61 protein-coding genes and 1 tRNA gene (2 of these 62 cut by a window edge) are annotated in these 54,327 nt (G+C 67.9%); 45 read left to right on the top strand and 17 right to left on the bottom strand.

Features of this window, described 5'->3' with window-relative positions; all coding sequences use genetic code 11:
• The 3 genes in view from ACO2SS_RS10905 to ACO2SS_RS10895 are tightly spaced (each overlapping or abutting the next) and all read left to right on the top strand, a layout consistent with a single transcriptional unit that may run on beyond the window.
• Positions 1-90, top strand: the end of a protein-coding gene (locus ACO2SS_RS10905) for a hypothetical protein (protein WP_423277661.1). Its footprint begins 525 nt before the window's first position; only the last 90 of its 615 coding nucleotides appear in the window; the start codon falls outside the window, past its left edge; its stop codon occupies positions 88-90.
• A complete protein-coding gene (locus ACO2SS_RS10900) occupies positions 87-914 on the top strand; it encodes a DUF6492 family protein (RefSeq protein WP_423277660.1) in 828 nt (275 codons plus the stop codon). The genes ACO2SS_RS10905 and ACO2SS_RS10900 overlap by 4 nt, the downstream gene beginning before the upstream one ends.
• Positions 848-1,033 (top strand): hypothetical protein, encoded by a 186-nt coding sequence (locus ACO2SS_RS10895; protein WP_423277827.1) that lies wholly within the window; start codon positions 848-850, stop codon positions 1,031-1,033. Before ACO2SS_RS10900 ends, ACO2SS_RS10895 begins: the two co-directional genes overlap by 67 nt.
• A 37-nt stretch (positions 1,034-1,070) precedes the next feature.
• Here ACO2SS_RS10895 and hrcA read toward each other — a convergent pair whose 3' ends face one another.
• Positions 1,071-2,159, bottom strand: coding sequence for a heat-inducible transcriptional repressor HrcA (gene hrcA, locus ACO2SS_RS10890; protein WP_423277659.1), 1,089 nt, complete (start codon positions 2,157-2,159; stop codon positions 1,071-1,073).
• A gap of 113 nt (positions 2,160-2,272) precedes the next feature.
• Between hrcA and rph the strand changes: the two genes are divergently transcribed.
• From rph to denD, 4 genes are all read left to right on the top strand, one after another.
• Positions 2,273-2,989 (top strand): ribonuclease PH, encoded by a 717-nt coding sequence (gene rph, locus ACO2SS_RS10885; RefSeq protein WP_423277658.1) that lies wholly within the window; start codon positions 2,273-2,275, stop codon positions 2,987-2,989.
• Between the two features lie 135 nt (positions 2,990-3,124).
• Entirely contained in the window at positions 3,125-4,261 is a 1,137-nt protein-coding gene (locus tag ACO2SS_RS10880; protein WP_423277657.1) for a GNAT family N-acetyltransferase, read from the top strand.
• Between the two features lie 22 nt (positions 4,262-4,283).
• Positions 4,284-5,030, top strand: a complete 747-nt coding sequence (locus tag ACO2SS_RS10875) for an SDR family oxidoreductase (RefSeq protein ID WP_423277656.1) — start codon at positions 4,284-4,286, stop codon at positions 5,028-5,030.
• A gap of 26 nt (positions 5,031-5,056) precedes the next feature.
• A complete protein-coding gene (gene denD, locus ACO2SS_RS10870) occupies positions 5,057-6,043 on the top strand; it encodes a D-erythronate dehydrogenase (RefSeq protein ID WP_423277655.1) in 987 nt (328 codons plus the stop codon).
• Positions 6,044-6,085: 42 nt separating this feature from the next.
• Here denD and ACO2SS_RS10865 read toward each other — a convergent pair whose 3' ends face one another.
• The 3 genes from ACO2SS_RS10865 to ACO2SS_RS10855 all read right to left on the bottom strand — a co-directional run bounded on the left by ACO2SS_RS10865 (position 6,086) and on the right by ACO2SS_RS10855 (position 7,752).
• On the bottom strand, positions 6,086-6,406 hold the full coding sequence (locus tag ACO2SS_RS10865) for a GCG_CRPN prefix-to-repeats domain-containing protein (protein WP_423277654.1): 321 nt from the start codon (positions 6,404-6,406) through the stop codon (positions 6,086-6,088).
• Between the two features lie 83 nt (positions 6,407-6,489).
• Positions 6,490-7,428 carry a 2-hydroxyacid dehydrogenase gene (locus tag ACO2SS_RS10860; protein ID WP_423277823.1) on the bottom strand — a complete coding sequence of 313 codons (939 nt, stop codon included), beginning with the start codon at positions 7,426-7,428 and terminating at the stop codon, positions 6,490-6,492.
• A gap of 72 nt (positions 7,429-7,500) precedes the next feature.
• Positions 7,501-7,752, bottom strand: coding sequence for a hypothetical protein (locus ACO2SS_RS10855; protein WP_423277653.1), 252 nt, complete (start codon positions 7,750-7,752; stop codon positions 7,501-7,503).
• Between the two features lie 155 nt (positions 7,753-7,907).
• Here ACO2SS_RS10855 and ACO2SS_RS10850 point away from each other — a divergent pair, with 155 nt between their 5' ends.
• From ACO2SS_RS10850 to ACO2SS_RS10820, 7 genes are all read left to right on the top strand, one after another.
• Positions 7,908-8,978, top strand: a complete 1,071-nt coding sequence (locus ACO2SS_RS10850) for an ABC transporter ATP-binding protein (RefSeq protein WP_423277652.1) — start codon at positions 7,908-7,910, stop codon at positions 8,976-8,978.
• A 116-nt stretch (positions 8,979-9,094) separates the two neighbouring features.
• Complete coding sequence (locus ACO2SS_RS10845; protein ID WP_423277651.1) at positions 9,095-10,396, top strand: ABC transporter substrate-binding protein; 1,302 nt, start codon at positions 9,095-9,097, stop codon at positions 10,394-10,396.
• Positions 10,397-10,454: 58 nt separating this feature from the next.
• The gene (locus tag ACO2SS_RS10840; RefSeq protein ID WP_423277650.1) at positions 10,455-11,417 is read left to right on the top strand and encodes a carbohydrate ABC transporter permease; all 963 of its coding nucleotides are present in this window, start codon (positions 10,455-10,457) and stop codon (positions 11,415-11,417) included.
• Positions 11,414-12,319 carry a carbohydrate ABC transporter permease gene (locus ACO2SS_RS10835; protein WP_423277649.1) on the top strand — a complete coding sequence of 302 codons (906 nt, stop codon included), beginning with the start codon at positions 11,414-11,416 and terminating at the stop codon, positions 12,317-12,319. Before ACO2SS_RS10840 ends, ACO2SS_RS10835 begins: the two co-directional genes overlap by 4 nt.
• A 69-nt stretch (positions 12,320-12,388) precedes the next feature.
• On the top strand, positions 12,389-13,726 hold the full coding sequence (locus ACO2SS_RS10830; protein WP_423277648.1) for an erythromycin esterase family protein: 1,338 nt from the start codon (positions 12,389-12,391) through the stop codon (positions 13,724-13,726).
• Between the two features lie 164 nt (positions 13,727-13,890).
• Positions 13,891-14,064, top strand: a complete 174-nt coding sequence (locus tag ACO2SS_RS10825; RefSeq protein WP_423277647.1) for a hypothetical protein — start codon at positions 13,891-13,893, stop codon at positions 14,062-14,064.
• Positions 14,065-14,131: 67 nt separating this feature from the next.
• Positions 14,132-14,206: transfer RNA gene (locus ACO2SS_RS10820), tRNA-Gly, on the top strand.
• A 335-nt stretch (positions 14,207-14,541) separates the two neighbouring features.
• Here the strand turns inward: ACO2SS_RS10820 and ACO2SS_RS10815 are convergent.
• Positions 14,542-15,570, bottom strand: a complete 1,029-nt coding sequence (locus tag ACO2SS_RS10815; protein WP_423277646.1) for a glycosyltransferase family 2 protein — start codon at positions 15,568-15,570, stop codon at positions 14,542-14,544.
• Positions 15,571-15,604: 34 nt separating this feature from the next.
• Here ACO2SS_RS10815 and ACO2SS_RS10810 point away from each other — a divergent pair, with 34 nt between their 5' ends.
• Positions 15,605-16,444 carry a ChbG/HpnK family deacetylase gene (locus ACO2SS_RS10810; RefSeq protein WP_423277645.1) on the top strand — a complete coding sequence of 280 codons (840 nt, stop codon included), beginning with the start codon at positions 15,605-15,607 and terminating at the stop codon, positions 16,442-16,444.
• A gap of 27 nt (positions 16,445-16,471) precedes the next feature.
• Here the strand turns inward: ACO2SS_RS10810 and ACO2SS_RS10805 are convergent, their stop codons facing one another.
• Positions 16,472-17,068 carry a superoxide dismutase gene (locus ACO2SS_RS10805; protein ID WP_423277644.1) on the bottom strand — a complete coding sequence of 199 codons (597 nt, stop codon included), beginning with the start codon at positions 17,066-17,068 and terminating at the stop codon, positions 16,472-16,474.
• A gap of 157 nt (positions 17,069-17,225) precedes the next feature.
• Here ACO2SS_RS10805 and ACO2SS_RS10800 point away from each other — a divergent pair, with 157 nt between their 5' ends.
• Entirely contained in the window at positions 17,226-17,885 is a 660-nt protein-coding gene (locus ACO2SS_RS10800; protein ID WP_423277643.1) for a hypothetical protein, read from the top strand.
• Here ACO2SS_RS10800 and ACO2SS_RS10795 read toward each other — a convergent pair.
• Positions 17,843-19,954 (bottom strand): S9 family peptidase, encoded by a 2,112-nt coding sequence (locus ACO2SS_RS10795; RefSeq protein WP_423277642.1) that lies wholly within the window; start codon positions 19,952-19,954, stop codon positions 17,843-17,845. The genes ACO2SS_RS10800 and ACO2SS_RS10795 overlap by 43 nt on opposite strands.
• A 176-nt stretch (positions 19,955-20,130) precedes the next feature.
• Between ACO2SS_RS10795 and ACO2SS_RS10790 the strand changes: the two genes are divergently transcribed.
• Positions 20,131-20,988, top strand: coding sequence for a DUF6456 domain-containing protein (locus ACO2SS_RS10790; protein ID WP_423277641.1), 858 nt, complete (start codon positions 20,131-20,133; stop codon positions 20,986-20,988).
• Here ACO2SS_RS10790 and ACO2SS_RS10785 read toward each other — a convergent pair.
• The 3 genes from ACO2SS_RS10785 to ACO2SS_RS10775 form a co-directional block, all read right to left on the bottom strand.
• Complete coding sequence (locus tag ACO2SS_RS10785; RefSeq protein WP_423277640.1) at positions 20,985-21,281, bottom strand: type II toxin-antitoxin system RelE/ParE family toxin; 297 nt, start codon at positions 21,279-21,281, stop codon at positions 20,985-20,987. The genes ACO2SS_RS10790 and ACO2SS_RS10785 overlap by 4 nt on opposite strands.
• Positions 21,271-21,549 (bottom strand): type II toxin-antitoxin system ParD family antitoxin, encoded by a 279-nt coding sequence (locus tag ACO2SS_RS10780; RefSeq protein WP_423277639.1) that lies wholly within the window; start codon positions 21,547-21,549, stop codon positions 21,271-21,273. The genes ACO2SS_RS10785 and ACO2SS_RS10780 overlap by 11 nt, the downstream gene beginning before the upstream one ends.
• Positions 21,550-21,610: 61 nt before the next feature.
• Entirely contained in the window at positions 21,611-22,039 is a 429-nt protein-coding gene (locus ACO2SS_RS10775; RefSeq protein ID WP_423277638.1) for a SufE family protein, read from the bottom strand.
• A 109-nt stretch (positions 22,040-22,148) separates the two neighbouring features.
• Here ACO2SS_RS10775 and ACO2SS_RS10770 point away from each other — a divergent pair, with 109 nt between their 5' ends.
• The 3 genes from ACO2SS_RS10770 (at position 22,149) to chrA (ending at position 25,564) form a co-directional block, all read left to right on the top strand.
• Complete coding sequence (locus tag ACO2SS_RS10770) at positions 22,149-23,207, top strand: hypothetical protein (protein ID WP_423277637.1); 1,059 nt, start codon at positions 22,149-22,151, stop codon at positions 23,205-23,207.
• 105 nt (positions 23,208-23,312) lie between these two features.
• Positions 23,313-24,149 (top strand): chromate resistance protein ChrB domain-containing protein, encoded by an 837-nt coding sequence (locus ACO2SS_RS10765; RefSeq protein WP_423277636.1) that lies wholly within the window; start codon positions 23,313-23,315, stop codon positions 24,147-24,149.
• Positions 24,146-25,564 carry a chromate efflux transporter gene (chrA, locus tag ACO2SS_RS10760; protein ID WP_423277635.1) on the top strand — a complete coding sequence of 473 codons (1,419 nt, stop codon included), beginning with the start codon at positions 24,146-24,148 and terminating at the stop codon, positions 25,562-25,564. The genes ACO2SS_RS10765 and chrA overlap by 4 nt, the downstream gene beginning before the upstream one ends.
• A 3-nt stretch (positions 25,565-25,567) precedes the next feature.
• On the opposite strand, the gene ACO2SS_RS10755 is transcribed toward chrA, so the two are convergent.
• On the bottom strand, positions 25,568-25,771 hold the full coding sequence (locus tag ACO2SS_RS10755; protein ID WP_423277634.1) for a hypothetical protein: 204 nt from the start codon (positions 25,769-25,771) through the stop codon (positions 25,568-25,570).
• A 319-nt stretch (positions 25,772-26,090) separates the two neighbouring features.
• Here ACO2SS_RS10755 and ACO2SS_RS10750 point away from each other — a divergent pair, with 319 nt between their 5' ends.
• From ACO2SS_RS10750 to ACO2SS_RS10740, 3 genes are read left to right on the top strand one after another with little or no spacing between them, the layout of a single operon-like run.
• Positions 26,091-27,854, top strand: a complete 1,764-nt coding sequence (locus ACO2SS_RS10750) for an ATP-binding protein (protein ID WP_423277633.1) — start codon at positions 26,091-26,093, stop codon at positions 27,852-27,854.
• Positions 27,851-28,513, top strand: coding sequence for a peptidoglycan-binding domain-containing protein (locus tag ACO2SS_RS10745; RefSeq protein WP_423277632.1), 663 nt, complete (start codon positions 27,851-27,853; stop codon positions 28,511-28,513). Before ACO2SS_RS10750 ends, ACO2SS_RS10745 begins: the two co-directional genes overlap by 4 nt.
• Before the next feature lie 11 nt (positions 28,514-28,524).
• Positions 28,525-28,878, top strand: coding sequence for a DUF1491 family protein (locus tag ACO2SS_RS10740; protein WP_423277631.1), 354 nt, complete (start codon positions 28,525-28,527; stop codon positions 28,876-28,878).
• Here the strand turns inward: ACO2SS_RS10740 and ACO2SS_RS10735 are convergent.
• Positions 28,787-29,821: a hypothetical protein gene (locus ACO2SS_RS10735; protein ID WP_423277630.1), complete on the bottom strand. Its 1,035-nt coding sequence runs from the start codon at positions 29,819-29,821 to the stop codon at positions 28,787-28,789. The two genes, ACO2SS_RS10740 and ACO2SS_RS10735, sit on opposite strands and share 92 nt — an antisense overlap.
• 148 nt (positions 29,822-29,969) lie before the next feature.
• Between ACO2SS_RS10735 and ACO2SS_RS10730 the strand changes: the two genes are divergently transcribed.
• From ACO2SS_RS10730 to ACO2SS_RS10680, 11 genes are all read left to right on the top strand, one after another.
• Positions 29,970-30,182, top strand: coding sequence for a hypothetical protein (locus tag ACO2SS_RS10730; protein ID WP_423277629.1), 213 nt, complete (start codon positions 29,970-29,972; stop codon positions 30,180-30,182).
• 8 nt (positions 30,183-30,190) lie between these two features.
• Positions 30,191-31,021, top strand: a complete 831-nt coding sequence (locus ACO2SS_RS10725; RefSeq protein ID WP_423277628.1) for a hypothetical protein — start codon at positions 30,191-30,193, stop codon at positions 31,019-31,021.
• A 70-nt stretch (positions 31,022-31,091) separates the two neighbouring features.
• A complete protein-coding gene (locus ACO2SS_RS10720) occupies positions 31,092-31,610 on the top strand; it encodes a YcgN family cysteine cluster protein (RefSeq protein WP_423277627.1) in 519 nt (172 codons plus the stop codon).
• Positions 31,611-31,688: 78 nt separating this feature from the next.
• Entirely contained in the window at positions 31,689-32,192 is a 504-nt protein-coding gene (locus ACO2SS_RS10715) for a ferritin-like domain-containing protein (protein ID WP_423277626.1), read from the top strand.
• Between the two features lie 162 nt (positions 32,193-32,354).
• Positions 32,355-32,513 (top strand): DUF3309 family protein, encoded by a 159-nt coding sequence (locus tag ACO2SS_RS10710; protein ID WP_423277625.1) that lies wholly within the window; start codon positions 32,355-32,357, stop codon positions 32,511-32,513.
• 210 nt (positions 32,514-32,723) lie between these two features.
• Positions 32,724-33,224 (top strand): hypothetical protein, encoded by a 501-nt coding sequence (locus tag ACO2SS_RS10705; protein ID WP_423277624.1) that lies wholly within the window; start codon positions 32,724-32,726, stop codon positions 33,222-33,224.
• Positions 33,193-34,512, top strand: coding sequence for a DNA-packaging protein (locus ACO2SS_RS10700; protein ID WP_423277822.1), 1,320 nt, complete (start codon positions 33,193-33,195; stop codon positions 34,510-34,512). Before ACO2SS_RS10705 ends, ACO2SS_RS10700 begins: the two co-directional genes overlap by 32 nt.
• Positions 34,513-35,694 carry a phage portal protein gene (locus ACO2SS_RS10695; protein WP_423277623.1) on the top strand — a complete coding sequence of 394 codons (1,182 nt, stop codon included), beginning with the start codon at positions 34,513-34,515 and terminating at the stop codon, positions 35,692-35,694. It begins immediately after the preceding gene.
• Positions 35,691-36,137, top strand: a complete 447-nt coding sequence (locus ACO2SS_RS10690) for a hypothetical protein (RefSeq protein WP_423277622.1) — start codon at positions 35,691-35,693, stop codon at positions 36,135-36,137. The genes ACO2SS_RS10695 and ACO2SS_RS10690 overlap by 4 nt, the downstream gene beginning before the upstream one ends.
• 16 nt (positions 36,138-36,153) lie before the next feature.
• The gene (locus ACO2SS_RS10685) at positions 36,154-36,675 is read left to right on the top strand and encodes an HK97 family phage prohead protease (RefSeq protein WP_423277821.1); all 522 of its coding nucleotides are present in this window, start codon (positions 36,154-36,156) and stop codon (positions 36,673-36,675) included.
• A gap of 8 nt (positions 36,676-36,683) precedes the next feature.
• A complete protein-coding gene (locus ACO2SS_RS10680; protein WP_423277621.1) occupies positions 36,684-37,940 on the top strand; it encodes a phage major capsid protein in 1,257 nt (418 codons plus the stop codon).
• 12 nt (positions 37,941-37,952) lie between these two features.
• Here the strand turns inward: ACO2SS_RS10680 and ACO2SS_RS10675 are convergent, their stop codons facing one another.
• The gene (locus ACO2SS_RS10675) at positions 37,953-38,801 is read right to left on the bottom strand and encodes a S1 family peptidase (protein WP_423277620.1); all 849 of its coding nucleotides are present in this window, start codon (positions 38,799-38,801) and stop codon (positions 37,953-37,955) included.
• A gap of 50 nt (positions 38,802-38,851) precedes the next feature.
• Positions 38,852-39,598 carry a S1 family peptidase gene (locus ACO2SS_RS10670; RefSeq protein WP_423277619.1) on the bottom strand — a complete coding sequence of 249 codons (747 nt, stop codon included), beginning with the start codon at positions 39,596-39,598 and terminating at the stop codon, positions 38,852-38,854.
• Between the two features lie 29 nt (positions 39,599-39,627).
• Between ACO2SS_RS10670 and ACO2SS_RS10665 the strand changes: the two genes are divergently transcribed.
• From ACO2SS_RS10665 to ACO2SS_RS10655, 3 genes are read left to right on the top strand one after another with little or no spacing between them, the layout of a single operon-like run.
• Entirely contained in the window at positions 39,628-40,359 is a 732-nt protein-coding gene (locus ACO2SS_RS10665) for a DUF2163 domain-containing protein (protein ID WP_423277618.1), read from the top strand.
• Complete coding sequence (locus ACO2SS_RS10660; RefSeq protein WP_423277617.1) at positions 40,356-40,787, top strand: NlpC/P60 family protein; 432 nt, start codon at positions 40,356-40,358, stop codon at positions 40,785-40,787. The genes ACO2SS_RS10665 and ACO2SS_RS10660 overlap by 4 nt, the downstream gene beginning before the upstream one ends.
• On the top strand, positions 40,784-44,224 hold the full coding sequence (locus tag ACO2SS_RS10655) for a baseplate multidomain protein megatron (RefSeq protein ID WP_423277616.1): 3,441 nt from the start codon (positions 40,784-40,786) through the stop codon (positions 44,222-44,224). The genes ACO2SS_RS10660 and ACO2SS_RS10655 overlap by 4 nt, the downstream gene beginning before the upstream one ends.
• Here ACO2SS_RS10655 and ACO2SS_RS10650 read toward each other — a convergent pair.
• Positions 44,217-44,387, bottom strand: a complete 171-nt coding sequence (locus ACO2SS_RS10650; protein WP_423277615.1) for a hypothetical protein — start codon at positions 44,385-44,387, stop codon at positions 44,217-44,219. The genes ACO2SS_RS10655 and ACO2SS_RS10650 overlap by 8 nt on opposite strands.
• A 75-nt stretch (positions 44,388-44,462) precedes the next feature.
• Between ACO2SS_RS10650 and ACO2SS_RS10645 the strand changes: the two genes are divergently transcribed.
• The 8 genes from ACO2SS_RS10645 (at position 44,463) to ACO2SS_RS10610 (ending at position 51,885) form a co-directional block, all read left to right on the top strand.
• A complete protein-coding gene (locus tag ACO2SS_RS10645; protein ID WP_423277614.1) occupies positions 44,463-45,254 on the top strand; it encodes a glycoside hydrolase family 108 protein in 792 nt (263 codons plus the stop codon).
• Between the two features lie 48 nt (positions 45,255-45,302).
• Positions 45,303-45,617 carry a PepSY domain-containing protein gene (locus tag ACO2SS_RS10640; RefSeq protein ID WP_423277613.1) on the top strand — a complete coding sequence of 105 codons (315 nt, stop codon included), beginning with the start codon at positions 45,303-45,305 and terminating at the stop codon, positions 45,615-45,617.
• A gap of 14 nt (positions 45,618-45,631) precedes the next feature.
• Positions 45,632-46,300 carry a response regulator transcription factor gene (locus tag ACO2SS_RS10635; protein WP_423277612.1) on the top strand — a complete coding sequence of 223 codons (669 nt, stop codon included), beginning with the start codon at positions 45,632-45,634 and terminating at the stop codon, positions 46,298-46,300.
• Positions 46,301-46,306: 6 nt separating this feature from the next.
• Positions 46,307-47,704, top strand: a complete 1,398-nt coding sequence (locus ACO2SS_RS10630; protein WP_423277611.1) for a sensor histidine kinase — start codon at positions 46,307-46,309, stop codon at positions 47,702-47,704.
• 173 nt (positions 47,705-47,877) lie between these two features.
• Positions 47,878-48,975: a c-type cytochrome biogenesis protein CcmI gene (gene ccmI, locus ACO2SS_RS10625; RefSeq protein WP_423277610.1), complete on the top strand. Its 1,098-nt coding sequence runs from the start codon at positions 47,878-47,880 to the stop codon at positions 48,973-48,975.
• Positions 48,972-49,427 (top strand): cytochrome c maturation protein CcmE, encoded by a 456-nt coding sequence (gene ccmE / locus ACO2SS_RS10620; RefSeq protein ID WP_423277609.1) that lies wholly within the window; start codon positions 48,972-48,974, stop codon positions 49,425-49,427. Before ccmI ends, ccmE begins: the two co-directional genes overlap by 4 nt.
• 5 nt (positions 49,428-49,432) lie before the next feature.
• Positions 49,433-51,421, top strand: a complete 1,989-nt coding sequence (locus tag ACO2SS_RS10615; RefSeq protein WP_423277608.1) for a heme lyase CcmF/NrfE family subunit — start codon at positions 49,433-49,435, stop codon at positions 51,419-51,421.
• Positions 51,422-51,465: 44 nt separating this feature from the next.
• Positions 51,466-51,885 carry a cytochrome c-type biogenesis protein gene (locus tag ACO2SS_RS10610; protein ID WP_423277820.1) on the top strand — a complete coding sequence of 140 codons (420 nt, stop codon included), beginning with the start codon at positions 51,466-51,468 and terminating at the stop codon, positions 51,883-51,885.
• Between the two features lie 4 nt (positions 51,886-51,889).
• On the opposite strand, the gene ACO2SS_RS10605 is transcribed toward ACO2SS_RS10610, so the two are convergent.
• Positions 51,890-54,079, bottom strand: a complete 2,190-nt coding sequence (locus ACO2SS_RS10605; RefSeq protein WP_423277607.1) for a putative bifunctional diguanylate cyclase/phosphodiesterase — start codon at positions 54,077-54,079, stop codon at positions 51,890-51,892.
• A gap of 44 nt (positions 54,080-54,123) precedes the next feature.
• Positions 54,124-54,327, bottom strand: partial view of a peptidase gene (locus ACO2SS_RS10600; RefSeq protein ID WP_423277606.1) — the 3' end only. The gene runs 570 nt beyond the window's last position; only the last 204 of its 774 coding nucleotides appear in the window; its start codon lies beyond the right edge, outside the window; its stop codon occupies positions 54,124-54,126.

The raw sequence follows: 54,327 nt of genomic DNA, 5'->3' as shown, positions 1-54,327 counted from the left end.
CCCAATGCCGTCGTGAACTTCGACATTCCGTCGGGTGCGAAGGTCTACGCCCAACGCCCGCATGTGAAGCTGCCAGCCCTCGAACGATGACGCGCGAAGCCGGCGACGCGTTGACCTACGTCACGATCGTCTGCCGGCGAGATCTCGCCTTTCTGGAACTCCAGCTTCGCTCCATGGCGACCTTCGGCGCATCGATGCAATCCGCTCGATGCTTGGTCATCGCGAACGGCGCCGATGTGTCCCTGGCTCGCGAGGCTAAGGCCGCCATCGATCGCGTCCCGACGACCCCAGGCCTTCGGTTCGACGTTCTGCCCTTCTCTGCCGTCGTGCCCGAACTGGACCGCACCTGGGGATGGCGCTCGCAGCAAATCCTCAAGCTCGAGGTCCATCGGCTCGTATCGACGGACTGGTATGTGGTTCTCGACGCGAAGAACCATTTCCTGAGGCCGTTTTCGACGCGCGACTTTGTCCAGGAGGATGGGCGAGGGCGGATCGCGTTGCAGAGGCATCGCGGGCACATGGAGCCGTTCCTGCGAGCCTCGCTGCGGGAGTTCGGGCGCGAGGCGGATGAGTATCTGGAGAGGGGGTTCCCCACGACGACCCCTCTGCCCCTCCACACGCGTACCGTGTCCCTGCTCTCCGCCCATCTTGGGGCGGAGGGGAGAGGATCGATCAACGATTACCTGGAGAAAAGGCGGCACAGGGCGTCACGGAGTTCTTCACCTATTACGGCTTTCTTCTGCTCTCGCGGGATGGAAGCCTTGAGGAGCTGTATAGTGTCGGCTCAGAGGAAAACTTCGTTCTGTTTGCGGACGTTCTTTCCTCGGAGCCCAGGTGGGCAACGCTTATGGACCGCGTGTCGAAGCCGGAGACGCTGTCTTTCGGTCTCCACTGGCGCGCCGCCCTCAAACTGAGCCAGGTCCAGGCTCTCGCGATCGCGGCGATGTGGGCGCGAAAAGGCCTTCTCTCCACCGAGGAAGGCATGGCCCTCCTCGCCAGGATGAAGTCGGACGTCGAGGCGATCGCTAAATAGCGCACGGTCGAGCGGCAGAGCGCCGCAGACCGGGACGTCAGCGCCCGCCGTCCAGCAGCCGAGAGACGACCCGGGCCGTGAAATCGACCATGGGTACAATACGGGCGTAGTTCAGCCGGGTGGGGCCGATCACGCCCACCGCTCCAACGACTCGCTGCTGCCCGTCGCGAAAGGGAGCGGCGATCATGGAGGAGCCCGACAGCGAGAACAGCCGGTTCTCCGAACCTATAAAGATGCGCACTCCCTCGCCCTCGTCGGCGCGCGTCAGAAGATCGGCGACATCCGTCTGCGTCTCCAGATCGGCGAAGAGGAGCCGGATACGCTCCAGGTCCTCGGCTGCGCGGAGGTCTTCGAGCAAGTTCGCCTGACCGCGGACGATGAGTTGGCGGCCATTGCCGGCGCCAATGCTGGTGGCAAGTCCCGCCTCCACAAGTCGGGCCGTGAGCTGGTCGAGTTCCTGCTCCATCTCGGCCCGGCGCTGCTGCAGGTCGTGGCGCAACTCGGACAGCGTCCTCCCGGCAATGCGGGCGTTGAGATAGTTCGACGCCTCCACTAGGGCCGAGACCGGCAGACCGGGCGGAAGATCGAGCAGGCGGTTCTCGACCGAGCCGTCATCCGAAACCAGCACGACGAGTGCCCGGCCGGGATCCAGTCGCACGAACTCGATGTGCTTGAGCCGGGCGTTCGTTTTCGTCGTGACCACCACCCCCGCACCCCGAGACACGCCAGAGAGCATGGACGAAGCTTCCGCGAGCGCCGTTTCGAAGGTGTGCCGCGACGCGGCAGCACGCATCTGCGATTCGATGCGGTCGCGCTCGTCCGCGGCCACGTCGCCGATTTCGAGAAGGGCATCGACGAAGAAGCGCAGCCCGGACTGCGTCGGCAGCCGGCCAGCGCTGGTGTGCGGCGCAAAGATCAGCCCGGCCTGCTCCAGATCCGACATCACGTTGCGGACAGAGGCCGAAGACAGCGTCATCGGCAGCATGCGGGCTATGTTCTTGGAGCCGACGGGCTCCCCGGTCGCGAGATAACTCTCCACGATCTGGCGGAAGATCTCGCGCGAGCGCTCGTTCAGCTCCGCGAGCGCGCGAGCCTGCGCCGAGGGCGGGACGATCGGTGCGTTCATGTCAGCGCCATTATGTGTCGACCGGCCCCGGCTTTCGCAAGGGTTTCGGCCTGCGGCTTGCCGCCCGCGGGCCTAGCCCGTAAGGACCTCCGCATTCCCCCAAGGAGAACAGGATGCGGCCTTCAGGGCGCCGACCGGACGAACTCAGGCCAGTGACGCTGGAGCGCAATGTGGCGCGCTACGCGGAAGGGTCGTGCCTCGTTTCCTTCGGCAACACCAAGGTGCTCTGCACGGCCTCCCTCGAGGAGCGTGGCCCGCCCTGGCTGCGCGGCTCCGGCCGCGGCTGGGTGACGGCCGAATACGCCATGCTGCCGCGGGCCACGCATGAACGGACCCGCCGCGAGGTCACGTCGGGCAAGCCTTCGGGGCGGACGCAGGAGATCCAGCGGCTCATCGGGCGCTCGCTCCGGGCCGTGGTCAACCTTGCGGCGCTCGGTGAGCGGCAGGTGACGATCGACTGCGACGTCATCCAGGCCGACGGGGGCACGCGCACGGCCTCCATCACGGGAGCCTGGATCGCCCTGCACGATTGCTTCGCCTGGATGCGCGAGCGTTCGATCATCTCGGTCGATCCGATGAAGGACCATATCGCGGCCATCTCCTGCGGCATCCATGGGGGCGCCCCGGTGATCGACCTGGACTACGTGGAGGATTCGGCCGCGGAAACCGACGCCAATTTCGTGATGACCGGTTCCGGCGGCATCGTGGAAATCCAGGGCACCGCGGAAGGCAAGCCTTTCAGCGAGGAGGAACTGCTCTCGCTGCTCAAGCTGGCAAAGGGTGGTTGCACCGAACTCGTCGCGCTCCAGAAAGCGGCTCTCGCCCGCTGAAACCCGGCGCGGCGGGCCGGCCCTGGTTGAAGACGGTTCAATCGGGGCCGAGAGTCATCTAGTGTCGCCCTGCAGAGCAGCGAGGCGAAGTTGCGGGCGGTCATCGACAAGGAAACCGATCGGCCGATTGGGCCAGTGATCTCCGCAACCCCCGCTCAGAGGCCGCCCCCCGCCCTGTGCCTCGAGGGTCGCTCGGTCATACTGGAACGTCTCGACGCCGACCGGCACGCCGATTCAATCTTCCGGCATGTCCAGAGCGGAGATCCCGACGCGCTTTATCTTTACCTCTCTCCCGCGCCTCCGAGGGATCCGGAGACTTTCCGGCTGCTGGCGGCCGGAATGGCGGCTTCGACTGATCCCTTTGCGCTGGCCATCATCGACAAGGCCTCGGGCGAGGCGGTCGGGCACGCGACCTACATGCGGATCGAGCCCGCGCAGCGTGTCGTCGAGGTCGGCAACATCCTTTACACCCCGGCCCTGCAGCGGAGCATAGCCGGGACGGAGGCCATGTACCTCATGGCGCGGCATGCCTTCGAGGAGCTCGGCTATCGCCGCTACGAGTGGAAGTGCAACGCCCTCAATACGCCCTCGAGGCGGGCCGCGGAGCGCTATGGTTTTACCTATGAAGGGACCTTTCGGAACCACATGATCGTCAAGGGCCGGTCGCGCGACACGGCCTGGTTCTCGATAACCGAAGAGGAATGGCCGGCCCGGAAGCGCTCGTTCGAGCGCTGGCTCGACCCGGCGAATTTCGACCTGCAGGGTCGCCAGAAGGTCAGCCTCGCCACCTTCAATGCGACGAAGCTCCAGGATGGGGGCACCTTGCTGCAGCGGGCGCGGCCGGAGGACTTGGAGGCGTTCGATGCGGTGCACCGGGCCGCCTTCGCCTGGAACCGCGGGATGCTCGGCCGCGAGCCGCTGCCGCTGCTCATTCCGCCAGACGAGGTCCTGTCGCGCTACGAGACATGGCTCCTCGAGGACGAACGCGGGATCGCGGGGACGTTGGCGCTCGATCCGCGAGCCGACGACCTCGAGGTGTGGAGCGTTTCGGTCGAGCCGTCGCGGCAAAACCTAGGAATCGGCCGGAAGCTCCTCTCCGCCGCGGAGGCGCGAGCCCGGGAGCTCGGCCTTAGGGCACTGCGCCTCTACACGGGCTCGGTCCTCACGAAGAACGTCGAATGGTACCGGCGTCGCGGCTATGCGATCGAGCGGACGGAAGAGCTGCCGGACGGGCGACAGATCGTCCACATGATCAAGCACTTAGAACAATAGATCGACAGCGGGAGAGAACGACATGGCCGGAAGGCTCGAGGGCAAGACCGCGCTGGTCACGGCGGCGGGGCAGGGGATCGGCCGGGCAATCGCTGAGGCCTTCGTGCGCGAGGGCGCCAAGGTATGGGCGACGGATCTCGAGACGGCAAAGCTCGAAGGGCTTGCCGGTGCAGAGCTTCGCAAGCTCGACGTGCTCTCGACTGAAGCCGTCGAGAACCTGGCGCGGGAGACCGGCCCGCTGGACATCCTCGTCAATGCGGCCGGCTTCGTCCATCACGGCACGATCCTGGAATGCGACGACCGGGCGTGGGATTTCTCCTTCGACCTCAACGTCAGGTCGATGCACCGGACCATCAAGGCCTACTTGCCCGGTATGCTCGAGAGGGGGGCGGGTTCGATCGTCAACATCGCCTCGGGTGCGAGCTCTGTCCGCGGCATCCCGAACCGCTACGTCTACGGCACGACCAAGGCGGCCGTGATCGGCCTGACCAAGGCTGTCGCGGCCGACTTCATCAAGCGCGGCATCCGGGCGAACGCGATCTGTCCGGGCACGATCCAGTCCCCCTCGCTCGACGAGCGGATCGCGGCCCAGGCCAAGTCCTCCGGCCAGTCCACCGAGGCCGTGCGGCAGGCCTTCATCGACCGCCAGCCGATGGGCCGTCTGGGTACCGCCGAGGAGATCGCCTGGCTCGCCGTGTACCTGGCCTCGGACGAGTCGAGCTACACGACCGGGCAGATCCACCTCGCTGATGGCGGCTTCGCGCTCTGAGACCGCAAGCGCAGGACGGACACAGCATGCACATCCTGATCCTTGGCGCGGCCGGAATGATCGGCCGCAAGCTCGTCGACCGGCTTCTGGCGGACGGCGAGGTCGGCGGGCGCGGCATCAGCCGCATGACGCTGTTCGACGTGGTCGAGCCCGTCGCGCCTGCGTCCGGGTCTGTCGCCATCGAGACCGTCGCCGGGGACCTGCCCGCAGCGGGGCAGGCGGCGTCGCTCGTCGCGAGCCGCCCGGACCTCATCTTCCACCTCGCCGCGATCGTGTCGGGAGAGGCGGAGGCCGATTTCGAGAAGGGCTATCGGGTTAATCTCGATGGCACGCGCGACCTGTTCGAGGCGGTGCGGCTGGTCGGCGGCGGCTACAGGCCCCGGCTCGTCTTCACCTCGTCGATCGCCGTCTTCGGCGCGCCGTTTCCTGAGGGCGGGATCTATGACGAGTTCCACCTCACGCCGCTGACCAGCTACGGCACACAGAAGGCCATCGGTGAACTGCTCCTCGCCGACTATTCCCGGCGCGGGTTCTTCGACGGGGTGGGAATTCGACTTCCGACGATCTGCGTCCGGCCCGGCAAGCCGAACAAGGCAGCGTCCGGCTTCTTCTCCGGCATCATCCGCGAGCCGCTGAATGGGCAGGAGGCCGTGTTGCCCGTGGGCGAGGGCGTGCGGCACTGGCACGCGTCCCCGCGTGCCGCGATCGGTTTCCTGATGCATGCCGCCACAATGGACACCGAACCGCTCGGCGCGCGGCGCAGCCTCACGATGCCGGGCCTCTCGGTCACAGTGGGCGATCAGATCGAGGCGCTGCGCCGCGTCGCGGGCGATCGGGTAGCCAGCCTCATCCGCCGCGAGCCCGACCCGGTGGTGATGGGGATCGTCAAGGGCTGGGCCGAGCGCTGCAACCCGAAGCGCGCGGAAGCGCTCGGCTTCAAGGCCGAGCAGAGCTTCGACGAGATCATCCGCGTCTATGTGGAGGACGAACTCGGCGGGAAGCTGCCGGGCTGAGCGGGAGCGAGCGGCGGCGCCCGGCCGCCGCTCGCCAAAGCCTCACCAGTGAGCGCGATAGACCCCGAAACCGGCCGGAGCGAGGGGCCGGTAGGGACGGTAATATCTTGGCCCAGACCAGCCATACCGAGCCGGCCGGTAGTAGCGCGGGCCGTACCAGCCATACCTGATCGGCCGGTAATAGCGCGGTCCTCCATACCAGCCGTACGGCCTGTAAACAGGGCGCGGACCCCAGAATGGACGGCAGAACCCGAATGCGTCGCGGGCGAAGCCGCGCCCGCATCCCTGTGCCGCTTCGGCCGTCGTGACATTCGCGAGGCCTGCTGCAACAAGCGCAGCAGCGCCAAGAAGCATCTTCCTCATCCTTCGCTCTCGTTTGTGGCGTGATGCCGCCCCTTGCCCCAGAAAGAGCAAGGGCCGGCTTCGGTTCCGAGAGCGGAAGCCGGTCAGCGCCTGTGCGGCGTCTCCGCCACGGGGGTGAGCGGCCCCTTGCCGGCGAACCACGAGACCAGGTTGTCGACGACGAGCTGGCCCATCGCGCGTCGCGTCTCGACGGAGGCCGAGCCGACATGCGGCAGGAGCACGACATGTTCCATGTCGATCAACTCTTTCGATACCCGCGGCTCATCGGCGAAAACGTCGAGGCCCGCGCTCAGGATCGTCTTCGACCGCAGCGCCTCGATCAGGGCGGGCTCGTCCACCACACTGCCGCGGCCGACATTGACGAAGATCCCGTCGGGCCCGAGGGCGCGGAATACCTCGGCATTGACGATCTTGTCCGTCTCCGCACTGCCCGGCGCGACCGAGATCAGGATGTCGACCGCCTCCGCGAGACCTGCAAGCGTCGGATAGTAGTCGTAGGACACGTCCGCCTGCCTGTTGCGACCATGGTAGCTGATCGGCAGGCCGAAGCCCTCGAGGCGCCTCGCGACCGCCTTGCCGATCCGGCCGAGGCCCAGGATCCCGACCTTTCGCCCGCGCAGTGTCGCCGTGAGCGGATACGGCTTCTCCAGCCAGCGGCCCTCGCGGAGGTACCGGTCGACCTGAGGCAGCTGCCGCACCGTCGCAATCAGGAGCCCGACGGTCAGGTCCGCCACCTCGTCCGTCAGGACGTCGGGCGTGTTGGTCACCATGATCCCGCGCCGGCCGGCCTCGGCTGCGTCGATATAGTCATAGCCGACGCCGAAGCTCGACACGATCTCGAGTTTCGGAAATCGATCCATGAAGGCAGCGTCGACCTTCGTGTGCCCGCCGAGCGCCACGCCACGCACCTCGGACGCAACCTCCCGCATGAAGGCGTCGCGGTCGGGTGCCTCCCACACCTTGAGAAGGCGAAACTGGTTCTCGAGGCCGTCGACGACGACGGCAGGCATCTGGGCGGGCATCAGGATCGGAACGCTGCTCACTCGGCTCTCCTCGGCTTGCTTGGCGCGCGGGCTTAGCGCGCTCTTCTGTTGTCAGGTGCGGCCAGATCCCATGCGCACCCGCATGAGGCGAGCGAGGTCGCGCGGCGTTTCGATCCGGGCGGCCTTCACGGCGCGCGATCCGCATTCGGAGCATCTGAGGCGCCGCGTCAACTGTACGAGCGGAATGTCTTCCAACCCACCCTCGCGCGGGATAGCCGAGCGGCGCCCGCAAGACAGGCACTCGACGAGCACGCCCGAAGGCGTGCGCCCTTGCCGCTGCTCGCGCTCGTCATGGGAGGCCATCGCCGGATTCGGCCCACGGCGGCATGCCCGAGTCAAGCTTGGGCTGCTGCGTCCGAAAGCATGAGCCCTGGCCGGCTTCCGCACCCTCTCGTTGCCGTGCTACGCATGGGGAAAGACGGTTTGCCATGTAGCGGGCCGCATGTCCGGGAGGTTCCATGGCTTCAGTCGGAATCCGCGACGTCCAGAAGGCTTTCGGTTCCACGCGCGTGATCCACGGCGTGTCGGTCGATATTCAGGATGGCGAGTTCGTCATCCTTGTCGGGCCTTCGGGCTGCGGGAAGTCGACCCTGCTCCGAATGATCGCCGGACTGGAGAATATCTCCGCCGGCGAGATCCGCATCGGGGAGCGCGTCGTCAACGACGTTCCCCCCAAGGAGCGGGACATTGCCATGGTGTTCCAGAACTACGCGCTTTATCCGCACATGACCGTGCGCGAGAACATGGCGTTCTCGCTGAAGCTGCGGAAGGCGCCTAAATCGGAGATCGAGACCAGGGTGGCGAAGGCCGCCTCGATCCTCGGCCTGAACGCGCTTCTCGACCGCTATCCGCGCCAGCTCTCCGGCGGCCAGCGCCAGCGCGTCGCCATGGGGCGGGCGATCGTCCGCGACCCGCAGGTCTTCCTCTTCGACGAGCCGCTATCGAACCTCGATGCCAAGCTGCGCGTCGCAATGCGTACCGAGATCAAGGAACTGCACCAGCGGCTGCGGACCACCACCGTATACGTCACTCACGACCAGATCGAGGCCATGACAATGGCCGATCGCATCGTCGTGATGCATGACGGCGTGGTCGAGCAGATCGGGGCGCCGCTCGATCTCTACGACCGGCCGCACAATCTCTTCGTGGCCGGCTTCATCGGCTCGCCCGCGATGAACTTCATCAATGGCCAGATCCGGGCGAACGGCGAGGCGAAGTTCGTCGGCGACAGCGGCATCGAGATCCCGCTCGGCCAGAGCGCCCCTACCGCGTCCGATGGCCAGCCGGCGACGCTTGGCGTCCGGCCTGAGCATTTCCGGGTCGCCGACGACGGCATCCCCGTCGAGGTGGTGGTCGTCGAGCCGACGGGCTCGGAAACGCTTCTTGCGGTCAAGGCGGCCGGTCAGGAACTCACCTGCGTGTTCCGCGACCGGGTGCTTCCCAAGCCCGGCGAGACGATCAGGATCCGGCCCGAGGTCGGGCTCGTGCATCTCTTCGACCGGGAATCGGGACAGCGCCTCGTGAATTGACGCGCCGGGCCGGCCGCCGCCGGGCTCGATCGCTCGAAGAACAGGACCGATCCGCTAAGGGCGGGCCGGAAGAGGGGCCGAAGCCCCCGTCAATAACCCGTGGGAGACGAAACGCGATGAATTTGGACCGTCGTTCGATTCTGAAAGGGAGTGCTACGCTCGGCCTCGCGGCCGGGACCGGGTTGCTCGACTTCGCCAAGGCCTGGGCCCAGACCTCTCCCTGGAAGCCCGAGCAGGGGGCCAACATCAACCTCCTGCGCTGGAAGCGCTTCGTGGAGGCCGAGGACGCGCAGTTCATGAAGCTGGTCGCCGCGTTCGAGCAGGCGAACGGCGTGAAGATCAACGTGTCCAACGAGTCCTACGACGACATCCAGCCGAAGGCGTCCGTCGTCGCCAATACGGGCCAGGGACTCGACATGGTGTGGGGCCTCTACTCGCTCCCGCACCTCTTCCCCGAGAAGTGCCTGGAGGTGACGGACGTCGCCGATCACCTCGCCAAGGCGCATGGCGGCTGGCTCGCCGCGGGCGAGCGCTACGGCAAGTCCAAGAACAAGTGGATCTGCATCCCGATCGCCACCACCGGCTCGCTCCTCAACTACCGGATCGGTGCATCGGAGAAGGCCGGCTTCAAGGAGGTGCCGAAGGAGACGGCGGGCTTCCTCGAATATTGCAAGGCCATGGCCGCCAACAAGACGCCGGCCGGGATGGCCTTCGGCCACGCCTCGGGCGACGCGAATGGCTGGATGCACTGGCTGCTGTGGAGCCATGGCGGCAATCTCGTCGACGAGAACGACAAGGTCGTGATCAATTCGCCCGAGACGGCGAAAGCGATGGAATACGGCAAGGCGCTGTACGAGACGTTCATTCCTGGAACCGCCTCCTGGAACGATTCGTCGAACAACAAGGCTTTCCTCTCCGGCGATCTCTACTGCACCAACAACGGCATCTCGATCTACGTCACGGCGAAGCGCGAGAATCCTCAGATCGCGGCTGACATGAACCACGCCTACATGCCGGTCGGGCCTGTCGGTCAGCCGACCGAGCTGCACCTATCCTTCCCGATCCTGACCTTCGCCTTCACCAAGTACCCGAATACCTGCAAGTCTTTCATCGCGTTCATGCTCGAGGCGAAGAACTTCAATCCCTGGATCGAGGCGGCCCAGGGTTACCTGTCCCACTTCCTTGCCGAGTACGACCAGAACCCTGTCTGGACGGCGGACCCGAAGACGACGCCCTACCGGGACGTCTCCAAGCGGACGCTGACGCCGGCCGGCAAGGGCACGCTCGGCGAAAAGGCGGCAGCCGCGGTGGCCGACTTCATCGTCGTCGACATGTTCGCGAACTACGTCACGGGCCGGCAGGACCTCAAGACTGCGATTGCGGGCGCCGAGCGGCAGGCGCGGCGCATCTATCGCTGAGCTGAAAGACATCGTCCGGGCCGGGATCAGCCTGGCCCGGACGAGCAGGGACCGTTCGATGGCCAATGTCGCTGTGAAAATGCCGGTCAGTCCGGCGGGCGCCGGGTCGCCCGTCTCGGCCTGGAAGCGCCTGTCGGTGAGCAAGGGCTGGCTGGCCATCTGGTTCATGCTGCCGACGGCGCTGATCCTCGGGCTGTTCCTTGCCTTTCCGCTTGTGAAAGGCATCTGGCTGTCCTTCACAGACACTCGGATCGGGCGCCCCGGCCAGTTCGTTGGGCTCGAAAACTACGAGTGGCTCTGGGACGACCACGTCTTCTGGCTCTCGGTCTTCAACACGCTGCTCTACACGGCGGTGGCTTCGGTCGTGAAATTCGCGATCGGGCTCTACCTCGCCCTGCTGCTCAACAAGCACATCCCGTTCAAGACCGTGATCCGGTCGATTGTGCTGATCCCGTTCGTCGTGCCGACCGTGCTCTCGGCGATCGCGTTCTGGTGGATCTTCGACAGCCAGTTCTCGATCATCTCCTGGTCGCTGCGGCAGATGGGCCTGATCGAGCAGAACATCAATTTCCTCGGCGATCCGAACTGGGCCCGGGCTTGCGTGATCTTCGCCAACATCTGGCGCGGCATTCCCTTCATCGCCATCACGCTGCTCGCCGGTCTGCAGACAGTCTCGCCCTCGCTCTACGAGGCGGCGACGATCGACGGCGCGACGCCCTGGCAGATCTTCACGCGGATCACGCTGCCGCTGCTGACCCCGATCATCGCGGTCGTGATGACCTTCTCGGTCCTCTTCACCTTCACGGATTTCCAGCTGATCTGGGCGATGACCCGCGGCGGGCCCGTGAACGCCACCCACCTGATGGCCACGCTGTCCTACCAACGCGGCATTCTCTCCAACCAACTCGGCGAGGGCGCCGCCATCGCCACCGCCATGGTGCCGTTCCTGCTCGCCGCGATCATGATCTCGTGGTTCGGCCTGCAGCGCCGCGCCTGGCAGCACGGGGGCTCCGATTCATGAGCGTCATCGCAGCCGCCACGCGCGGGGGGCTCGTCAGCTCCGACAACTCGGAAGGGATGGCCTATCTCGAGCGGCTGCCCCGCCGCATCGTGACGACCTATATCCCGCTCGCGATCATTCTCGTCGTCCTGCTCTTCCCGTTCTACTGGATGGTGCTCACGGCCATCAAACCGGACGAGCAACTGATCGACATGCAGACCTACAACCCGTTCTGGGTTGTGTCGCCGACGCTCAAGCACATCAACAAGCTGCTGTTCGAGACGCAGTACCCGCGCTGGCTCTGGAACACGATGTATGTCTCGATCGCCGCGACGGGTCTGTCGCTGGTCGCGAGCGTGCTCGCCGCCTACGCCATCGTGCGCATTCGGTACAAGGGCGCGGCGTGGGTCGGCGGGGCGATCTTCCTCGGCTATCTCGTGCCGCCCTCGATCCTCTTCATCCCGCTTGCGACCATCATCCAGCAATACGGCCTGTTCGATACGCCGCTCGCCCTCATCCTGGCATACCCGACGATCCTCATCCCGTTCTCGACCTGGCTCCTGATGGGCTACTTCAAGACCATTCCCTACGAGCTTGAGGAATGTGCCCTTATCGATGGCGCCAGCCGGCTTCAGATCCTGATCAAGATCATCCTTCCGCTGGCGGTTCCCGGCCTGATCTCGGCCGGGATCTTCTCCATGACGCTGTGCTGGAACGAGTTCATCTACGCGCTGACGTTCCTGTCCTCGACCGGGAACAAGACCGTTCCGGTGGCGATCGTCTCCGAATTCGTGGACGGCGACATCTATCGCTGGGGCTCGCTGATGGCGGGCGCGCTGGTCGGCTCGCTACCGCTCGTGATCCTCTATTCCTTCTTCGTCGACCACTACGTCTCGGCCATGACCGGCGCCGTCAAGGAATAGGGCAGGTCCGGAATCGACCGGGAACGGCCGCGCGCCTCGTCTGTTCAGCCCTCCTGAGGGAGTGGTCTGATGGAAGGGCTGCGAGTGCGGGAGCGCGACAGGGACGAGCTGCCGGCAGCCGAGATCGAAGCGGTCAGGGCCCATGCCGAGCCGCTGCCGGACATCGACGATCCGGCCTTCGGCGCGGTGTTCGACCGCTTCGGAGATGCCCGGATCGTGCTGCTCGGCGAAGCTACGCATGGAACAAGCGAGTTCTACCGCGCTCGGGCGAGGATCACGCAACGCCTGATCGAGCAGCATGGCTTTACGATCGTCGCCGTGGAAGCGGACTGGCCGGATGCAGCCCGCCTCGACGCATTCGTCCGGGAGCGCGAGGCTCCGCCGGGCAATGGGCCGCCTTTCACGCGTTTTCCGACCTGGATGTGGCGGAATGCCGAGGTGCACGCCTTCATCACTTGGCTGCACGCCCACAACCGCGAGATCCCCGCCAAGGACCGGGTGAGCTTTCGCGGGCTGGACGTCTATTCGCTCCGCAGTTCGATCGCGACGGTCCTGGCCTACCTGGATGAAGTGGATCCGGAAGAGGCCAAGGATGCCCGCGCGCGCTATGGCTGCATCTCGCCTTGGCTGGCGGACCCGGCGCGCTATGGACGAGCCGTCCTCCACGGCGACAAGAAGCCTTGCGCGCCGGCGCTTCTCGATCAGCTCAACGGGCTTCTGGAGAAGGGCATCGCCTATGCCGCCCAGGCGGGTGACGAGGCGTTCTTCGATGCCGTCCAGAATGCGCGGATCGCGCGGGCAGCGGAGCACTATTACCGCATCATGTACCAGGGCTCGACCGAATCCTGGAACCTGCGCGACCGGCACATGTTCGACACGCTCCAGCGCCTCATCGAAGCCGGAGGACCAAGGGCCCGTGCCGTCGTGTGGGCGCACAACTCCCATATCGGCAATGCCGCCGCGACAGCGATGGGCTGGCAGGGGGAGTTCAACATCGGCGAGCTCTGCCGCACCGCTTATCGGGACCAAGCCGTGCTGATCGGTTTCGGGACTGATCGCGGCGCGGTGGCGGCGTCCGACGACTGGGACGAGCCGGTGAAGGTGAAGACGGTTCTGCCGGCCCGCCCAGACAGCCACGAGCGCGTCTTCCGCGATGCCGGACTGCCCGCCTCACTAACCGATTGGCGCCACAGGCGCCATCTTCGGGAAGCGCTCTCCACTCCGCGGCTCGAGCGTGCCATCGGGGTTGTCTACCGGCCCGAGACGGAGCTCGCGAGCCACTATTTCGAGGCTGTCTTGCCCGAGCAGTTCGACGCCTTCGTCTGGTTCGAGCAGACAAAAGCCGTGACGCCGCTCGATATCCGGGCGGAGGGAGGGGGCGCGGATCTGTATCCGTTCGGCCTGTGATCCTTTGATCCGGGGATGTGGGCGGGATGGTTGTCCCCAGAGAAGTTGCTGATATTTGCGGCTGAGCTGAAACTCTCCTCGTACGATCCCGTTCAACCCGCATGCGGACTTTGCGCGGCAATTCGTTCCCGTCGGACACGACCCTCGAGGGTCGATGCGACACGATGCTCCTGGGCAAGCTCGGGCACGAACTCGCTCACATCTACCACGACACTCTGCAGGCACCGCTTCCGGCGGGCCTGCGAAGCCTGATCGACCGGCTCGAAGCGGTGCTAGATGGCGGCGAGGCAACGCCGCAGCCGCAGCCGCTCGGCGTGCGGGATCCCAACACCCGTTGATCAGCGGAGCGATCCTGCGCGTCCGGCATGGACAAACCCCGGCTCGCCTTGCTATGCCTCTCATCACGCGGGCGTAGTTCAGTGGTAGAACGTCAGCTTCCCAAGCTGAATGTCGTCGGTTCGATCCCGATCGCCCGCTCCAACCTTTTCCTCTGGGCAGCCTGACGCGACCGGATCGCGGTTCGCAATACGCCGGGGAACCTATTCAAGCCGCGAGACAAGCACGGCGAAGCAGGCGGGCGCGCCTCGGGGCCGGCAAACACCCGCCTGGCATCCGGCAGCACTGACGACCGCATCGCAACAGAAAAACCCGCCCGGCCGGAGCCGAGCGGGCTAAGTGGTCTGCGCCTCCCGCATGAAGGCAAGGGCAAGTCTACGCAGATCAGGCCGGCGCGCTATAACCCTGAAGGCTTAGCTCCTGGCCGGCGAGTTGCGTGCGATGGCCCGCCCGACCGCGCCGCCCTCTCAGGCGGGAGGCTATATAGCCGAAAAAGATCGTTCCTCTCTCACCGGCGGTGTTGCGCCTTGGGGCCCGATCGTCTCAGCCACGACATAGAGCGGGCGCCGTTTCACCTCGGCAAAGATCCGGCCGACATACTCGCCGATCATGCCCAGAGACATCAGTTGAATGCCGGAGAAGAACATCAGCGACACGATCAGCGACGGGTAGCCCGGCACGTCCGAGCCGAACAGGAACGTGCGGATTGCGAAGTAGATGGCCGCTCCGATCGACAGAAGCGAGATCACCCCCCCGAGATAGGTCCATACCCGCAGCGGGACTGTGGAGAACGAGGTGATCCCATCGAACGCGAAGCGGAAGAGCTTGCGGAAACTCCACTTCGTCGCACCGAACTGGCGGTCCTCGACGACGAAAGGCACGCCCACGGACGGAAACCCGATCCAGGCGTAGAGACCTTTCGAGAAGCGCGCTCGTTCCCCGAGGCTGCGCAGCACCTCCACGCCCTTGCGGTCGATCAGGCGGAAATCGCCTGCTCCCTCCGGCAGTTCGGTTTCGCCGAAGCGCGCGAAGAGGCGATAGAATGCGTGGGTGAACCCGCGCTTGGTTCGGCTTTCGCCCGAGCGGTCAGTCCGCTGCCCGTAGACCATGACGTAGCCTTCGCGCCACTTCGCGACGAAGTCCGGGATCGTCTCCGGCGGATGCTGCAGGTCGGCATCCATGATGACGACAGCCTGCCCCCGGGCATGGTCGAGGCCCGCGGCGATCGCAATCTCCTTACCGAAGTTGCGGCTGAACGAGACGGCCTTGATCCTGGGGTCGCGGGCGTTCTGCGCTCGGATGGCCTGGAGCGTATCGTCCCCGGAGCCGTCATCGACGAAAAGCACCTCGAAGGAATGCGCGACGCGCTCCATCACACCGACGAGGCGCCGGCAGAGCGGCTCGACGCTTTCTGCCTCGCGGTAGATCGGAACAACGACGCTGATCTCGATTTCGGGGCCGGGGTCGTTCATTGGGTTCAGGCTGTAGGCGTTCGGCCGCACGTGCATCTCGCGGAGCATCCGGACTTGAGGTGAGACCGGGATGACGATCCGGAAGATTGTCCTTTGCGCCGATGACTACGCCATGAACGAGGGCGTGAGCCGCGGGATCCTGACGCTTGCGGAGATGGGCCGCATCTCGGCGACGAGCGCCATGACGAACGCGCCAGGATGGCCGACAGTCGCCCCTCAGCTATCCGGACTGGGCGCGCGCATTGGTGTCGGACTTCATTTCACCCTGACCTGGCGCGCGCCGCTCGCGCGGATGCCGGCTCTGGCGCCCTCGGGCGAGCTGCCGCGGCTCGGCAGCTTGATCGCCGGAGCGGTTAGAGGGGGGCTGCCCCTTGGGGAGATCGCCGACGAATTCGCGCGTCAGCTCGACGCCTTCGGCGAGCGGACGGGGCGCGCGCCGGACTTCGTCGACGGACACCAGCATGTCCACGCACTCCCCGGAATCGGGCAGGCGCTGTTTGGCGTGCTTGTTGCACGTGGCCTTGCGGGAAGGGTCTGGCTGCGGGATCCGGCGGACCGCCTGGCGTCCATCGTTCGCCGGCGCCTTGCCGCGCCCAAGGCTCTCCTCGTGTCCGGCCTGTCGCGGGGCTTCGGCGCGCAGGCGCGTGCGGCAGGTTTCCGGACGAACGGAGGCTTCTCGGGTTTCAGCCCGTTCGATCCAGCGCGAGATCTCGATCGCGACTTCCGGACCTATCTCGAGGCGACGGGACCTTCGCACCTCGTCATGTGCCACCCCGGCGAGGTCGGCGACACGGCAGGACTGGACGAGGTGGTCGAAGCGCGCAGGCGGGAGCTCGACTACTTGGCGTCCCCCTCGTTCGGGCGGCTCCTCGCTGAACAGAACATCCAGCTGGTACCCGCCCCGGCCTAGGCCGGAGCGGGTAGGGATAGGCCGGGATCAGGCCGCCTTGGAGAGCATCTCCTCGACATGCTCCCAGTTCACGAGGTTCTCGATGAACGCCTTCAGGTAGTCCGGCCGACGATTGCGGTAGTCGATGTAGTAGGAGTGCTCCCAGACGTCGACGCCGAGGATCGGGGACGCGCCATGCACGAGCGGGTTCTCGCCGTTCGGGGTCTTCATGATCTCGAGCTTGCCGTTCTTCACCGCGAGCCAGGCCCAGCCGGAGCCGAACTGCGAAACGCCCGCCTGGATGAAGTCGGCCTTGAACTTCTCGACGCCGCCGAGCTCGTCGTTGATGCGCTTCTCCAGCGCGCCGGGGATGGGGCCGCCGCCATTCGGCTTCATCCACTGCCAGAAATGGATGTGGTTGTAGTGCTGGCCGGCGTTGTTGAAGAGCGGCTGGTTCTTGCCGTAGCTCCCTTTGACAACCTCCTCGACGCTCTTCCCTTCGAGCTCGGAGCCCTTCAGGAGGTTGTTCCCGGTGTCGACGTAGGCCTTGTGGTGTTTGTCGTGGTGGAACTCGAGGGTCTCCTTGGACATGTACGGCTGCAGCGCATCATAGGCGTAGGGCAGATCGGGCAAGCTGAACGTCATCTTGGATCTCCTCGGGCCCGAAGGGTTCGACCGGGCCATGCCAAGCGATCTATGACCGTAGGCGGCCCGGAGCAACGGCGAAACGCCCAGCTTCGGTCCGAGTCGCTGCCCCGTGCCGGGGCAGCTGTGCATACTGGGCCTGTGCCGCGAGCTTGAGATGAGCGTCTTCCTATCCCTGCTCGGCGTCACGATGATGGTCGCCGGCCTCGCCGCGATGTATTCCGGCTCGCTTTTCGTCGGGATCGAGCGCGGCTGGACCATGGTGGTCGCGGGCGCGATCGGCTTCTCGGCAGGCGCCATCCTCCTCGGGCTCTCGGCGGCGCTCCGGCGCCTGACGCAGATGGAGAGGGCGCTCAGGCAACTGACGGTTGCGGCCAGCCGACATGCCGACCCCGGAACCATCGAGGCCGAGCCTGCGGGCCCTTCGGAAGATTTGGTCGTGGCGAGCGAGCAGAACGGGCCGGACGCCGCCGTGCCGGGCGGGAGCCCCGCATCCAAGGAGGGGACGCCCGAACCCGAAGAGGCGACGGAACCTTCAGGCCGTCTCGACCAGAGTGGCGGGACCAAGCCACCGCCGGACAAGGTCGTCGGCACCTACAAGGCCGGAGGCAACTCCTACGTGATGTATGCCGACGGCTCGATCCGGGCGGAGACGCCGTCCGGGGAGCATCGATTCGCCTCCATGGACGAGTTCAAAGCGTTCATGCTGACCGGCACGCTTCGTGCGCAACCCCCGGAGGAGACACAGAAAATCGGGCCGCCGGAGGAAGGCGATCAGGCCTCCGACAGGCCGGCCGCCTTGAGCGCGAAGGCGTAGATCAGCCCGACCTCGTCCAGCCGGTCGAACCGGCCGGCCGCGCCGCCATGGCCGGCATCCATGTTGATCCGCAACAGGACCGGGCCGCCCCCCGTCATCGTCCCGCGGAGCCGGGCGACCCACTTCGCGGGCTCCCAATAGGTGACGCGTGGGTCGGTCAGGCCGCCGAGGGCTAGGATCGCCGGATAGGGCTGCGGGCGGACGTTGTCATAGGGCGAGTAGGACAGGATGGTCCGGAACGCCGCCTCGTCCGTTCCCGGATTGCCCCATTCGGGCCATTCGGGCGGGGTGAGCGGCAGGTCGCCGTCGAGCATCGTGTTCAGCACGTCGACGAACGGAACCTCCGCCACGATGCCGGCGAACAGGTCGCCGGCCATGTTCGCAACTGCGCCCATCAGCAGGCCGCCAGCCGACCCGCCAAGCGCAACGAGGCGCTTCCGGCTCGTGTAACCTGCCTCGACCAGGGCTTCCGCGCAGGCGATGAAGTCTTTGAAGGTGTTCGTTTTTTTCTCGCGTTTGCCGTCCAGATACCAGCGCCAGCCCTTTTCCGTGCCGCCCCGGATATGCGCGATCGCGTAGACGAAGCCGCGGTCGACCAGGGACAGAAGGTTCGTCCGGAAGGACGCCGACATGGACGAGCCATAGGAGCCATAGCCGTAGAGAAGGCAGGGCGCGCTCCCGTCGAGCTTCAGGTCGCGGCGATGCACCAGCGAGATCGGGGCGGTCTCTCCGTCGGGCGCGGTCCCGAACAGGCGGCGGGTGACGTAGAGTGAGGAGTCGAAGCCGCTCGGGATTTCCTGTCGCTTGCGGAGCACGCGCTCGCGGGTGTGCAGGTTGTAGTCGTAGGTTTCGCTCGGCGTCGTCATGGACGAGTAGCCGAACCGGATCGTCTCGGTGTCGAACTCGTAACCGGGATCGACGCCCAGCGAATAGGCCTCCTCCGGGAAGGCGATCGCGTGCTCGTTCCCGGTCCACATCTCGCGGATCACGATCCGCGGATTGGCGTCCTGCCGTTCCAGGCGGACCAGATGGCGCGCCAGCGCGACCTGGTAGAGGATCATGACGCCCTGGCGATAGGGGACGAGGTCCCGCCAGTTCTCCCGGGCCGGATTCGCGAGGGGCGCGATGACGAGCTTGAAGTCCTCGGCCCCATCGGCGTTCGTGCGGATGATCAGGTCGAGCCCGTGATGCTCGACGTCGTAGAGGACGAGCGGCGTCCTGGCCGCGACCAGGCGGCGCTCCGCCTTCGGGTCGGCACGGTCGAGGAGCCAGACCTCCGAGGTCTCGTGGTCGGCGATCCGGACAACCACGAAGGCGCCGGAGGTGGTCTGGTCGATGTCGATGAACCAGCCGACCTCGCTCTCCTCGTAGATCAGCTCGTCCTCTGACTGCGCCTGGCCGAGATGGTGGCGCCTGACGCGGGCCGGCCGATGGTTCTCGTCGACCTCCACGTAGTAGAAGGTGCGGCCATCCAGGCACCATATGACCTCGCCCGAGGTGTGCTTGATCTCGTCCGAGAGGTCGGAGCCCGTCGCGAGGTCGCGTATCCGGATCGTGTAGAGCTCGGATCCGGCGATGTCGGCGCTCCAGGCCAGCAGCTTGTGGTCCGGGGAGTGGGTGGCGTCCTGGAGGTCGAAATAGGCGAGGCCCTCGCTCTCCTCGTCGCCGTCGAGCAGGATCGACGCCTCGCCGCCGTCGCGCGGCTCGCGGCAGATCAGCGGGTGCTGCCCGCCTTCGCGGTAGCGGGTGAAATAGGCGAACGGCCCGTCCGGCTGCGGGACGGTGTCGTCGTCCTCCTTGATGCGGCCGCGCATCTCCCGGACGAGCGTCTCGCGGAGGGGCCCGAGATCGCCGAGCATCGCGTCCGTGTAGGCGTTCTCGCGCTCGAGATGCTGGCGGATAGCGAGCGGGAGGGCAGTCCCGTCCTTCAGGACCTCGCGCCAGTTCTCGGCCTTGAGCCAGGCATAGTCGTCCTGGATCTCCTGACCGAAGAGTTCGAACCGGTGCGGATATCGCTCGGCGACTGGCGGCACGAGGTCGGGGGAGGGCGTCCAGGACGAGTCGGCCACGGGCGAAAACTCCAGCGGGAGCGGCCCACGGCCGCCTTCCGGCAGCGCATTAGGCGGGACCACGCCGCTTAGCAACGCGCAGCGGGCGAAAGCAGCTTGACTCGATATAGGATTATATGCTTACTTGTTGCCCGGATCCGCTCCTCCGAAGCCGCAGCATACATCTGGAACATATCATGAACAAGCGTCACCCGTCGAAACCCGCAGGCCTGTCCCGCATGGCAGAGCGGCTGCTCGCCGCGCTCGCCGAGCCGGACGCGATCGCCATTCCCGATCCGACCCGCGACGGCACGGTGATCGTCCGGGGAACGAGAGGCGGCGTGTCCGTCGGGCGCGGAGCCTACCCGGAGGGGGCCTGCCAGGAACTCGACCGCAACGACCTCGTCAGGCGCGGGGAGGGGCGGGCCTTCTGCCTGTCCGAAACGGGACGGCAGCACCTCCGGCGCGGCCAGGCGGCGCCGGACGACGCGTTCCGCGACCAGCACGCCGAGATCACGACGGAGGTCGTCATGGATGGGGAAGCTGGCTCCGGCGCCGTCGCGGTCAATACGGCCGAGAGCCCGCTGGACTGGCTGCGTCGTCGCAAGGACCGGGACGGTGCTCCCATGATCGACGCCGCCGCCTACGAGGCGGGCGAGCGCCTGCGGCGCGACCTGACCTTTGGAGGCATGATGCCCTCCGTCACCGCGCGCTGGGAGGGCGCGATCGGCTCGGGCGGCGGACCGCGTGATCCGGCAGGAGCCACCGATGCCATGATCGCCGCCCGCCAGCGGGTCCGCCACGCGCTGGCGGAGGTCGGGCAGGATTTCGCGGACCTGCTGCTCGACCTGTGCGGGTTCCTGAAGGGACTGGAGACGATCGAACGCGAGCGCCGCTGGCCGCCGCGCTCCGGCAAGGTCGTCGTGCGCCTCGCCTTGAGGCGCCTCGCCGAGCATTACGGGCTCGAGACCGAGGCGCGCGGCCCGGAGCGCTCGCGGGGCCTGAGGACCTGGGTCGCGGGAGAGGAAGTATCCGAGCGTGTCGCGGGCTTTTAGGCGAAGTCGGTTTCGGTAATGTCCATTCGCCCGTGCAGCACGCGTACGAGGAGGAGCGCGTCAGGCTCCACCTCGTAGAACAGGACGTAGGTGCCGGAAGGGATGCTTCTTAGGCTGGGGCGCAACTCGGTCCGCGGTCGCCCAGCAAAGGGATTGTCCAGCAGCATCATAAGGACTGTTTCAAATCGGTCGAGCAGCCGGTCCGCTGCCCTTTCGCTGTCGCGGGCGATGTACGACCAGATCGCAAGGAGATCCCGCCGCGCGGCGGGGGTCCGGAGGAGCTTACGCCTCACCGGGCCGGGTCTGGCCGGTCGAACGACGTGCGGCGCGAGCCTCCTGCTTCAAGCTTTCCATGTCGAGTTCGTCGGGGGCTCCGCTTTCGATGCCCTCTTCAATCTCCCGTCGCAACCGGTCGAGTTTCGCCTCCCGCCGCCGCTCCTGCTCCTGAAGAAGCCGCAAGCCGTGGCGAACGGCGTCGCTGGCGGAGCCGTAGCGGCCGGTCGCGACGAGCCGGTTCAACAACTCGTCGTAATGTGGACCAAGGGAGAAGCTGGAGGGCATGGTCGCTCTGCTGTCGAGAGAGGATATCGCTCCTAAGCCCAAGAGAGAAGCGCCTGACCCGTCAGGCCGCCGCGGCCACCCGTGCCGCCTCGCCCCGGATCCGGTCCACCATCGAGCGCAGGCCGTTGGAGCGCTTGCTCGTTATGTGCTGGCCGAGCCCGAGGTCGCGGAAGATCTGCAGGGCATCGTTCTGCAGGATCGTGCGGGCCGTCTGGCCCGAATAGAGCGACGCCAGGAAGGCGACGAGGCCCTTCGTGATGTGGGCGTCGCTGTCGGCCGCGATGGTGATCACGGCGTTCGCGCCCGCGCCGCTCGTCTGCATGTCCAGCCAGACCTTGCTCTGGCAACCGGGAACGAGCTTCTCCTCGGTATGCAGCTCCGCCGGCATCGGTGGCAGGAGCCGCCCGAGCTCGATCAGGTACTCGAACTGCTCGGTAGGGTCCTCGAGCAGTTCGAAATTGGAAACGATCTCGTCGAAGGCAGGAAGCATGGGCTCGGCGTCGATTGGGTATGTTTCATATAGGCGCGACGGCCGGGGGACGCGAGGCGCTCCCTCGCGCTAGGGAGACTTCGGCCGCGTGTCGCGCTAGGGGCGCCTCATGCGCCTCCTCCTCTTCATCGCCGCGTCGCTGCTGCTTCTCGCATCGCCCCCGAGCCGGGCGAGCGAGGAGGGGCGCCTGAGCGAATCCGAGATGCTGGCCTTTCTGGTTCAATGCATCGGGACCGGCCCGAACGGGTCGCCATCGATCGTGTCGCAGCCGGGGAGTTCCTGCCGAACCCCGCAGGAGGTGGCGTCGAAGCCCGATTGGCGCAAGCACGATTGGCCTGACCGCCGGGATCCGGCGGTCCAGCCTCTCGGGCACCAGGCGAGCGACTCGGTGCTCGACAGGGGCTTTCCCTTTCCCGCTGTCGTCCAAACCTTCGACTTCGGCGATGCGGGACGGCGCTTCGGGGTCAAGGACGAGGGCCGGGGCGGCGACGGCGGCGACGCGGTGGCCATCCTGAAGGGAGCAGCCTGGGTCTTCTTCACGGAAGATGGCGGAAACGGCCGCCAATGGTTCGTCGCCGAAGCCTGCCGGACGGCGCCCGGCCCGAATGCTGCGCACGAGAGCTGGCTCCTGTTCGACGACACCGTGACGCGCCATGGCTGGCGCGACCGTCTTGCCCGCTTGCGGATCACGCGCTCGCCCGACGAATGTCCGGACCGCTTCAGCAACGCCTACACGCGGTTCCGGCGCGCTACGATCCCGGTGCCTTACCGGGCCGTTACGGGATCCCAGCCGGTTCGAACTGGAACCTGGAAGGTCGATTCCGTCGTCTCGGACCATTTCGGCGGCCGCAGCATCGAGAGCGCGGACCATCTCGAGCGGTTCTATTTCGGACGCGGGCTCGGCAAGTATCGCTGGGAGCGCTGGGAGGAACTGTCCCGTTCTCGCCAGCCGGACGTTCCCGAGCGGGCGCGCACGATCGCCGAATCCGGCCGCTGCATGCCGCTGCCCTATTCCGATCCGCCGGGCCCGGGCTGGGTGATGATCGATTGCCGGACCTGGACCAACCTCGTCCGCCAGCGCGCGAACTGGAGCGCGTCAGAGCTCGGCTGGCCCGGCACGGCCGTCGATGCCATCCGCCGGGGAGCAGGCCGGCCCCACTCCCCTTGACGGCCGCGCTCCGGTGAATTGTAGTCGGATGCCTGGGGATCGCGATCTCCCCACGAGGCGACATGCCCAAGCATCGCGTCCGCCTTTTCTGAAGGACGCACGCGCATGGCCTCCACCAGCAGCATCTCGTCATCCAAGCTCGCCCGGCTGATCGGCCGCCCGGATTGCCCTGACCTCGTCGACGTTCGCACGGACGAGGATTTCGCGGCCGATCCGCGCCTCGTCCCAGGCTGCGTCCGCCGCCCCTATGACCAGGTCGAGGATTGGCTCGATGGGATCCGCGGCTCGCGCGTGATCGTCATCTGCCAGCGGGGCCTGAAGTTGTCCGAGGGCGTTGCCGCCTGGCTTCGCCACCACGGGATGGAGGCCGAAATCCTCGAAGGAGGAACGGAGGCCTGGGGGGCTTCAGGGCAGCCCGCCGTGCCCGAAGCGAAGCTGCCGCGGCGCGATCAGGCCGGTCGCACCGTCTGGGTGACGCGCTCCCGGCCGAAGATCGACCGCATCGCATGCCCGTGGCTGATCAGGCGCTTCGTCGATCCGCAGGCGGCGTTCCTGTTCGTGAGCCCGCCGGAAGTGCAGTCGGTTGCGGAGCGGTTCGGCGCGACGCCGTTCGACATCGACGCCAAGAACGTGTTCTGGACGCATAGGGGAGAGCTGTGCAGCTTCGACGTCTTCGTCGAAGAGCTCGGGCTCGGGACTGAACCGATGTTGCGGCTGGCGACCATCGTGCGGGGTGCAGACACGGCGCGGCCTGACCTCGCGCCGGAATGCGCCGGCCTGCTTGCAGCCTCCCTTGGCCTCTCGCGCATGTATGCCGAGGACCTCGCCCAACTCGAGGCGGGGATGGGCCTCTACGACGCCTTCTACCGTTGGTGCCGCGACGCCGTGGATGAAACTCACAACTGGCCGGCGCGCCAGCCGACCGGGCAGGTCGCGGCATGAGCGGATCGGTAGCCATGGAGCGCGAAGCGGAGAGCGGGGCGCTCGGCCCCGCTCACGGCGTCCCGTTCCGGGAGGCGGTGCGCGTCTGGGCGAGGATCGCGCTCCTCTCCTTCGGCGGACCGGCTGGGCAGATCGCGCTCATGCACCGCGTCCTGGTGGACGAGAAGCGCTGGATCGGCGAGGTCAGGTTCCTCCATGCGCTGAACTTCTGCATGCTGCTGCCGGGGCCGGAAGCGCAGCAGCTCGCGACCTATATCGGCTGGCTGCTCCATCGCACGAAGGGCGGGTTGGTGGCGGGCGGGTTGTTCGTCCTGCCCGGCCTCGTGTCGATCATGGCGCTGAGCATCATGTATGTCGCGCTCGGCAGCGTTCCGGCCGTCGCGGCGCTGTTCTTCGGGCTGAAGGCCGCGGTCCTCGCCATCGTCCTCCAGGCGATCGTCCGGATCGGGTCCCGCGCGCTCAAGAACGGCGTCATGCTCGCGATCGCCGCCATGTCCTTCGTGGCGATCTTCGCGCTGGACGTGCCGTTCCCGGCGATCGTGCTGGGCGCCGGAGCGATCGGCTACTTCGGCGGCCGGATCGGGCTGAAGGCCTTCCTCGGCGGTGCTGGCCACGGCTCGGCCGCCGCGGGCGCGGTCCTTGCGGATGCCGAGTCCGCGCTCGGGGAGGGCACGCCGGCCCACGCGCGCCCCAACCTCGGATGGGCCCTGCGCATCGGGGCCGCCTTCCTGGCGCTCTGGCTCGTGCCAGTGGCGGCGCTTCTGCTCTTCCTCGGCACGGACGATGTCTTCAGCCAGATCGCCGTCTTTTTCTCCAAGATGGCGGTCGTGACCTTCGGCGGTGCCTACGCGGTGCTTGCCTATGTCGCGCAGGCCGCCGTGGAAACCTATGGCTGGCTGAAGCCGGGCGAGATGCTGGATGGGCTCGGCCTCGCGGAAACAACGCCCGGCCCGCTGATCATGGTGACGCAGTTCGTCGGATTCCTGGGGGCCTTCCGAGCGCCGGGGAACCTCAATCCCTATGCTGCCGGGATACTGGGCGGCATCCTGACGACGTGGGTCACCTTCGCGCCCTGCTTCCTGTGGATCTTCCTCGGCGCGCCCTATGTGGAGGCGCTTCGCCACAACAAGCCGCTTTCGGCGGGGCTGGCCGCCATCACGGCCGCGGTGGTCGGCGTGATCCTCAACCTCGCGATCTGGTTCGCGCTGGAAACGATCTTCCTGGAGAGGCGGGCGGTGGCGACGCCGTTCGGCTCCATCGACCTGCCCGTCCTCGCCAGCGTGAACTGGGCGGCTCTCGCCCTGTCGGTGGCCGCGACGGTCGCGGCGCTTCGCTTCAAGGTCGGCGTCCTGTCCCTGGTGACCGGCGGCGCCGCGGCCGGTCTCGTCTATCACCTCGTGACCGGACGGCTCTGAGGATCAGGGCCGGGCTGCGGGGCTCACGCCGGTTCCCCCTTGCCGGCCGACGATCCTGTGCGCCTGGTCGAGGCCGTCCCTGGCGACCTTTGCGCCGCCCGCCGCGATCGCCGCCTCGACTGCTTCGGCAGGCATGGCCGCAATGCCCTTCTGAAGGAGAGACGCGAAGGGCTGAGCGGAAGGATTGTCGAGGGTAGGGGCGGCCATCCGCTGATCCGGACGGCTCCTGTCGCGCTCGGGCGAAAGGAGGAAGATGGTTGTTATGGCTGCAATCGCAGCAATCACCCGAAGCATCTTCTCGAATACCTGCCCTGTTGTAACCAGATCATTTCCGTTCGCTAAAGAAATGGTAGCTTTTTTGGATCGCCGCAGGTACGATTAATGGCCGGTTAAGCGCATAAGCTAGCGCCGAAGCAGATCCGATTCGGCGTCTCTCCTTAGCTTTCATTTAAGCTCGGGAGCGCATGGTCCCCTCATGAGTGCCAGAGGGCGCGGCCAACGCGCGAACAGTTTGGGACGCACCGAGTTGAGCTCCGCCCTGCGGACGCCCTCCTGGGGCGCCGTGCAAGCTTCGACGGCCGGCGGAACGCGCCGGCTGAACGACTTCATTCTGAGTCGCCTGATCACGGGCGCCGTCGGGCTCGCATGCCTGTCGCCTTACCTCGCCTGGCGAGGCACGTCGTCCACTCTCGACGCCGTGCTTGCGCTCGGGCTCGTCGCGCCGCTTGGGGCGGCCTATCTCGCCAATCGCTTCCACCGCCTCGATATCGCCTATGCGGTCTCGGCCGCCGGGGCGGCGGCGCTGGTGCTGTGCGTCTTCGCCGGAGGCGGACCTCTGGCCTGGCCGGCGGCGGTCTGCCTTGCCGCTCAGCCCCTGGAGGCGCTGGCCGCAGGAGAGCGCCGGAACGCCCTCGTGGCGGCGCTCGTCTCCGCGCTGGCCTGCCTGGTGGTCGCGGGCGGCATCCCGAGCGCACTTTCCTCCCAGCCGGAAGTCCTTCCCGCGGGGTTCGCCCTGCTGTTCCTGCTGGCCGGAACCATCGTGGAGGGCGGCCTTCGCGTCTTCCGTTCAGGCTCCGAATCCGCCCCCGCGGTCCACGCCCCGACCGATGACGAGGAATCGGCGCTGCGCGAGAGCTTCGGCGATCTCGTCACCTTCCATGACCGGCAGGGCGACGTGCTCAAGGCGACCGGTGCGGCCGGCACGCTCGCGGGCCGCCCCGCTTCGGCCCTTCTCGGGTCTGGGCTCTTCGGCCAGGTCCACATCCCCGATCGGCCGGCCTACCTGAAGGCGCTCGGCGATGCCGCTGCGGGCCTGGGCCCGGTCGCGGTCGAGTTCCGCCTCGCGATCACGTCCGAGCGCGAGCCGATGCGCCTCGTCTGGGTGGAGATGCGCGCCCATGCCGTGAAGCGGGCGGGCGACCCCGGCGCGGTCGTCGCCGTGATGCGCGACGCCTCGGCCAGCCGGCGTCATGCGGAAGAGCTCGACGCGGCGAGGCTCGCGGCCGTGCAGGCTTCCGAGATGAAGGGCCGCTTCCTTGCGACGGTGAGCCACGAACTCCGCACGCCGCTCAATGCGATCATCGGCTTCTCGGAGCTTCTCTCGGCCGAGCACCCCTACCTGATGGGCGAGGAGCGGCGGAAGGAATACGCGACGATCATCAAGAACTCGGGGCACCACCTGCTCGAGGTCGTGAATACGCTCCTCGACATGTCGAAGATCGAGTCGGGGAACTTCACCGTCTCGCCCGAGCCGTTCAGCATCACGGACCTCGCGAACGGGTGCTGCGACCTGATGGCGCTGAAGGCCGAGCAGGGGAAGGTGCGCCTGGAGCGCCGCCTCGCCGCGGGCCTGCCGGAGCTCGTCGCCGACCGGCGCGCCTGCCGCCAGATCCTGATCAACCTCCTGTCCAACGCCGTGAAGTTCACGCCCGCCGGCGGCAGCGTGACCCTGACCATCGCGCGTGACGGCGACCACGTCGTCCTCAGCGTCGCGGACGACGGGATCGGCATCCGCGAGGCGGACCTCCCGCGGCTCGGCGACCCCTTCTTCCAGGCCGGCGACCTGCATCGCCGCCCGCACGAGGGGACCGGCCTCGGCCTCTCCGTCGTGCGCGGCCTCGTCGGGCTGCATCACGGCTCCATGTCGATCGAGAGCGGCCCCGGCGCCGGCACGGTGGTCACGGTCGCGCTCCCGCTTGCGGGCGAGATCGAGACCCGGCAGATGCGTCCCGTCGCGGTGCGGACGGCCGTTCGGCTGCCCCCGCGTCTGGTAGAGAGGAAGATCGCTTGAGCAAGGACCGAGTCAGCCCTCAGACCGCAAGGCCTGGGTCTGGACGGACGATCTCCCGCGAGCGTGCTTCGGCTTCGTCGCGCGTCGAGCGGATTGCTGCGCCGGTCCTGCGTTTCGCCGCCAAGCGGCCGGGTTTCGTGCTCGGCGCCGCGGTGCTCCTCGCGACGACGAGCGCGATCGGCTGGAACGCGCTCAGCCAGGGTGGCCGCCATCCCGCGCCCCTGTTCAAGCCGAAGGCGCCCGGCCAGGCGGAAGCCCCGCGCCGGATGGAGACGGCCGCCTTCCAGCAGCCCGTGGCCATTCCCGTCCCGGTCCCGCGTCCCGATCCGACCACCGTCGGCTCGGTGGCGCCGCCTCCTGCACCGCCGCCGGCCGCAAAGCCCGCAGCAACCCCCGCGGACCCGATCGGGAGCCTGATCCGCGGCGGCGAGGCGAGCGCCCGCCCCGCCGAGATCCGCCCCGACCCGCGCGTCATGGCCGTGCAGAAGGCGCTGACGAAGCTCGGCTACGGCCCGCTGAAGGCCGACGGCCTCCTCGGATCGGGCACGCGGCAGGCGCTCGAGCGCTTCGAGCGCGACAACAGCCTGCCGATCACGGGCGGGCTCGGAATCCGCACGACCCGCCAGCTCGCTTCCGTCTCCGGCACGCAGATCGAGTAGGAGCGCGCGCCGTGAGCCGCATCCGCTCCGATTTCTGGGTGTCGGCCCATCTGCGGCGCTGCGCGCTGGAGGGCATCGATGCCGTCCTGCGGCGCCGGGGCTCGGAAGAGGCCGGCGCGATCTATCTCAGCATCGACCGGCTCGACGGCACCGCCGACCTGCTCGGCCCCGCGCCGCAATCGCTCGTGCCGGAGGGGGAGGTGGATCGCCTGTTCGCCCTCGTGCTCGCCAACCGTACGCCGCTCGAGATCGAAGAGCGGATGCAGCGCGAGATCAGGTTCGATCCAGACCTCTGGTGGATTTCGATCGATGATCGGCAGGGCCGCTCGCTGGTCGAGCCGGTGAGCGCCGGGCCGGCTCCGTAGCCGAGGCTGCGCGGGCGCCATCGGCGGCGGCTTCCCGCTTCGGGCTTTTGGCCGGGCGGGTTCGCCGCGGCTTCGGCTCGGCGCCGAGGATCCGCATAGCGGCCGCGCGCGGGGTGGTCCGGCAGATCTGCCGCAACCGAAACACCCGCGGCACCGATCCGGCGATCCGCGGATCGACCGTGAGGAGGATGCGCACGCATTCCTCCAGCCGCAGTCCCACCCCGACCAGCGCCAGCGCGAAGAGCTCCGCTTCGACGAGGTCGTCCAGTCCCGAGCTCGGCGGAGACGCAAGGCCGAGCGCAGCACCAAGCTCCCCGCAGAGCCCGGCAACGTCGCCATCCGCGGCGGCTGCGAGCAAGCGCTCGCGCCGCCTCTCCGTGAGCGGCGGCAGGCTCGGGGCATCGACGGCGGTGGCGGAGACGAGCTCCTCCCGGATGCGGTCGCGTTCGGCGGGATCGGCCGCAAACCGGAAAAGGGCTCCGCGGTCCGGAGCCGACAGGTCGGGCCGCGCGAGAAGCGCCTGGGCGAGCTCCCGGTCCTGCAATGCCTGCCCGACCAGGGCGTGACGCTGGTGGGCATCGAGCGGCTCGCCCGTTTCGGCGGACGGCACGGTCGGGGGCGCGACGTCCGCGGGGGGCTCGTCCTCGGCCGCCGCATCAGCCGAGCGGGCCTGGCGGCGCTCCGCCAGGAGCTGAAGCACGCGGGGCGGCGCCTCGGGCACCTGCTTCAGCATGGCGGCGACGTCGGCCACGACATCGTCCGGGACGAGCGGGATCAGCCCGAGAGCCAGGGCTTCGTAGGTCTGCACCGCGCGCCGGTCGCGAGTTGGGCTCGAGACGAACTCGCGTGTGTGGAGAGTCAGCAGAACCGGGCGCAGCTCGCGGTCGCCAGCGCGTGCGAGCATCGCCAGGCCTGCCAGATCGGATTGATGCAGGCTCGACATCGACGGCTCGGCGGCTGACCTCCTTATAGGTTCGGCAACCTTACCGACCTCCTAACCGGCCGTGCGCGCTCGCACGTTCAAGCCCGTGGAAACGGGTCATTAACCATAAACGCGGTCAAACGCGCCAAACGACTCGGGGGAGGGCGGCATGCCGCTTCCACAGACGATACCTGCCGGAAAGATCATTCCTCTGCCGACGCGCGGCGAGCGGGCAAGCCAGCGGATCCTGCGCGACGACGCGGAGCGGGGGCGCATCCTGCTCTTCACGGGCGTGCGCTACGAGCGCATGGTCGAGGACGCCGACGAGAGCGTGGCCGAACTCTCCGGCCGTCCTCGCCGCGACCACGACATCCTGTCCTGAGAACGAGGGTGTCGGCCGGACGGGGCGCATCCGCGCTTCTGCTGCCTCGGGCCTGCGGGGTGCTGCTCGGGGCGTTGGCTCTCGCCGGCTGCGTGGAGCGCGGCGATTTCGGCCGCGTGAAACAGAATTCGGCCTGGAACGATCTCCTCCAGGCGACGGGGTCGGTCGCCGCAGCGGGCCGCGGCGAGCCGGTCTCTCCCTACGGCTACACGGACGACGAACGCGAGTTCCGTAACCGCGCCTGGCGCTTCCTCGTGCCGGCGCACGATTTCGCCTGGTTCGAGCGGGCGCTCGCGGACCTTGCCGCAAAACGGGTGCTGCCACCCGGGGCCGGCGCGGGGGATCCGACGATCTACCATCGGGCGCTTCTCTCGGACGGGGCGATCTCGCCGGCGTCGCGTTATCGGCGGCTATCCGACGATGCAGCCGCCGATGCGCGGCTCCTGCCCAAGCTGCTGGACGTGGCCTCGCGGGTGTTCACGGCCGATGCCGTGCGGCTGAAGACGCTTAACCATGCGGTCGCGATCAGCCCGGCGGATATCGCGAACGCGGAGGCCCGCGTCGCGGAGAACCGCTGCCTCCTCGCCTGGGTGGCTTTCGGGCTCGAGCAGCGCATCATCGAGTACCGCTATGCGCTGGAGCATCTCGTGATCGAGACGCCTCAGTCCGATGCGGTCCCGGCAGAGCGCTCGCTGACCTTCCTCGAGAGCCGGCGGGCGCTTCTCGCCCGGTTCGATGTGCCGCCGCTCCTCGGCCCGCCCTGCAGCCGTGCGGGAAGCGTCCAGCCCGCGATCGAAGCCGCACCCGAACCGGCACCGCCCCTGGTGCTGAAGGGCTGAGAGGCGCATTGCCGCGGTCCCGCCTATATGAGGCTCTATGAGCCGCCGCTCCTCCCAGAAATCCGGTCCCATGAGTCTTCCAGCCGACACGGCAGAGGCGCCTTTCTGGCGCACCAAAACGCTCGAGGAGATGAGCAGCGCCGAGTGGGAGAGCCTCTGCGACGGGTGCGGCCGCTGCTGCCTCGTGAAGCTCGAGGACGAGGACTCGGCCGAGATCCACTACACGGATGTCGGCTGCACGCTCCTCGACGGGACGAGCTGCCGCTGCCGCTCCTACGCGACGAGGCAGGAGATCGTGCCCGATTGCGTCCGGCTCACGCCCGAGACCGTGCGCTCGATCCGCTGGCTTCCGCCGACCTGCGCCTATCGGCTCGTCGCCGAGGGGCGGGACCTCTATTGGTGGCATCCGCTCGTCTCCGGCGATCCGGAGACGCCGCATATCGCCGGCGTCACGGTCCGCGACCGCCTCGCCGGGCCGGAGGAAGATTTCGAGGAGGAATATCTCTTCGAGCAGATCGTGGAATGGCCGGCCGAGGCGCCGATCGAGCCGTTATCGGCCCGGGCGCGACGCCGAAGCGGCCGGAACTGAGTCACTTCGGCCACGTTTCCCCGAGGTGACGCGCCCGCCCCGCGGGCGCAGAGAAATTCACTCTTCCGGGAGACGACCATGGGTCTGTTCACGTCACCGATCAAGACGTTCGATGATCTGTATCTGCACACGCTGCAGGACATCTATTACGCCGAGCAGCAAATCACGAAAGGTCTGACCGAGATGATCGGCAAGGCCGAGAATACTGCTCTCAAGCAGGCCTTCCAGAAGCATCTCGGCGAGACCGAGCAGCAGATCAAGCGGCTGGAGGATGCCTTCCAGATTCTCGGCAAGCCGGCCAAGGGCGCGACCTGCCCGGCCATCGACGGCATCATCAAGGAAGCGCGCGAGATCATCTCCGATTGCGACGACCATGAGGTTCGCGACGCCGCGATGCTGGCCGCCGCGCAGGCCGTCGAGCATTACGAGATCACTCGCTACGGCACGCTCGTGTCATGGTCGAACCAGCTCGGGCGAAAGGACGTGGCCGCCCTGCTCGAGAAGACCTTGAACGAGGAGAAGGCCACCGACGAGAAGCTAACCAAGCTCGGCGAATCTCGGGTGAACAAGAAGGCTGCCTGACAGCAGCCGGGATGGAGAGACCAGCGGCGGCCGAAAGGCCGCCGTTTTCTTTTGCGCGGCGCCGGCAGCGACCGGGTTAACTATGCTCAATTTCGCATGAAACCGGACGGAGATTCCAGAGTTGCCTAGTCCAGAAGCTTGGCCATTCGCCACGAGGGCAACATGACGCTTGGAACCATCCTCCTCATCATCCTCATCCTGCTGCTGATCGGCGCGATACCGAGCTGGCCCTATTCGCGTGGGTGGGGCTACTACCCGTCAGGCGGTATCGGACTTCTCCTGATCATCGTGCTGATCCTGCTGCTCTTGGGACGCCTCTGATCGGGAGCTGCCGGCGGCCGGTTTAGGTCTATGAAAATAGTCCTTGACACCGGCGCGCTCCCGGGCTAGGGTCGGCCCACGCTGAGGAATTGCGCCGAGAACATCGGTCGCGGCGCGGCCCACCCGGGCCGAAAAACTCGGCGGACCAACACGATCTGATTTGGACGCGGCTGGAGCCATCTCCGGCCGCGTTTTCGTTTGGAGGGCGCGATGCCGCGATTGCGGAGGATCGGAGCGGCCGAGATCGAACTCGGCCGGATCGGCTATTGCGATCTCGCGCGCGATCCGCACGACGTCGCCGCCGCGCTCGAGATCAATATTTCGACGCTCTACAGCTGGGCCCGCAAGTACAGGTGGCCGCCCCGGCGGATGCAGCGCCAATCGGCTATCAGGCCCGATTTCGTGCGGCCCGATCCGGCCGAGATCGCGAACGCGGGGGTGGCCGGCCAACTCGCGAGGCTGGAGCGCCTGGCGAGCCAGAGCATCGCCGCCCTGGAGGGGGCGGCCGCGTCCGGGCAGGCCACGGATCCCGAACGGGTTGCCCGTGCCCTCGCAACCCATGTCCGCACGCAGGCCCAACTGAACAAGCTGCAATCGGAACGGCATGAGGAGCCCGCAGATGCTGACGAGCCGCCCCCGCGCACGCTCGCCGAACTCCGCGACGAGCTTCGTGAGCATTTTGCGCGGATCCAGGACGAGGAAGAGGGCTGACGCTTTCGTCGACAGGCTGACGCGGGCCGAAACCGAGGAGATCCTCGCGCACTGGCCGATCTACTGCCGCCCTTCGCAGCGCCCGCCGGAGAGCTGGGGTGATCCCCGCGCCTGGTCGGCCTGGCTGGTTCTCGGCGGACGCGGCGCCGGCAAGACTCGGACCGGCGCCGAATGGGTTTGCGGCGTGGCGCATGGCGAGCCCGGCTTCGCGGAGCCGAAGGTGGGCCGGATCGCGCTCGTCGGCGAGACCCTCGCGGCCGTGCGCGACGTGATGATCGAAGGGCCGGCCGGGATCATGTCGCTCTGTCGCAAGGGGAGGCGGTCTCCACCGACCTGGTACCCCGCCTTGCGGCGCCTCGAATGGGAGAACGGCGCGGTCGCCCATGCCTTCTCGTCGGAGGATCCGGACTCGCTGCGCGGACCGCAATTCGGCGCGGCCTGGTGCGACGAACTCGCGAAATGGCGCTATCCGACGGAGACCTGGGACATGCTGCAATTCGGGCTGCGCCTCGGTGCGGCGCCGCGCGAGGTCGTCACCACGACGCCGCGCCCGCTGCCCCTGATGAAGCGGCTGCTCGCCGATCCGCAGGTGATCGTCAGCCGCTCCCGGACGATGGACAACGCAAAGCACCTCGCGCCCTCCTTCCTGGACACGATCGTCGGCCGCTATGCGGGAACGCGCCTCGGGCGCCAGGAACTCGACGGCGAGCTCATCGAGGAGCGCGAGGATGCGCTCTGGTCGCGCGAGAGGATCGAGACCTTGCGGGTGGATGCCGCGCCGGCCCTCGTCCGCATCGTGGTCGCGGTGGATCCGCCGGCCTCGTCCGGTGCCCGTGCCGATGCGTGCGGGATCGTGGTTGCCGGCGTGGATTCGGCCGGTCACGGCTACGTGCTCGCCGATGCCAGTCTCGAAGCCGCGCGCCCGACCGACTGGGCCGAGAAGGCGATCGCCGCCTACCGGCGCTGGAGCGCGGACGCGCTCGTCGCCGAAGCAAACCAGGGCGGCGAGATGGTGCGCGCCGTCCTCGCGCAGGTCGATCCCGGCGTCCCGATCACGACGGTCCATGCGAGCCGGGGCAAGTATGTGCGGGCGGAGCCGGTGGCGGTGCTCTACGACCAGGGGAGGGTGCACCATGTCGGCGCCTTTCCGCAGCTGGAAGACGAACTCTGCGATTTCGGCCCCGGCGGCCTGTCCTCCAACCGCTCCCCCGACCGCCTCGACGCGCTCGTCTGGGCGGTGAGCCACCTGATGCTGTCAGGCGGGGAGCCCAGGGTGAGGGTGCTCTAGATGCCGAATCTTTTTTCACGCTTCTTCGGGCGCGCGCCCGAAGAGAAGGCCTCGCGTGCGCCGCTGCCGGCGCATGGCGGCGGGGTTGCGTTCTATCTTGGCGGGCGGGCGGCTTGGACGAGCCGCGACTACGCGGCGCTCGCCCGCGAAGGGTTCGGGCGCAATGCGGTCGTGCATCGCGCCGTGCGCCTGGTGGCCGAAGCGGCCGCCGCGATCCCGCTCGACCTCATGCAGGACGGAAGGGCGTTGGCCCGGCATCCGCTGCTGGACCTGCTCGGGCGCCCCAACCCGCGCGAGGCAGGAACGCGCTGGCTCGAGAGCCTCTATGGGCATCTTCTCGTCTCCGGAAACGCCTATCTCGAGGCAGTCGCTGTCGAGGGCCGGCCGCGCGAGCTCTATGCGCTTCGCCCGGACAGGATGCGGGTGGTGCCGGGTCCCGACGGCTGGCCGGCCGCCTACGAGTACCGGGTCGGGAGCAGCACCGTCAGGTTCGACCAGGCGGGCGAGGTTCCGCCGATCCTGCACCTGACCCTGTTTCACCCGCTCGACGATCATTACGGCCTGTCGCCCATGGAAGCGGCCGCGGTGCCGCTCGACATCCACAATGCGGCGGGCGCCTGGAACAAGGCGCTGCTCGACAATGCGGCACGGCCCTCCGGGGCGCTCGTCTTCGCCGGGCCGACCGGTACGGCGCTGACCGATACGCAGTTCGACCGGCTGAGGAGCGAGCTCGAGGCGAACTACCAGGGCGCCGCGAATGCCGGACGGCCGCTGCTGCTCGATGGCGGGCTCGACTGGAAGCCGCTCTCGCTGACGCCGAAGGACATGGATTTCGTGGAGGCGAAGAACGGCGCGGCGCGTGAGATCGCGCTCGCCTTCGGCGTGCCGCCGCTGCTGCTGGGCCTGCCCGGCGACAACACGCATGCGAACTATGCCGAGGCGAACCGCGCCTTCTACCGCCAGACCGTGATCCCGCTCGCGAGGCGGACGGCCGAGGCGGTCGTGCAATGGCTCGGGCCGGCCTTCGGCGCGGGGCTGAGGCTCGAGCCCGACCTCGATGCGATCGAGGCGCTGGCGCCCGAGCGCGAGTCGCTGTGGCGACGGGTGAACGCGGCATCATTCCTCTCGGAGGACGAGAAGCGCGCCGCCGTCGGCTACGGCGCCAGGGGAGGCGGCACATGAGCGCGAACGGGGACAGCACCACGCATTTCGCCGCCCTGCAGGAACGGGTCCACGGCCTCGGCCAGCAGTTCCTGCAGTTCGAGCAGACCACGACCCGGGCCTTCCAGCAGGTTGAATCCGCCCTCGCGGCGCTCTCGGCCGAGGTGCGGGCGGGCGGCAAGACGCAATGGCAGACGATCGTGACCTCCGTGGGCGTCATCGTCGCGATCCTCGGGGCTCTCGGCGGCCTCGCCTACCTGCCGGTGAAGAACGGCATGGAGGCGCTGGGTGCCGAGCTCCGCATTCTCCGCGAGGCCGTGGTGCCGCGGGCGGAGCAGGCCGAGCGCTGGCGGCGCACCGACGAGGACATCAAGGCGCTCCAATCCGAGCTGCGCCGCACCGAGACGCGGTTCGTCGGCCGGTCCGAATACGACGAGAGGTGGCGCTGTCGTGAGAACAAATAGCGAACTAAAGCCCGACCTGGAGGTGAAGCTGCTTCCCCGCGAGCTGCGCCGCGTCGGCGCGGACGGCGTCATCGAGGGCTATGCGAGCCTGTTCGGGATATCCGATCTCGGCCGCGACGTGGTCGAGCGCGGCGCCTTCCGCGACAGCCTCGCCCGGCGCGGCGCCGGCGGGGTCCGGATGCTCTGGCAGCACGATCCGGGCGAGCCGGTCGGCACCTGGCTGTCGATCCGCGAGGATGCTCGCGGTCTACTCGTCCGCGGGCGGCTGAACCTCGCCGTCCGGCGTGCGCGGGAGATCGCGGCGCTGATCGGGGAGGGCGCCCTCGACGGCCTTTCCATCGGCTTTCGCGTGGTCGAGGCCGCGAAGGGCGCCGGCGGCATCCGCCGGCTGCTCAAGCTCGACCTCTGGGAGATCTCGGTCGTCACCTTCCCGATGCTGCCGGGCGCCCGGCTCGGGACCGTGAAGGGCGCTCCCGCCTCCCTGGCGCACTCAATCCGCCGCGCCTCCGCGCGGCTGTCTCGTCCCGCAACCCCGTGAGGAACCCGATGAATCTGCTCAGCCATGCACCCGAGACGAAATCCGCCGGCGGAGGCGACGTCGCCGCCGCCTTCGAGGATTTCGCCCGCACCTTCGACGCGTTCAGATCGGCCAATGACGAGCGCCTCGCCGAGATCGAGACGCGGCTCTCCGCCGACATCGTCACCGAGGAGAAGCTCGCCCGCATCGACACCGCGCTCGACGAGGCGAAGCGACGGCTCGACCGGGTGCAGCTCGAGCGCGGGCGTCCGGCGCTCGGCGCCTCATCCGACCAGGCGCGCAATGCCGGCCTCGCCGAGCACAAGGCGGCGTTCGACCTCTATGTCCGGGCGGGGGAAGCCTCCGGCTTGAAACGCCTGGAGGAGAAGGCGCTCTCCGCCGGCTCGGGGCCGGATGGGGGCTACCTCGTGCCGGAGAACGTCGAGAAGGAGGTGCTGACCCGCCTCGCCAACCTGTCGCCGATCCGGGCGATCTCGTCGGTTCGGACGATCTCCAGCGGCCTCTACAAGCGCGCCTTCTCGACGGCCGGCCCGGCCTCCGGCTGGGTCGGCGAGGCTGCATCACGGCCGCAGACGGCCTCGCCCAACCTCGCCGAGCTCGCCTTCCCGGCCATGGAACTCTACGCCATGCCGGCCGCGACGCAGACGCTTCTCGACGACGCGGTTGTCGACATCGACGCCTGGCTCGCCGCGGAGGTAGAGACGGTCTTCGCCGAGCAGGAGGGCCTCGCCTTCGTCAAGGGCGACGGCGTGAACAGGCCTAAAGGCTTCGTGGCTGCCCCGACGGTCGCGGATGCGAGCTGGAGCTGGGGAAATATCGGCTATGTCGCGAGCGGAACCGCCGGCGCCTTCCCGACGGAGAATCCGGCCGATGTGCTGATCGACCTGATCTATGCGCTGAAAGTCGGCTACCGGCAGAACGCGGTCTTCGTGATGAACCGCAAGACGCAGAGCGTCATGCGCAAGTTCCGGGACGAATCGGGCGCCTATATGTGGCAGCCGCCCGCGACGGCAGGGCAGCCGGCGACCTTCATGTCCTTCCCGGTCGTCGAGGCGGAGGACATGCCGGACATTGCCGCAAACTCGTTCTCCGTGGCGTTCGGCGATTTCCGGCGCGGTTACCTGGTGGTGGACCGGGCGGGGATCCGCGTCCTGCGCGATCCCTATTCGGCCAAGCCCTATGTCCTGTTCTACACGACCAAGAGGGTCGGCGGCGGCGTGCAGGACTATGCTGCGATCAAGCTGCTGAAGTTCGCTGCGAGCTGACGCCGCGAGCCGTCAGCGCATCGACCAGTCGAACGTGTTGGTGCGCGGGCGCGAGGCCCAGCCGATCGTCTGCTCGCCGTTCAGCCGACGCAGGTCCTGCGCGCGGGCGGTGATCCACTCTCCGTGCTCCGAGACAGGCGTGACGGCCGTCAGGCCGCCGCAGGCGGTCGGGGTGCGGGAGTGGAGCGCGCCGGAGGACCAGCTCACGATGCCAAGGAGCTGGTAACCGCCCGGCCCGTTCCGGACGATCGGTCCGCCGGAATCGCCCCGGCAGGCGCCGGCCCCGGTCGTTTCGGCAAGCCGACGCTGGTCGGCCACGACGACGACCCGGTTCGCAGCCTGCAGCGTTCCGAGGGACACCAGGCGTGTCGCCCGGAGCACCCGGGCCGAGCCCTTGGCGGCCTCGGCGGACAGGCCGAACCCCGCAAGGTCCACCATCTCGCCCTCGCTGAGACCATAGGAGCGAGCCGGATCGAGCGGGGCGAAGTCCGGACCGAGGTTCTCTCCGAGCTTCAGGATAGCAAGATCGATCCCCGGCTGCGTGCGCGGGGTCGTGCCGGGGATGAAGGAGGGATGCAAAGCCGCCGCAACGGCCCGGATGCTGCGTTTCCGAAACCGCCGGTCCACCGTCACCACCCGGTAGGCGGCCCGCTGGAGCACGCAATGCGCCGCGGTCAGAATGAGGTCCGGCCCGATGACGGCCCCCGAGCAGAGCTCGCCGTTCGAGCTTTCGATGAGGACGACCGATCGGCGCAATCCGTTCGGATCTTTGACGACCTGCCCGCCCGTGACCGCGGCGGCAGGAAAGGGCGCGAGCGAGAGCGCCGCGGCAATGAGGCAGCCACGAAGAAGGCGGTTCATGGGGGGCAATCTGCCCGCGGCCGGCAACTTCGGCAAGCCGGCTACTCGGGTCAGCGCCACTCCGCCGCGCGGCCCCAGCCGGCGAGCGTGCGATCGATCCAGCCACGCTGCGGTCCGACGAGGATGCCCTGGCTCATCGTGCCGCAGCCGCCCTTGGCGTCGCCTGCGGCCCAACTCGTGAGCGCGGCGACCGCTCCGGTCGGCTCCGCCATGGGCCCACCGGAATCGCCTTCGCAGGCTCCGGTCCCGCGCTCGCCCGCCGCCCAGAGCAGGATGCTGCTGCGGCCGTAGGGCTCCACGACGGCAAGCTCGGCCGTGCGGAAGGTCCCGCTCGACCGGCCGTCGCCCACGCGGGCGACGCCGTAGCCGCCGAGCGTGACGGGCGCCCCCTTCGCGGGCGCGGAGGCCGTCAGCACTCCCGGGACGAAACGGCCCGGAAGGTCGGACGGCAGGCGCAGCAACGCCATGTCGATGGAGCGCCGGCGCTCAGCGACGGAGTTCGCGACGAATTGGGGGTGAATCGTGCGCGAGGCCGGCGGGACGAGGACCGGCTGGCCGTCGTCGCCGCGCCAATGCACGCGGAATTCGCCCCTGCCGGCGACGCAGTGAGCGGCCGTGAGGACGGCGTCCTGGGCGACCACCACGCCCGAGCAGACGCCTCCGCGCGAGTTCAGGACCATGATCGTGGAGCGGGCGAGGGGGCCTGAATTCTCCCTTCCTCCGACCACGGCATGGGCCGGTGGGAAACCGATCGCGAGCAGCGCGGCGACCGAGAGGGCCGCGCGACCGAGCCGCAATCGTGAATTGCTGATTTTCGGAGACATCGATGAGCCCGATACCCATCGCCAGCCCGGCCGTCGAGCCCGTGACCCTGGCCGAGGTCGCCGGTGCGCTCGTCTCCACGGGGCTGACCGAGACCGACATCCTGGCCGGGCGCTACGACGACGCGAGCGTCGAGACCTGGATAGCCAACTGGACGGAACCGGAGGCGCGGCTTCTCACGGACGTGTTCTCGATCGGCGAGATCCGCCGCGCCGACGGCGCCTTCGTGGCGGAGCTGCGCGGGCCGATGCACCGCCTCGATGAGGAGCGCGGCCTTACCTACCGCGCCACCTGCTCGGCGGATCTCGGCGACGGCCGCTGCCGCGTGGATCTCTCCTCGCCGATCTTCATGGCCGAGGCGGCGGTCGAGACCGCCGACGGTGCCCAGAGCCTCACGACAGGCGGGCTCGATGGCTATGCGGCCGGATGGTTCACGGGCGGGCGCCTTCTCTGGCTGACCGGCGCGAATGCCGGGGTGGCCGCGGAAGTGCAGGCGCACCGGATTCTGGGCGACAGGGCGGAACTCGACCTCTGGCGCCGCATGCCGGCGATGATCGAGCCGGGCGACACGTTCCGGGTCTCGGCCGGATGCGACAAGCGCCTCCAGACCTGCCGGGGAAAGTTCGACAACGTCCTGAACCATCGCGGCTTTCCGCACATGCCGGGCAACGACTTCGTCCTGAAGGTCGCCGCGTCCGGCACGGGCGTGTTCGACGGCGGGAGCCTGTTCCGGTGAGGCGCGAGGCGATCGTCGCGGCGGCGCGCTCGTGGATCGGGACGCCATACCGGCACCAGGCCTCGCTGAAAGGGGTCGGCTGCGACTGCCTCGGCCTGCTCCGGGGCGTGTGGCGCGAGGTGATCGGCCGCGAGCCCGAGCGCCCGCCGGCCTATTCGCGCGACTGGGCGGAGGCCACGGGCCGCGAGGCGCTGATCGAGGCGGCCGAACGCCATCTCCTCCCCGTATCCGAGCGCGAATGGCGGGCGGGCGACGTCCTCCTGTTCCGTTGGCGCGGCCACCTGCCGGCGAAGCACTGCGCGATCGCGGCCGGGCCCGGCACGATGGTCCATGCCCATGAGGGCGCAGCCGTGGCGGAGGTGGCGATCGCGCCCTGGTGGGACCGGCATCTCGCGGCCGTCTTCAGCTTTCCGGGAGCCGAGCCATGACGACGCTTGTTCTTCAGGCGGCCGACACCGCCCTCGGCGGCCTCGCCCGGGTGGGGACGAGCTACCTGGGCGGTCTCGTCGCCGGTGCCATCTCGGGTTCGGGCGGACGCAACACCACGCGGGCCATCGAGGGGCCGCGCCTGACGGAGATGAACGGGCTCGCCTCGACGGAAGGCGCGCCGATCCCGCGCGTCTACGGCCGGGCTCGTGTCGGCGGCCAGCTAATCTGGGCGACGCGGTTCGAGGAGGTCGCGAACACCGCCGTCGACCGCCAGACCAGCCGCGGGGGCAAGAGCCTCGGCTCGTCCAGGCGGACCACGACGACCGTCACGACCACCTATTCATACCACGCCAACCTCGCGGTTGGGCTCTGCGAGGGTCCGATCGCCTTCGTGCGTCGGATCTGGGCCGACGGGCGCGAGCTCGACCAGACGAACCTGACGATCAGGGTCCATCCGGGCACGGAGGACCAGGTGCCCGATCCGCTGATCGTCGCCAACGAGGGCGCCGAAAACGCCCCCGCCTATCGCGGGCTCGCCTATGCGGTCTTCGAGAAGCTGCCGCTCGCCGAATTCGGAAACCGCGTCCCCCAGCTAACTTTCGAGGTGGTCCGGCCCGCCGAGGGCCTCCGCAACATGATCCGCTCCGTCTGCCTCATTCCCGGGGCGGGCGAGTTTGCATACGAGACGGTGCCGACCCGGCGCGAGCTGGGCCTCGGGAGCTCGGTTCCGGAGAACACGCATCAGTTCGCCCGATCGAGCGACGTCGTCGCGTCGCTCGACCAGCTCCAGGCGCTCTGCCCCAACCTGAAGCATGTCTCGCTCGTGGTCTCCTGGTTCGGCAGCGACCTCCGGGCCGGCCATTGCACGGTCACGCCCCGGGTCGAGATCGCCGACAAGGCGACGAGTGGTTTCGAATGGTCGGTGGCCGGGCTGACCAGGGCGGAAGCCGGTGAGGTGAGCCATTCGGCCGGGCGGCCCGCCTATGGCGGCACGCCGTCGGATGCGAGCGTGGTCCGCCTCGTTCAGGCCCTCAAGGCGCGAGGCCTCGCCGTCACCCTCTACCCCTTCGTGATGATGGACATCCCGGCCGGCAACGACCTGCCCGATCCGCGCACGGGAGCTGCCGGGCAGCCGCCCTATCCCTGGCGGGGGCGGATCACCTGCGACCCCGCGCCGGGCCTGCCGGGAACGGTGGATGCGACCTCGGCCGCTGCCGAGCAGGTCGCCGCCTTCTTCGGGTCCGCCGAGGAGTGGGGCCTCCGCCGCGTTGTCCACCACTATGCGGATCTCGCGGCCGAGGCCGGAGGTGTGGACGGCTTCATCATCGGGTCCGAGCTGGTCGGCCTGACCCGGATCCGCTCCGCGCCCGGAGTGTACCCGGGCGTCGACCACCTCCGGGCGCTCGCGGGGGAGGTGAGGGCGAAGCTCGGCCCGGAGACCCGCATCACCTATGCGGCGGACTGGACCGAGTACGGCGCCCACGTCCTCGATGGCGGCGCGGAGGTGCGCTTTCCGCTGGACCCGCTCTGGGCCGATCCGGCGATCGATGCAGTCGGGATCGACAACTATGCCCCGATCTCCGACTGGCGGGACGGCGTGACGAACGCCGACGCCGCGCTCGGGCGCAGCATTCATGATCGGGACTACCTGCGGGGGCGTCTCCGCTCCGGCGAGACATTCGACTGGCACTACGCCAGCGAGGCCGACCGCCTGGCGCAGGTGCGAACCCCCATCATGGATGGGGCCTACGGCAAGCCCTGGATCTTCCGCGCGAAGGATTTCGCCGGCTGGTGGGAGAACCACCATGTCGAGCGCAGCACCGGCGTCGAAACCGGGACGACCGCATGGGTGCCGCGCTCGAAGCCGATCTGGCTGACCGAAATCGGCATTCCGGCCGTGGACAAGGGGCCGAACGGCCCGAACGTCTTCCCCGATCCGAAATCGGTCGAGTCGGCGGTCCCGCCATTCTCGAGCGGCGCCCGCGACGACCTCGTCCAGGTGCGGGCCTTGGAGGCGATGCTCTCCGGTTTCGACCCGGCAATTCCCGGCCATGTGGAGGGCGCCAACCCGTCATCGCCGCTCTATGGCGGCCCGATGATCGACCACGACCGCGTATCGGTCTGGGCTTGGGACGCACGGCCGTTCCCGGCCTTCCCGGATCTCGACCTCGTCTGGGCAGACGGCGCCAACTGGGAGACCGGCCACTGGATCACGGGCCGGATCGAGGGCGTGCCGCTCGATCGGCTCGTGCGGGCGATCATGGCCGATTACGGCCTCGATGGCGGACCCGATATCCCGCTCGACGGCTTCGTGGACGGCTATGTGATCGACCGGCCGATGTCCGCTCGCCAGGCTTTGGAACCGCTGGCGGATGTGTTTGGCTTCGATGCGATCGCGAGTGGAGGCGCGATCCGATGGCAAGGGAGGGACGGCCGGAGCAGCACGGCCCTGCTTGCCTCGGACCTTGTGGAATCCGGCAACGAACCCGTCTTCGCACGCTCCCGCGCGCAGGAGACCGACCTGCCAGCCGCGGTCGAGCTGAACTTCACGGATGGCGAGGGTGAGTATGGGCGCGCCGCAGCCGGATCGCGTCGCCTCGCGGGAACGAGCCGGCGCGAGGTGCGGGTCGATTCCGCGATCGTGACGCGGCGGGCCGAGGCGCAGCGCTTGGCCGACATCCGGCTCCAGGACGAGTGGGCCGGGCGGGAGACGGCGAGCTTCGCCCTGTCTCCGCGCCGTCTCGATCTCGAGCCGGGGGATATCGTCGAGATGGAAGGCCCGGGCGGGCCCATGTTGCACCGGATCGTCCGGATTGCCGACGGCGCCAGCCGCAAGGTCGAAGCGCGGGAACTCGATCCCTCGATCTTCAACGCGCCCCGGCCGGCGGGCGTCCTGGCTCCCCGCCGCCCGGCACCGCCCAGCATAGCCGGGAGGCCCGCTGCCCTGCTGCTCGATCTGCCCGCCTCGCCCGCCGATCCGGCGGCTCTCCAGCACCTTGCCGTGGCCGCAGATCCGTGGCCCGGCGCAATCGCGGTCTGGCGTTCGCTCGACGGTGGCTCCTTTTCGCTCCACGCTGTCGCGCATCTTCCGGCCGTGGTCGGCCAAACGACGTCGCCGGTCCCGGCGGGGCCGGTCTGGGTGTTCGATCGCGCCTCCGTGATCGAGGCGGAGTTCTCCGCCGCCGCCCTGAGTTCCATCGGCGAGGAGGGTGCGCTCGGGTTCGACAGCCTGTTCGCCGTGCAGGGGCTGAACGGCACCTGGGAGATGTTCTCCGCGGCCTTTGCCGAGCTGATCGGTCCACGGCGCTATCGTCTTTCCGGACTACTGCGGGGGCCGGATCAGATCACCGCGCTGCTCCACGCGGCGATCCTCAAGCTGTCCGACGAGATCGCGGTTCTGAAGAGGCGCCTGACGACGCCCGAGGCAGCTACCTGACCTGCCAGGATTGCGGCCACAATCCGTTCTGTTCCGCCGCGACGACCAGCAGGATCACGGCGAGCGTGGCCGCGATGATCACCGGCCAGCGCAGGAACGGCATGCCGCGCCCGACGAGAAAGAGCACGGCCAGGAGCGCAACGAGCGAGACGATCCAGGTCATGCCTGAAGCCTAGCCCAGCACCGGCACCTCGACCAGCCGGCCCGGCCGGAATCCATTCACAAAGCGGAGAAATGCATGGCGGCCGAGACTTTCGACCGAGCGCTGACGCTCGTCCTCGAACTCGAGGGTGGATTCGTGGATCACCCGAGCGACCCCGGGGGCGCCACCAATCTCGGCATCACGCTCGCCACGCTGGCAAAGGCACGGGGGCGGCCCGTCACGGTCGCGGACGTAAAGGCGCTCACAAGGGCCGAGGCCGGAACGATCTATCGCCGCTCCTACTGGGATGCGGTGCGGGGAGACGAGCTACCGCCCGGGCTCGATCTCGCGACCTTCGACTTCTCCGTGAATTCCGGGCCTAGCCGAGCCGCCAGGAGCCTGCAGGGCGTACTCGGGGTCGCCCAGGACGGCAGGATCGGTCCGAAGACGCTCGCAGCCGCGCATGCCGCCGACCCGGCCGAGACTGTCCGGGCCCTGACTCGCGAGCGGCTTCGCTTCCTCCGCGGCCTATCGACGTGGCCGGTCTTCGGCGGGGGTTGGACCTCGAGGACGACCCGCATGGAGACCGCCGCCCTCATGGCCGCCGCCGCTCCCTATGCCCGGATAGCCGAGCCCAAACCATCACAGCCAGGAGAGGAGAAGGTGACGATGATCGATAGCAAAGGCCTGCTCGCGAGCCGCACCGTCTGGGCCAATCTCGTCGGGCTGGGGTCCCTCGCGCTCGGCACGCTGGGCGTACAGACGGGCACGCTCGACCAGAGCGGGCTGGCGGAGGCGCTTGCCCAGATCGTGGCCGGGATCAGCTTCATCGCCTCGACTTATTTCCGGCTGCAGGCGACGAAGCAGATCACGCCCCCGGCGCGCTGACGCGGCGCATTCACGGGCAGTTCAGGGCCGCGGCGTCAGGCTCCATCCATGCGCCGCGTCCTCCTCGGCTTCCTCCTCGCATTCGCCGCGATTCCGCGGGCGAGCGCTGCGGATCGGCGCCCGGAGCAGCTCTGCCTGTCCCCGGGAGATACGATCGAGATCCTCAACGCGCATGAGGTGGTTACGCCGAGCGAGGTGCTTGTCCACGCGCGGCGCGCCGTCCCCAATTCGGAGGTTCTGCGCGCATCGCTGTGCCGCGAGACGGACAAGCTCGTCTATCGTATCATGCTCCTGACCAAGGACGGTCGGATCGTGCGAGTCACGGTCGACGCGCCGTCCGGCAAGGTCGTCACGATCCACTGAGCGTCAAGCTGCCCGTGCGCCTCCTTCTCGTCGAAGACGACCGTAACCTGAACCGGCAGGTCGCCGCGGCTCTAAGCGATGCCGGCTACGCGGTCGACAAGGCCTTCGACGGAGAGGAAGCGCAGTTCCTCGGCGAAACCGAGCCATACGATGCCGTCATCCTGGATCTCGGGTTGCCGGGAATAGACGGCGTCTCGGTGCTGACGAACTGGCGCCGGACGGGGCGCAAGATGCCCGTGCTGATCCTGACGGCGCGCGATCGCTGGAGCGACAAGGTCCAGGGCTTCGATGCCGGCGCGGACGATTACGTCGCGAAGCCGTTCCACATGGAGGAACTGCTTGCCCGCATAAGGGCGCTGCTGCGGCGCTCGGCCGGGCATGCGACGAGCGAGCTCGTGGCGGGTTCCGTTCGGCTCGACACCCGGTCTGGCCGGGTCAGCGTCGACGGCGCGGCCGTGAAGCTCACCTCGCACGAATATCGCCTGCTCTCGTATCTGATGCACCATACCGGCCGCATCGTCTCGCGCGCCGAGCTCACCGAGCATCTCTACGACCAGGATTTCGACCGCGACTCGAACACGATCGAAGTCTTCATCGGCCGGTTGCGGAAGAAGCTCGGCGTGGACCTGATCCAGACCGTCCGCGGGCTTGGGTACCTCGTCGATCCCGCCTTGAAGCCCTGAGCGACGATGGAGCGCTTCAGGCGCCTCCTCGCAGGTCGGTCGATTGCGGTTCGATTAGCCGCTTCCGCGCTGTTCTGGAGCTCACTCATCCTCATCATCGCGGGGGTGATCCTGACCGCGCTCTATCGGCAGGCGACCGAGCGGTCCTTCGACGAGCGGCTGCTCGTCTACGCGAACGACCTGGCGGCAGACCTCGTGGGACCGGCCGACCAGGAGCCTCAGCGAGGCCTCGGCAGCCTGGGCGATCCCCGCTTCGATATTCCCCTGTCCGGCTGGTATTGGCAGGTCGGCCGGCTCGAGGCCCAGCCCCGCGACGTTCGCGCCTCGCGCTCGCTGCTCGGCAACCCGCTTCCCACGCTGGCCGATTCGTCGCCCGACCGCAGGTTCGGCCAGATCAGGAAGGATTACGCCGCCGGTCCGGAAGGACGGGAGCTGCGCATCCTGGAGCGCGACATCGACCTCGGCGAGGACGGCCGGTTCGTCGTCCGGATCGCCGGACCCGCGGATGAGATTTCGGACGCGCAAGGCCGGTTCGTCCTCGCCCTGACGGTCACCTTCCTGCTGCTCGGTGCGGCGCTCGGCCTGTCGATGCTGTTCCAGATCCGGTTCGGTCTGAAACCGCTACTCGATCTCGGCGGAGCGGTGGCCTCCATCCGGCGCGGACAGTCGGAAAGGATCGCAGGGGATTACCCGCGCGATATCGCGCCCCTCGCCGAGGAGCTCAACCTCCTGCTGGACGCGAACAAGGAGATCCTGGAGCGCGCCCGCACGCAGGTGGGCAATCTGGCCCATGCGCTGAAGACGCCGCTCAGCGTCATCGTCAACGAGACGACGCACCCGACGCCCGAATCGCCCAATCGCGTGCGCGAGCAGGCGATGATCATGCGCGACCAGATGGACTATTACCTCAATCGCGCCAGGGCTGCCGCGCTCGCCGGCACGCTCGGGGCCGTGACGGATGTCGGCCCGGTGCTCGAGGCGCTCGCCCGGACCTTCGGGAAGATCTACCAGGACAGGAAGCTGACGCTGTCGGTCGGCGCCGTGGACTCCCTGAGGTTCCGGGGCGAGCGGCAGGATCTCGAAGAGATGGCCGGCAACCTCGTCGACAATGCCTGCAAATGGGCCACCTCTCAGGTGAACGTCAGCGCCGAGCTGGTCGAGAACAAGGGCCGATCCTGGCTGCGGATCGTGGTGGACGATGACGGGCCGGGCCTCCCGCCCGAGGCTTGGGAAGAGGCGATGAAGCGCGGCAAGCGCCTGGACGAGACGAAGCCGGGCTCCGGGCTCGGCCTCTCGATCGTGTCTGAACTCGCGGCGATCTATGGCGGCCGGCTGGAACTCGCCCGCTCGCCACTCGGGGGCACCCGCGCAGAGTTGTCGCTGGTCGGCGACCTCGCGACCTGAAGCGCGTGGCCGCAGGGGCTGCGACGGCAGGCAGATCCCTCGGGATGGCAACGAGTTGCGCTGGATCGCTCGCGTCGAAAGCGAGTCCCACTTCCCTTGTTGATCGTTTAAGGACAATTACGTGTGGCCACGTGCCACCTTCGGGCCTTTTCTCGTGACGCGTATGTGAGGCCATGCTCCTCTGGACCGCCATGGCGTTGATGACGGGGGCCGCCGTCATGGCGGTGCTCTGGCCCCTCTCGCGCCGCCTCAACGGCGCCGAGCCGGAATCCCGTGGGGATGTAGGCTTTTACCGGGATCAGCTCGCTGAATTGGATCGCGAGGTCGAGCGAGGCTTGATCTCCGACGATCAGGCGAAGGCCGCCAAAGCCGAGGCGGGCCGTCGTCTTCTTCGCGCCCATGCCGAGGGTGGCGGACCTGCGAGCTCGACGGGCGAGCCGGCCTTGAGACGGCGGCGCGCGGCGGCGGCCTTCAGCCTGTCGATCGTTCCCCTAACGGGACTTGCGGTCTACGGGCTGCTCGGCTCGCCACAGGCTCCCTCGCGGGCGGCCTCGGTGGCCGCCAGGGTCGACGTGGTGCGCGACCTGAACAGCGCCGTTGCGCGGATCGAGAGCCACCTCGCGGCGAATCCGGATGACGGACGGGGCTGGGAAGTCATCGCTCCGGTCTATCTCGGCGCGGGACGGTTCGACGACGCGGCCAAGGCCTTCGCGGCTACGCGCCGTCTCCTCGGGGAGAGGGCCGATCGTCTCACGGGCCAGGGGGAAGCCCTGGTCGCGAGCGCGGGCGGGGTCGTTCCGGCCGACGCGGCCGCCCTGTTCGCCCAGGCGCTCGCACTCGACGCGGGCTCGGCCAAGGCCCGGTTCTATCTGGCACTCGCCGCCGAGCAGGACGGCGACCTCCCTCGGGCCCGTGCCGAATACGAGCGCATCGTTGCCGGCGCGCCCGCGCAGGCTCCCTGGCTGGACGTGATACGCTCGAAGCTCGCACGGCTGGACGCGCCGGCCTTCCCCCGCGTGGAGAAGCAGGATTCGACCCCCGAGATCATGGCGATGGTAGAAGGTCTCGATGCACGCCTTGCCCGCGAGGGTGGCAGCGAGCCCGAATGGGCGCGGCTCGTGCGCTCCTTCGTGGTGCTTGGACGTCCGGACGACGCGCGGGATCGCCTCGCGAAGGCGAAGGATGCGCTCGCCGGCGACACACGTGCGGTCGAGAAGCTCGACCGGTTGGCCCAGGATCTCGGCCTGCGCAGCCGGGAGGCTGCCCGATGACACGCAAGGGGCGGCGGCTTACCATCATTGGCGTGGCCGGATTGGTATTGGCGGGGGCCCTGGGCCTGGCGCTGAACGCCATGCGCGACACGATCGTGTTCTTTCGCTCTCCTAGCGAAGTTGCCGCGAGCGCTGTGCAGCCCGGCACGCGCTTCCGACTTGGGGGATTGGTGGATGCTGGATCCGTGAAGCGGGGCACTGACCAACTCATCGAATTCAAGGTCGGAGATGGCAGTGCCAGCGTGCCGGTCCGCTACAAGGGCCTGCTGCCCGATCTGTTCCGGGAAGGTCAGGGCGTGGTGACCGAGGGCGTGCTCAGCCCGGCCGGCATATTCGTGGCGGACACGGTGCTGGCCCGTCACGACGAAACCTACATGCCGCGCGAGGTCGCGGACGCTCTGAAGCAGCAGGGCGTCTGGCAGGGCGCGCCTGAAAAGTCGGCGCAGCGCTAAGCCTCATGATCGTCGAAGCCGGTCACTACGCCCTCGCCCTCGCGCTCGGGCTGTCCGTGCTGCAATGCGCGGTTCCGTTCTGGGGCGCCCGGGCGAACGATCCCGTCCTCATGGGCACAGCGGCTCCGGCAGCCGTCGGGGTCGCGATCCTGGTGGGATTCTCGTTCGTGGCGCTGCTCTTCGCCTACGTCACGTCGGACTTCACCGTCGTGAACGTCGTCGAGAACTCTCATTCCGCCAAGCCGATGATCTACAAGATCACCGGCGTTTGGGGGAACCACGAGGGCTCGATGCTGCTCTGGGTGCTCATCCTCGCCCTGTTCGGCGCCATGGTAGCGGCGAGTTCGAGCCTGCCGACCCGCCTGAAGACGAACGCCCTTTCGGTTCAGGCTGCGATCACCGTGGCCTTCATCATCTTCGTCCTGTTCAGCTCGAACCCATTCTCCCGCCTCGAACAGGCGCCTGCCGAGGGCCAGGATCTCAATCCCGTGCTCCAGGATATCGGGCTCGCGATCCACCCGCCGCTGCTCTACCTCGGCTATGTCGGCTTCTCGATGACCTTTGCGCTCGCCATGGCGGCGCTGATCGAGGGCAAGGTCGATGCGGTCTGGGCGCGGGCGGCCCGGCCCTGGACGCTTCTTGCCTGGAGCTTCCTTACCCTTGGCATCTCGATGGGCTCGTATTGGGCCTACTACGAACTCGGCTGGGGTGGGTTCTGGTTCTGGGACCCGGTCGAGAATGCCTCCCTGATGCCCTGGCTCGCCGGGACAGCCCTGCTTCATTCGGTCGTCGTTATGGAGAAGCGGGAGGCCCTGAAGGTCTGGACGATCCTCCTCGCCATCCTGACCTTCTCCCTCTCGCTGCTCGGCACGTTCCTCGTCAGGTCGGGCGTGCTGACATCCGTTCACGCCTTCGCGGTCGATCCCGCCCGGGGTCTCTTCATCCTGATCATTCTGTCGATCTTCATCGGCGGCTCGCTCGCCGTGTTCGCGTGGCGGGCGCCGCTCCTGCGCGAGGGCGGCATCTTCGCTCCCATCTCCCGCGAGGGGGCGCTCATCCTCAACAACCTGCTGCTCGCAAGTGCCTGCGCGACCGTCTTCCTGGGTACGCTCTATCCGCTCGCGCTGGAGGCCGTGACGGGCGACAAGATTTCGGTGGGAGCCCCGTACTACAATCTCACGTTCCTGCCGATCGTGCTCCCGCTCTTCTTCCTCCTTCCCTTCGGGCAGGCACTGGCCTGGAAGCGCGGCGATCTGTACGCGGCGAGCCAGCGTCTTGCGCTTCTTCTCGGGATCGCTCTCGTCGTCACCCTTGCCCTGGTCGCGATGACAAAGGGTGGGCCGATAATGGCGCCAGTCGCGGTGGGCCTCGGTGTCTTCCTCCTGCTTGGCGGGGTCGGCGAGATCTGGACGCGTTCACACGCGCCGGGGCGTCCTCTCGGGTTGACGCTGAGCAGGGCCCTCGGCTTGCCACGCTCCGCCTGGGGAAGCGCACTCGCTCACGCCGGCCTCGGGCTTTCGATCATCGGAATCGCTGCACAAGCCTGGAGCACGGAGACGATCGCAACCGCACGGATCGGAACCCAGCTCGAGGTGGGCCGCTACGCCGCCCGGCTCGACAACGTGAGGCCGAGGAGCGGGCCGAACTACACCGAGGAAGTGGCCACCCTAAGCCTCTGGCGCGCCGGAACGCCCGTCGGCAGCGTCGAGACGTCGAAGCGGATCTATACGGCGCGAGGCATGCCGACGACCGAGGCGGGTATCCTCACGCGTGGCCTGGACCAGATCTATGTGTCCGTCGGGGAGATCGGGACGGACGGTTCGGTCGGATTGAGGCTGTACGACAAGCCACTCGTCCTGCTGATCTGGATCGGGTCGCTCTTCATGGCGGCGGGCGGAGCCCTGTCGCTTACCGATCGGCGCCTTCGGATCGGCGTGCCGGTCCGCGCGCAGCCAATCCGCGCCGCCGCTGCGACTGCCGGAGGGCCGGCTTGAACAAGGCAAGGAGACGGGCGGCCGCGGCCGTTCTCTTCGCGGCGATGCAGTTCGGCGGACCTGCGCTGGCCGTCGCTCCTGACGAGGTCTTGCGTGACCCCGCGCTCGAGCAGCGGGCGCGTGCGATCTCGGCTGAGCTGCGCTGCCTCGTGTGCCAGAACCAGTCCATCGACGATTCCGACGCGCCGCTGGCGCGGGACCTCCGCGTCTTGGTCCGGGAGAGGCTAAAGGCCGGGTCGAGCGACGCAGACGTCCGTTCGTTCGTCGTGCAGCGCTATGGCGAGTTCGTCCTCCTGCGGCCGCCGGTAGGCTGGCACACCGCGCTCCTCTGGCTTGGCCCCGTGATCGTGATCGTGCTGGCAAGCGCCGGCCTGTTCCTGGCGCGACGGCGGAGGCCGCTCGCAGCTGAGGCTCCCCTGACGCCGGACGAGGAGGCCCGAATCCGCGCGATCGAGAAGGCCTGACGGGCTACGCTGCGCTCGCTGCCGGAAGCTCGACCGGTTCCGAATAGCCGAGCAGGCGATCGATCTCCTCGCGCGGCAGCGGCTTGGAGAAGAGATAGCCCTGCAGCTGGTGGCAGCCGAGCGCCTGGAGGAAGCGGTGCTGCTCGCGGGTTTCGACGCCTTCGGCGGTGACGATGAGGCCGAGCGCCCGTCCGAGATGCACGATGGAATGGACGAGGATGGCGGATTCGCCGGTCGCCTCCATGCTCTCGAGGAAGGAGCGGTCGATCTTGATCTTGTCGAAAGCGAAACGGCGCAGGTAGATCAAGCTCGAATAGCCGGTTCCGAAGTCGTCGAGAGCGAGGTTCACGCCGAGGGCGCGCAGATCGACCATCGCGGCCTCTGCTGAATCGGCATCGCCCACCACCACGCCCTCTGTGAGCTCGAGCTCCAGGCGCGAGGGATCGAAGCCGGTCTCGTGGAGCACTCGGGTTACGCTCCCGACGAAATCCCTGTGCCGGAACTGGATCGGCGACACGTTGACGGCGATCCGAATGCCGGGCCAGCGGTTTCCGTCTTCGCACGCGCGCCGGAGGACCCATTCGCCGAGCGGAATGACGAGCCCTCTCTCTTCGGCGATGGGGATGAACTCGCTCGGGCTGATGAGTCCGCGCACGGGGTGAGGCCACCTCACCAGGGCCTCCAGCCCGACGATCTTCTCGCCATCCGAGGAGAAGAGCGGCTGGTAGTGGAGGACGAGCTGATCGTCCCGGATCGCCCGGCGAAGATCGTCCTCGACGACCTTCCGCATCCGTAGGGTCTCGTCCATGCGGCTCTGGAAGAAGCTCAACCGGTTCCGGCCCTCGCTCTTCGCCTGGTAGAGCGCGGTATCGGCGAGCTTCATGAGGTTCTCGCGATCCCGGGCGTGTTCCGGGGCGACCGCGATGCCGATGGAAGCGCCGATCGTGACCTGGGTGTGCGCGACCGCGAAGGGGCGGGTCAGGACATCGAGAATGCGTCGGCACAGCGTGTCGACCTCCTCGTAGGAGGCGATTTCGGTCTGGATGATCGCGAACTCGTCTCCGCCCAGCCGGGCAAGGACGTCCCGTTCTGGGAGAAGATCGAGGAGGCGCTGTGCCACGAGCCGGATCAGGTCGTCGCCGGCCTGGTGGCCGTAGGCGTCGTTGACGTCCTTGAACCGATCCAGGTCGATGAACATGACGGCAAGCCCGAGCGCTCCCTCGGCCACCCGGGCGAGCTCCCCATCGAGCCGCTCGTTGAACAGCATCCGGTTGGCGAGGCCCGACAAAGGATCGCGGCCGAGCAACTCCTTCGAGAGCGCGTCCGTCTCGACGAGGTTCTGTGTGGTCCAGTGAAAATGGAGGGCGACCGCTCCGAACAGGAGCGTGAACAGCCCAAGCCCGATCCCGAGAAATGGGAAGATGCGGCTGCGCATGGCATCCCCCGGGCGTTGGGCCGTCCAGGTGAGATGAGCAACCGGCTCTCCGTGGCCATTCACAAGAGGCAGAGCGGCGTCTCCGTCGGCCGTCCCGCCCGGCACGACGGCGAGTTCCTCCAGGTTGTGGATGGCCGCGACGCGCAGCAGCAGGGGGCCATCCAGACGCTTCCAGGCCGAGACGAGACTCGATGGCGCTGCGAGGGGGTTGGTTGAGCCGAGCTCGTCACCTCTGATCGTCAGCAAGGCGAAGACCGCCGTGCCATCGCTCACGACGCGCGTCTCAACCGCGCGCCTGAGGTCTTCCGCGTCCGGAGTGCCGCCTTCCGGCGGGGCGCTTCCGTGGCTGCCGCGAAGTGGTCCGCTCGTGTCGAGCAGGGCTCGCACTCGATCGCGGTTTGCCGGGTCGGGGAGCAATTCGCGCAGACCCGATCCGTCGATCAGTGCCATCCCGTCGAAACGCCTCAGTGCCGGATCGAGGACGAGGATCGGCTGAAGTTCCTCCTGCGACGGAACGTGCGAGACGCGAAGGAGATAGTGGACGAGATCATCGCGCAGGGATTCGACCCGCTGATTCAGCGCCGCGGCGAGCCTCGCCTTCTGCATGGATGTCGCGACGACATTCGCGTTGTGGCTCGTCCAGAGGAAGGTGGCCACGACCAGGGTCAGCGTCGCGACGAACAGCAAGCCGGTCGGCAGCAGCAGTCGCGACAGCAAGGCGCTGTGTGAGTGGGCGAGCCTAGTGCTCTGCTGGGACATTCGGCCGGACTGCGAGATTCAGGCCGACTATGTGGATTGATCCTTTAGAAGCCGTTGCGTCCAACGAGCGCACCCTGTGGTCTTCCGTAGGGTGGTGTCGGGATCGCCATGTGAGCCGCGCGCAAGGCCGTGGACCAGCGCTCGCGCAAGTCGTGGAAGTAGGGTTCGCCCGCTTCGATCCGGTGCACGACCTCCGTCGTCAGTGTGTCGCGCCTGATCACCGCGATGTCGATCGGCAGGCCGACGCT

Source organism: Enterovirga sp. CN4-39 (assembly GCF_049446235.1).
In the GTDB taxonomy this organism is placed as follows: Bacteria; Pseudomonadota; Alphaproteobacteria; order Rhizobiales; family Beijerinckiaceae; genus Enterovirga.
This window is presented reverse-complemented; position numbering and strand designations above follow the sequence as displayed.

Coding starts and splice junctions, on each gene's coding strand:
- ACO2SS_RS10900 (WP_423277660.1), top strand. CDS start 87: ATGACGCGCGAAGCCGGCGACGCGTTGACCTACGTCACGATCGTCTGC.
- ACO2SS_RS10895 (WP_423277827.1), top strand. CDS start 848: ATGGACCGCGTGTCGAAGCCGGAGACGCTGTCTTTCGGTCTCCACTGG.
- hrcA (WP_423277659.1), bottom strand. CDS start 2,159: ATGAACGCACCGATCGTCCCGCCCTCGGCGCAGGCTCGCGCGCTCGCG.
- rph (WP_423277658.1), top strand. CDS start 2,273: ATGCGGCCTTCAGGGCGCCGACCGGACGAACTCAGGCCAGTGACGCTG.
- ACO2SS_RS10875 (WP_423277656.1), top strand. CDS start 4,284: ATGGCCGGAAGGCTCGAGGGCAAGACCGCGCTGGTCACGGCGGCGGGG.
- denD (WP_423277655.1), top strand. CDS start 5,057: ATGCACATCCTGATCCTTGGCGCGGCCGGAATGATCGGCCGCAAGCTC.
- ACO2SS_RS10865 (WP_423277654.1), bottom strand. CDS start 6,406: ATGAGGAAGATGCTTCTTGGCGCTGCTGCGCTTGTTGCAGCAGGCCTC.
- ACO2SS_RS10860 (WP_423277823.1), bottom strand. CDS start 7,428: ATGCCCGCCCAGATGCCTGCCGTCGTCGTCGACGGCCTCGAGAACCAG.
- ACO2SS_RS10855 (WP_423277653.1), bottom strand. CDS start 7,752: ATGGCCTCCCATGACGAGCGCGAGCAGCGGCAAGGGCGCACGCCTTCG.
- ACO2SS_RS10850 (WP_423277652.1), top strand. CDS start 7,908: ATGGCTTCAGTCGGAATCCGCGACGTCCAGAAGGCTTTCGGTTCCACG.
- ACO2SS_RS10845 (WP_423277651.1), top strand. CDS start 9,095: ATGAATTTGGACCGTCGTTCGATTCTGAAAGGGAGTGCTACGCTCGGC.
- ACO2SS_RS10840 (WP_423277650.1), top strand. CDS start 10,455: ATGGCCAATGTCGCTGTGAAAATGCCGGTCAGTCCGGCGGGCGCCGGG.
- ACO2SS_RS10835 (WP_423277649.1), top strand. CDS start 11,414: ATGAGCGTCATCGCAGCCGCCACGCGCGGGGGGCTCGTCAGCTCCGAC.
- ACO2SS_RS10830 (WP_423277648.1), top strand. CDS start 12,389: ATGGAAGGGCTGCGAGTGCGGGAGCGCGACAGGGACGAGCTGCCGGCA.
- ACO2SS_RS10825 (WP_423277647.1), top strand. CDS start 13,891: ATGCTCCTGGGCAAGCTCGGGCACGAACTCGCTCACATCTACCACGAC.
- ACO2SS_RS10815 (WP_423277646.1), bottom strand. CDS start 15,570: ATGCACGTGCGGCCGAACGCCTACAGCCTGAACCCAATGAACGACCCC.
- ACO2SS_RS10810 (WP_423277645.1), top strand. CDS start 15,605: ATGACGATCCGGAAGATTGTCCTTTGCGCCGATGACTACGCCATGAAC.
- ACO2SS_RS10805 (WP_423277644.1), bottom strand. CDS start 17,068: ATGACGTTCAGCTTGCCCGATCTGCCCTACGCCTATGATGCGCTGCAG.
- ACO2SS_RS10800 (WP_423277643.1), top strand. CDS start 17,226: ATGAGCGTCTTCCTATCCCTGCTCGGCGTCACGATGATGGTCGCCGGC.
- ACO2SS_RS10790 (WP_423277641.1), top strand. CDS start 20,131: ATGAACAAGCGTCACCCGTCGAAACCCGCAGGCCTGTCCCGCATGGCA.
- ACO2SS_RS10780 (WP_423277639.1), bottom strand. CDS start 21,549: ATGCCCTCCAGCTTCTCCCTTGGTCCACATTACGACGAGTTGTTGAAC.
- ACO2SS_RS10775 (WP_423277638.1), bottom strand. CDS start 22,039: ATGCTTCCTGCCTTCGACGAGATCGTTTCCAATTTCGAACTGCTCGAG.
- ACO2SS_RS10770 (WP_423277637.1), top strand. CDS start 22,149: ATGCGCCTCCTCCTCTTCATCGCCGCGTCGCTGCTGCTTCTCGCATCG.
- ACO2SS_RS10765 (WP_423277636.1), top strand. CDS start 23,313: ATGGCCTCCACCAGCAGCATCTCGTCATCCAAGCTCGCCCGGCTGATC.
- chrA (WP_423277635.1), top strand. CDS start 24,146: ATGAGCGGATCGGTAGCCATGGAGCGCGAAGCGGAGAGCGGGGCGCTC.
- ACO2SS_RS10755 (WP_423277634.1), bottom strand. CDS start 25,771: ATGGCCGCCCCTACCCTCGACAATCCTTCCGCTCAGCCCTTCGCGTCT.
- ACO2SS_RS10735 (WP_423277630.1), bottom strand. CDS start 29,821: ATGTCGAGCCTGCATCAATCCGATCTGGCAGGCCTGGCGATGCTCGCA.
- ACO2SS_RS10730 (WP_423277629.1), top strand. CDS start 29,970: ATGCCGCTTCCACAGACGATACCTGCCGGAAAGATCATTCCTCTGCCG.
- ACO2SS_RS10720 (WP_423277627.1), top strand. CDS start 31,092: ATGAGTCTTCCAGCCGACACGGCAGAGGCGCCTTTCTGGCGCACCAAA.
- ACO2SS_RS10715 (WP_423277626.1), top strand. CDS start 31,689: ATGGGTCTGTTCACGTCACCGATCAAGACGTTCGATGATCTGTATCTG.
- ACO2SS_RS10710 (WP_423277625.1), top strand. CDS start 32,355: ATGACGCTTGGAACCATCCTCCTCATCATCCTCATCCTGCTGCTGATC.
- ACO2SS_RS10705 (WP_423277624.1), top strand. CDS start 32,724: ATGCCGCGATTGCGGAGGATCGGAGCGGCCGAGATCGAACTCGGCCGG.
- ACO2SS_RS10695 (WP_423277623.1), top strand. CDS start 34,513: ATGCCGAATCTTTTTTCACGCTTCTTCGGGCGCGCGCCCGAAGAGAAG.
- ACO2SS_RS10690 (WP_423277622.1), top strand. CDS start 35,691: ATGAGCGCGAACGGGGACAGCACCACGCATTTCGCCGCCCTGCAGGAA.
- ACO2SS_RS10680 (WP_423277621.1), top strand. CDS start 36,684: ATGAATCTGCTCAGCCATGCACCCGAGACGAAATCCGCCGGCGGAGGC.
- ACO2SS_RS10675 (WP_423277620.1), bottom strand. CDS start 38,801: ATGAACCGCCTTCTTCGTGGCTGCCTCATTGCCGCGGCGCTCTCGCTC.
- ACO2SS_RS10665 (WP_423277618.1), top strand. CDS start 39,628: ATGAGCCCGATACCCATCGCCAGCCCGGCCGTCGAGCCCGTGACCCTG.
- ACO2SS_RS10655 (WP_423277616.1), top strand. CDS start 40,784: ATGACGACGCTTGTTCTTCAGGCGGCCGACACCGCCCTCGGCGGCCTC.
- ACO2SS_RS10650 (WP_423277615.1), bottom strand. CDS start 44,387: ATGACCTGGATCGTCTCGCTCGTTGCGCTCCTGGCCGTGCTCTTTCTC.
- ACO2SS_RS10645 (WP_423277614.1), top strand. CDS start 44,463: ATGGCGGCCGAGACTTTCGACCGAGCGCTGACGCTCGTCCTCGAACTC.
- ACO2SS_RS10640 (WP_423277613.1), top strand. CDS start 45,303: ATGCGCCGCGTCCTCCTCGGCTTCCTCCTCGCATTCGCCGCGATTCCG.
- ACO2SS_RS10630 (WP_423277611.1), top strand. CDS start 46,307: ATGGAGCGCTTCAGGCGCCTCCTCGCAGGTCGGTCGATTGCGGTTCGA.
- ccmI (WP_423277610.1), top strand. CDS start 47,878: ATGCTCCTCTGGACCGCCATGGCGTTGATGACGGGGGCCGCCGTCATG.
- ccmE (WP_423277609.1), top strand. CDS start 48,972: ATGACACGCAAGGGGCGGCGGCTTACCATCATTGGCGTGGCCGGATTG.
- ACO2SS_RS10615 (WP_423277608.1), top strand. CDS start 49,433: ATGATCGTCGAAGCCGGTCACTACGCCCTCGCCCTCGCGCTCGGGCTG.
- ACO2SS_RS10610 (WP_423277820.1), top strand. CDS start 51,466: ATGCAGTTCGGCGGACCTGCGCTGGCCGTCGCTCCTGACGAGGTCTTG.
- ACO2SS_RS10605 (WP_423277607.1), bottom strand. CDS start 54,079: ATGTCCCAGCAGAGCACTAGGCTCGCCCACTCACACAGCGCCTTGCTG.